We start from the raw sequence: 57671 nt of genomic DNA, 5'->3' as shown, positions 1-57671 counted from the left end.
TCGCTGCCAGTCCAGGCCGAAAGCCAGGGTGGACCAACCGGTTACCGGACGGCACTTCTCCTGGCCGACGTAATGCGCCCAGCCGCCGCCGTTCACGCCCTGACATCCGGTGAGCAGAGTCAGCGTGAAGAAGGAGCGGTAGATCTGGTCGGAATGGAACCAGTGGTTGGTGCCCGCACCCATCAGGATCATCGAGCGGCCGCCGGATTTATCGGCGTTATCGGCGAATTCGCGGGCGATCCGCTGCGCCTGTGCGGCGGGTACGCCGGTAATGGCTTCCTGCCAGGCCGGGGTGTAGGGCTCCGCGGCATCGTCGTAGCCGGTCGGCCACGTGCCGGGCAGCCCGTCGCGTCCCACGCCGTACTGCGCGAGCAGCAGGTCGAATACCGTGGTGACGCGCTTACCCGCGACGGTGATCGTCGGCACGCCACGCACCAGCACGCCCGCGGTATCGGTATCGAAGCGCGGCAGCTGCACCGCGACCGGGTGCTGGTCGGCGCGGTCGTACAGGGTCAGCAGCGGATCGACGCCCTCGAGGTCCAGATTCCACTTGCCAGCATCACCCGCGGTGAAACGATGTCCGAGCGAACCGTTGGGCACCACCGGATTGCCCTCGGCATCGAGCAGCACCATCTTGTGCTCGGCGGTCTCGTCGGTGTGGCCGAGGTCGGCGGCGGTGAGGAATTTGCCGGGCAGCGCACCGTCGTGGTGGTAGTTGCCATCGGCGTCCCAGCCCTCCGGATCGTCGAGGCACACCAGGAACGGCAGGTCGGTATAGCGCTTGACGTAGTCGAGGAACCGCGGCGTGCTGCGCTCGACGAAGAATTCCTCGAGGATCACATGGCCCATCGACATGGCAAGGGCCGCATCGGTTCCCGGTCGCGCGGGCACCCATTCATCGGCGAACTTGGTGTTGTCCGCATAGTCGGGTGAGACCACGACGACCTTCTGACCGCGGTAGCGCGCCTCGGTCATGTAGTGCGCGTCCGGCGTCCGGGTCACCGGGACATTCGAACCCCACATGATGAGATAGCCCGCGTCGAACCAGTCGGCCGATTCCGGCACATCGGTCTGATCGCCGAACACCTGCGGGGAGGCCACCGGCAGGTCGGCGTACCAGTCGTAGAACGACAGCATCGAGCCGCCGAGCATCGAAATGAACCGTGCGCCGACGGCATGGCTGACCATCGACATGGCCGGAATAGGCGAGAACCCGGCCACCCGGTCGGGCCCGTACTTCTTGATCGTGTGCACGTGCGCGGCGGCGGCGATTTCGGCGGCCTCCCACCATTCCGCGCGGACGAATCCGCCTCTGCCCCGAGAAGACTTGTAGCGCTTGGCCTTTTCCGGATCCTCCACAATGGATTCCCAGGCAAGCACCGGATCCTTGAGCCGCTCCTTCGCCTCGCGATACAGCTCCAGCAGCACGCCGCGCACATACGGGTAGCGCACGCGCGCGGGGGAGTAGGTGTACCAGGAGAAGGACGCGCCGCGCGGGCAGCCGCGCGGTTCGTATTCGGGCTTGTCCGCGCCGACCGACGGGTAGTCCGTCTGCTGCGATTCCCAGGTGATCACGCCGTCCTTGACGTAGATCTTCCAGGAGCAGGACCCGGTGCAGTTGACCCCGTGCGTGGAGCGCACCACCTTGTCGTGCGACCAGCGATCGCGATAGAACTCGTCGGCACTGCGCCCACCCACCTGATGCAGGCTGCGCTGATCCGCCGAGACCTCGCCCCGGTGGAAATATTTGCCGAGACGCAGCAGTGCGTCACTTGCGTCGGTAGGTTGCCGATCGGCCGAATCGGAGGACGCGGAAGCCTGAGTGCGCGAATTAACCACGACGCCCCCTTCGAGCTGTGAAACCGGGCTGTTGCACCGACTGTAAGGAGGGCACGACGCACGTCCAAACGAATCTCTCACAGCCCGCACGCCGCGACCGTGAGGTGTGAGGTCGACGCAACGTGGCGGTCACCGCGCGATTGCCGCGAAATGCCGAAGACATCGATGCGACCAGGGCGGATCCACTCTGACCGGCCGAAATACGGCGCGCGGATGGTGTTTCGGGTGCTAGCCGGTGATGCTTTGGAAACCGCTGGTTCTCAGGCGGTTTACATTTGTTAACACATCCGGCGCGAGCTCGGAAGGTCGATTCCGTACCCGCGCGCGGTGGTGGAGTCGTCCCGCGCGGAGCCATCCTGTGGGCCGCCGATCCATTCGCTGTTGGTTTGCCAACCGTCGAGGTGTCAGCGGGTCGGGCCGCGGCGCCGGGGTGCGCGGGGCATTCGATGCGTTGTCGTTTTCGACCCGCCGCGAACTTGTCACGGGGGTGAACACCGCGAAGGGTCCGGAGGCGCCGCGTCGAGAAGGCGGTCGCCGCGGCGAGCTGGTTCTACCGGCCGCTCGGCACGAATATTATTGCTGCTTCAGCACATTCGAACGCGGATCAGATGTCCGCGTGGCGGCCCCGACACGCGGGCGTTGGTCGGAAATTAGAGCAAACCCTTCGTTTAATATCGGATCGGCTCGCCTTCTGTGCAGACCTACCCGACTTTGTCGATACACCTAAGCTTCATAGGAGTGGATTGCTGTGCCAAGCAGGTCGACCGATGGCGGTGACGGGGCTCCACTGCGCCCGCCCACGTTCGGGGGTGAGTTGCGCAGACTGCGCGACGATCGACGTATTTCGCGCGAAAAGCTGGCATTCGCCGCTGGCGTGAGCGCCAGCTATATCACCCACCTCGAGGGCGGTGATCGGGAACATCCCACCAGAACGGTGGTGAATGCGCTCTTCGGATATCTGGATCGGATCGCGCCGCTCACCGATGCCGAACGCAGACTGTTTTTCGATCTGGCCGGATTGGGTGTGGACGGATTTCCCTCCGTGCTCGAACTGCGCGATGAGATCGGCACGGATATGCGCGACGGACTGCGCCTGCACGAGCCGAATGCGGCGGGCTATGTCGATACCCGGTGGAATGTCCTGTCCTGTAATGACTCCTACGCCGCCGCATTTCCCGGTCTGGTCGACGACGTGAATGTGCTGCGCTGGTTCTTCGGCAACGAGCTGTCCAAACAGGTCATGGTCGAATGGGAGCGCGAGGCCGCGCTCACCGTCGACTGGCTGCGCGGACTGATCGGTCAGTCCGGCAATACCGCCTGGTCCACCGAATTCCTCGACGAACTCGGCGCGTATCCGGAATTTCGAAGAATGTGGGCGGCAGGCGGTACCACCTACGGCCGGGATCGGCCCATGCATGTGCGCGATCTCGGCTCCGGGGCGTGTTATCGGCTCGATGCCCAACTGTTCCGGGTGGATTCGGGCAATCATCCGGGTAGAATTCAATTCTTCCTCGGCATCCGGAGCCTATGTGCCAGCCACTGACCAGTGTAGATACCTCCTGGGGTGCGCCGGATGTCACTATTATCGGGACAGCGCCACACCGAACGTATTTGATCCGCTCATCGGAAAATCGAAAACGGGAGGCATTCCATGATCCGCAATGCTCGTGGCTCCGCCCAAACGGCCGTCGATCCCGGCGTCGAGTTGCGTTCCGCACTGGAAGCGCTGCTGCTGCACGACGCCGTCGGATTGGATGCCAAAATGCGCCACGCTATCGCCGCTGTGGTCCATTTGGCCGTTGATACCCCGCATGGCGCGCCCGAGGACGCCGAAGAATTCCTCGGCCGCCTCGACGCCGCCTGGCTACTCGCCGCTTGGTCGGGCCGGGACAGCGAAATGTCGCTGATCGCCACCCTGGCCGCGGGTGATGTGCCCGCGCTGTCCTGGTGTGAACTCATGTTCACCACCGCCCTTGCCCCCTGGTCCATCAATCCGGCGGCGGTACACGCTCGGCGCATTTTCGCGACCGTTGAGCCCGGCCGCCTGGGCGCGGTCCGCCCGTCGATCGGCATCTCCGGCGCCTGATGCTCCCGCAGTGGCTCAGGGCAGGCTCAGTTCCGCGAACGAGGAGATCCAGTGATGCGGGGGACGTGGGGGATTCGGCTCACCGGGACGGTGGACACCGGTCACCGACCAGCCCGCGGTGACGGCGGCATCGAGTTCGTCGGGATGGTCGGACAGGAACAGGATGCGATCGGCAGGGGTGCCGATGGCGCTCGCGATCTTTTCGTAGGAGGCGGCTTCGCGTTTCGGGCCCGCGCTGGACAGGTCGAAGTAGCCGCTGATCAGGGCGACCAGCTCGCCGCCGCGGGCGAAGGTGAACCAATCCTGTTGGTTGCGTACCGATCCCGAGGAGTAGACATAGAGCCGCAGACCTGCGGCGTGCCAGGCGGCGAGGGCGGGCGGGACGTCCGGGAAGAACTCCCCGTGCAGTGCGCCGTTGCGGAAGCCCTCGGCGCAGATGATGCCCTGTGCGGCTTTGAGGGGCTCGGCCTTCACATCGGAGCCGAGCCAGTCGCGCAGGATCGCGGCGACCTCGTCGGTGTCGGCATCGGGTCGGTCGGCGAGTTCGCGGGTGGCCGCGATAATGGGAGCGGCCGCGGCCGTACGGTTTTCGGCCAGCCATTCGGGCAGGCGGGCGCGGGTGTAGCCGTAGAGATCCTCGCGTACCGAACTGGTCGGGCTCGTGGTGCCCTCGATATCGATGACTACGGTGGCGATCACGGGGCCGTCAGCAGCTGATCGAGGGTCGGGAAACCCGAGCTGATGGGGTCACCGGTGAAATCGCCGACCCACCCGTCTTCCTCTTCGAAGAAGCGGATGGCGATGAAGTCGGGCCGGGTGCCCATATCGAACCAGTGCAGTGTGCCCGCGGGGACCGAAAGCAGGTCCCCGCCTTCGCATACCGCCGCCACGACCTCGGCACCCAGATGCAGATAGAAGCAGCCGCGGCCGGCCGCGAAGAACCGCACCTCGTCCTCGGCGTGCCGATGCTCGTTCAGGAACTTCTCGCGCGCGCCCTCGGCGATCTGCGGCCACTCCGGATTCGCGTCGTCGGGGTGGATGCGGGCGATATCGATATGCTTGTAGCGCCCGGAGGCATTGAGTTCGGCCACGCGGTCGTCGTATTCGGCGAGCAGTTCGTCCGAGGCGGTCTCGGTGGCATTGTCCAGCACCGGCCAGCGATCGAAAGTGATACCGCGGGCAGCCAATTCGGCGCCGATCACCGCATCGTCGGTGGTGCGCAGCAGTACCTTGTCGGCATCGTCGGCGGCCATAACCTGCAACAGCGTCATGATGTCAGTCCAATCTCGAGGATCTCGTTCGGATTGCGCGTGGTGAAAGCCTGCCGACGGCCGGTGCGGGACACCAGCTCACACAGGGCTTCGAGGCATTCGGCGCGGTCGCGTGCCTGGGAAAGATTGTCTCCCCATGTCGTGATCCCATGTCCCGCGATGGCCAATACCGGTGCGGCGGTGGGATTTTCGAGCAGGTAGGCCTCGATATCCGCGCCGATGCGCGCGACGTCGGGCCAATTCGGGAAGACGGGCAGGTCGAGGACGGCCGGATAGGTACCGTCCGGCTCCTTGGCCACCAGACCCTTGATGAGTTCGTAGTCGGTGATCCGCAGGGTGGTCATTGCGTCGGGGGAGCCGGAGCGGGTCACGGCGGCCGTCGCGTAGGGCGGATGAATGTGGACAACGGCTGCGGCGCCGGTGGTTCGGTACACCGCCGTGTGAATTGTGGTCTCCGCCGAGGGCTTTCGCCGCTGATCCGGTGTCGGCGCGGAGTCGGCGATGCGGACGGTCACCATATCCGCGTCGGTCAGCTCGCCCTTGGACAAACCGCTGCCGGTGATCACCGCGGTAGCGCCGGTGCGCACCGAGATATTGCCCGCGGTGCCCGGCATCCAGCCCCGCCCGTACAACTCGCGTGCGATATCGGCGATGGCCGCGCCTTCGGCATTCGCGCCGTATACGACACCCAGTTCGGTGACCACCGCCGTCACCAACTCCGCGGGCGTCACATCGAAGGCCGGGTTGAAAGCCTCGGTATCGACGGGAGCCGTTGTGACACCGCCGAATCCGGTCACCTCGGCGGTCGCCCGCTGTTCGACGACGATGTCCGCACCGGTTGCCATCTTCGGATCGCGCGTCGACTCCGGAGCCACCACGATGAACGGAATGCCGTGGTGGTGGGCTGCGATGGCGAGGCCATAGGTGCCGATCTTGTTCGCGACATCGCCGTTGGCGGTCACCCGGTCCGCGCCGACCAGCACGCAGTCCACCTGACCGGTCGCCATCGCCCACGCGGCGGCGGAATCGATGGTGAGCCGATGGGGTATGCCCGCCTCGGCCAGCTCCCAGGCCGTCAGCCGGGCGCCCTGCAATAGCGGCCGGGTCTCGTCGACCAGGACATTCTCGATCGCGCCGCGCTCCGACAGCACCCGCATCGCACCGATCGCGGTGCCGAAGGCGCTGGTCGCCAGCCGCCCGGTATTGCAGTGCGTGAGCACCCGCACCGGCCGGTCCGGGCAGAGTCGTTGCACGAGATCGGCGGCATGGGTCGCGGCGGTCTGGTTGACCCGGGCGTCCTCGGCCAGCATGGCGAGGGTTTCGGCGAGTACCGCATCGGCACCGAGCGGCACCTTGGTCAGTACCCGCCGCACCGCCCAGGCCAGATTGACCGCGGTGGGCCGGGCGTCCGCGATCCGCGCGGCATCCGCCTCGGCACGCGCCACGTCGACGACACCGTCGGTGGTGTGCGCGGCGGTGGCGATGACCACGCCGAACGCACCGGCGATACCGATCGCGGGCGCGCCGCGGATGGCCAGCGTTTTGATGGCGTCGATCACCTGGTCGACCGTGCTGAGCCGCAGCTCGCGCACCTCGTGCGGCAGTTCGCGCTGGTCGATGGTGACCAGCGCACCGTCGTCCCAGATCAGGGAACTGTCGTTCATCAGGTGCATCCTTCGGTCGGGCATAGCGGGGTGTTGTCCCTGGTCAACGGTATCGGACGGGCGGTACCGCCGGAAATCCGCACCGCAGGTGCACCCGGCTCATTCCGCGACGAACTCCGCCTCGCGTTCCACGGGCAGCGGCGAGTTGATCGCGCAGCGTTCCAACGGCGGCGATGCCGTCGAAATCCTTGGCGGGCAGGTCATTACCGGGGGCCTGGCCCAGCCGTGCATCAGTCACGACCTCGCGGTGGTCCAGCAGGTCGCCGACCGCGTTGTGGTCCTACGCGAGGGTGCCGTCGTCGAAACCGGATCCGTCGCCGAGGTATTCGCATCCCTCCGGGCCGACTACACACGCAACCTCCTGGAAGCAGTTCGCCAACGGGCGAGTCGAAATGATTGCTTGCGCACGGGAATCGCCATTCGGCTCGCTTCGATGCGCACGCAGAATTTTCTGCGGCAAAGATAACTCGCCGGGCGTGGCCATCGGCGGCGTAATTCGAACCGTGTGTGACGCGTTCGAAAGGGTGCGTCAAGCTTTATGAATGATCGGCTGGAATGTATTGCCTTGAATAGTTTCCCAACGGCTGGCGAACCCGGAGACCGGGCGCAACGAACCGGCCCGCGCACAAGCGGGCCGCCGGCTCACGTGGAGGAACCGGCGGCCCGTTTCAGATCAGTGCTGTCCGGGTCGGCGCTGCTCAGCGCCTCGCCGTTCCGAGCTCGGCTCCCGCCGCTGCTCGTCACGGTCGCGATCGCTCATCGATCCGGATCGGTTCATGCCCTGGTCCTGGCGCTGCTGTTGCTGCTGCCGTTCCATCTGCTTGGGCATTTTCTTAGGCGCTTTCTTCGACTTTTCAGCCATCTCCACTCGGTCCTTTCCGAAGTGATGTTGTATTCGCCTAACCAACACACAATAGCGAGCGGACATCATCAGTGGAAGAAGAATATCGATTATTTACACCTGGAGCGGGAGGAATTCGACGAGGTCGTCGTCGGTGGCCGCGGCGGGGACGATGACCAGGCCGTCACGGTCGACGAGGCCGCCCAGATGGGTGGTACGGATCTGCGGATCGCCGAGCCAACCGCCGTATGGGGCGAGCCGGGCCGGGACGATGCGGGTAGCGGGTCCGGAGATCGCGCTCGCATTGCGCAGTGGCCCGATCAGCGGTCGCAGCGGATGGCTGCCGGTTCGGCCCTCGACGACCGCGGGGGAAAGCGCCATCAGTATGGCCACGGCCGCGAATGGATTTCCCGGTAGGCCGAGAACGGTTGTACCGCTCGATAATTCGGCGACCACAGTGGACCCGCCCGGACGCAATTTCAATCGGTGCACCAGGATTCGAGCTTCGGCACGCGCGATCGCCCCGCGCAGTTGGTCCGCCGCGCCGCCACCGGTCGCGCCGACGATAACCAGCAGATCGCAATCGTCCGCCGCGCCGAGCACCTCGTCGAAGCCGCGCGGGGTATCGCGCAGGTGTACCCGGTCGATCGCGCGAATGCCATACCAGGACAGCACATCCGGCAGAATCGGTCCGATCGAGTCGCGGGTCTGACCGGTCTGCAGCGGGCCGGTGCCGCGGATCTCGTCACCGGTCATGATGATGCGGGCCCGCACCGGGCCGCGCACCATCGCCTCGGTCACCTCCACACTGGCCGCGGCGGAGATCAGCCCGGCCGTGACCGGTGTGCCCTCGGGCGCAACGAGATCGCCCGGTGCCCGGTCCTCGCCGCGACGGCGAATATCGTTGCGCAGCGGGGAATCCTCGTGCTGGTAAAGCATTTCATCGTTTTCGATCCGCGCGTATTCGTCACGGAGCACCCGCGTGGTGCCGTCCGGCACATGTGCGCCGGTGGCGATCCGCACCGCCTCACCGGGTAGCAGCCCGACCGGCCGCCGCCCGCCCGCGAACCCGATATCGCGCCGCGGCCGCCATGGTCCGTCACCGGCGACCGCGAATCCGTCCATGGCGGAGACATCGAAGCGCGGCAGTGCGCCGACGGCCGTCAGCGGCGCGGCGAGGGTCGCACCGCGCACGGAAGCCAGTTCGGCCCGGTACTCGGTGAGTCGAGAGATGGTGGTACGCAGGATGTCTCGTGCCTCATCGAGTGGCAGCGGCGTTGTGGGAACCGCGGTCGTCGGTGCGGAACGAGGCGCACCGACGGTACCGGCGTCCCAGGCCATCCTGGCGCTTCGCACCTGCTCCTCGGTATCGCAATCGGCGATACCGGGCATGGCGACGGTGATCGTATCGGCCGGGATCAGCGCCTTCATCGGCTGATTGATCAGCGAATCCAGCCGCGCCAGCGCCTCCGCCAGCGCCGTCCGTCGCCACACGCCGATCAGATACTGCGGCCGACCGGACTCGTCGGCTGCGAAGACCGCGTCGGCGCCGGATTCGGTGCCGCGCCGGATCAACTCCGTCACCGTCGTCTGCGACAGGAACGGCAGATCCGCCGCGAGCACCACCACCAGCGGCGCGGCGGTCGGGCCGAGCGCGCGCAATCCGGCCCCCACCGCGGCGACCGGACCCGAACCCGGCGGCACCTCGCGCACCTGCGCGATCCGTGCGTCCAATTCGGGCCGATGCGGTCCGACCACCACGGTCCGCGCGCATGGCGCCACCGCGGCCAGGGCAGCGTCGAGCATGGATCGACCGCCGATGATGATGGCGGGCTTATCGACGCCCCCCATGCGGCTGGCGCGTCCGCCCGCGAGCACGATCGCGTCGGCGGTGGTCACCGGTCAGCGCCTGGCGCGAGAGAGGGCATGGCCGACATGCTAATTCGTCGGCTGTACAGATCCGGGGAGGGCGGTCTGGTTCCAGCCGTCGCAGGGCCTAGACCGTCGAATAGTCCGTCGCCGGTCGGTGCAGGCAGAACTCGTTCGTCTCCGGATCGGCGAGCACCACGCCGGGCGTGCCGTCGGCAGCGAGCTGGGTCGCGCCCGCCGCGCGCAGTCGGGCCACCTCAGCGGCCGGATCGTCGGTGGGGAAGGACACCAGGTCCAGACGCAGCCGATTGCGGTCGCTCTTCACATCCGGCGTCTGGACGAACTCCAACCAGGCCCCGAGCCCCGTCGCCGAGCGGAGTCCGGCCACCCGCGCGCCGCCGTAGGCGATCGGCCAGCCGGACGCGATGGACCAGAACTCGGCCAGCCGCGCTGGATCGTGCGTATCGATCACGATGGCGGCGACCGCTCCGGTATCCACGTACTCCTCGCGCGGCTCCAGCACACAGAACTCGTTGCCCTCCGGATCGGCGAGCACCACCCACGGCACCGTGCCCTGGCCGATATCGACGTGCCGGGCGCCCAGCGCCAGTGCGCGGTCCACCTGCACCCGCTGATGATCGAGCGAGCGACTGGCCAGATCCAGATGCATCCGGTTCTTACAGTCCTTGGCGCGCGCCTCGGGCCGGAAGGTCAGGGCCAGATCGAGGCCGTCCGGATCGGGGGCCGCCACATCGACCTGGTCGGAACGATCGATCGTCACCGTCCAGCCGAGCAACTCGGCCCAGAAATCCGCGACGAACCGGGGCCGGTCGGCATCGAAGACGACACACGCCAGGCGGGTGGACATGCTTCAACGTTAACCGCCGAGCGACGACGGCGGGGCCGTTTACGGGAGCGGAAAACGCGCGGCGCGCAGGTCGACTCGGCCGTCGCGGATCGGTACGCCCTCGGCGGCCAGTAGGCGCAATTGACGATCGGTCAGATGCGCGGCGGGCTTACCGCCCGCGCCGATCACCCGATGCCATGGCAGATCGGCGGAGTCGGTGCGCATGATCCAGCCGACCGTGCGCGGGGTGGACAATCCGGCCGCCGCGGCGATATCGCCGTAGGTGACGACGCGGCCCGCGGGCACGGTCGCGACCAGCGCGCGCACCCGCTCGACCTCGGCATCGGTGGTGGCCATCCGGCTACAGCACCGATCGGATCAGCGCCGCGGTTTCGGCCGGCCGGGCCTGGGCGACCATATGGTCGCAGTCCCATTCGAGTACGGTCAGATTCTCGCCCAGGTGCGCGGTGAGGGCGGCCCGGAACTCCGGGGTGACGAAGGGCGGCACCACCTTCATGGCCTGCACCAGGATCGTCGGCAGGTCGACGGGCGGCAGCACATAGTGCCGGGCCAGCTGACCCCAGTAGGAGTTGACCGCGGGCAGACTGATCCGCCAGCCGACCCGGCCGTCCGCGGTGGGCATCAGATGTTCGGTGAGTTCGGCATCGAGCAGGCGCGGCTCCACCTCGCTCCAGCCGGTCGCGATTTTGTCGTGGCGGGCATGCTCGACGGTGTCGTAGTCCGGTGAGGCCAGGCTGGACAACGCGATATCCATCAGGCGCTCGGGCTCCAGCGCGATCGCCGAATCGAGCAGGATCAGCTTGCGCACCAGGTGCGGATGCCGATGCACCAGGTGCAGCGCACATGCACCGCCAAAGGAGTGTGCGACGACGACCACCGGTTCGTCGCTTTCCGCGGTGAGCAATTCGACCAGATCATCGACGATGGTCTCGAAGTTCCACGGCGGCAACGAGGTCGAGCGACCATGTCCGCGCAGGTCGGGGGCGATGAGCCGGACCTCGGGCAGATGTCGGGTGGCCAGTTCCTCCCAGCGTTTGCCGTGGCCGGTGACACCGTGCAGGGCCAGGACTTTCGGCCCGTCGGCGGGGCCGAATCGATACACATGGAGAGGCGACACAAGTCTCATATTGACGCATCTGGAAATCCGTCGCAGATCCAGGCGTGTGTCGGACCTCACCGATCGGTGAATCGCCCGCGTGGCGTGTCGGGGGTGTCTGTTGCAATAGCCCGCGTGGTGCGATCGGATAGCGCGGTGCGACTTGTTCGCCGGAATGTGGCGGCACCCCCGGATCGGACCTGGGGTGCCGATGTCCGCGCGCTGTTCGATGCCGCGGCGACGGTCGGCCCGATCCGGCCGCACTGGCGGCCGTGGCAGGTGCTCGGCGGACCGGGAACCGGCAAGACCGCACTGCTGATCGATCTGGCCGCCGAGCGCATCACCGCGGGAGCCGATCCGGAATCGGTGCTGGTACTGACCCATTCGAAGCAGGCGGCGAGCACGCTGCGCGACGCCATTACCGCCCGGCTCACCGATCCCGATTCCACTGAGGGCGGGGTGCCCGGTGCTACCAGGGAACCGCTGGTGCGCACACTGCATTCCTACGCGTTCTCGGTGCTGCGCAGACATGCGAGCGCACACGGCAATCCGCCGCCGCGTTTGCTGACCGGTGCCGAGCAGGATGCCGTGCTGCGTGAAATGCTGCGCGGCGATCTGATCGATATCGCGGCCGGGGCGAGCGGTCTGTGGCCGGAACGGCTGCAGCCCGCCCTGGGGCTCGCGGGATTCGCCGAGCAGTTGCGCGATCTCATGCTGCGGGCCACCGAACGCGGCCTCGGACCCGAGGATCTGGTGCGGCTCGGCCGCGAGCACGGTCGACCGGTTTGGGTGGCGGCGGGCAAATTCGCGGTCCGCTACGAGCAGTCGATGCTGCTGCGCTGGTCGGTCGGGGTGGAAGCGCCCGAGGCGACCGCGCCCGCGCTGGACGCGGCCGAACTCGTCGGAGCCGCGCTGGACGCGCTGGCCGGCGACGCGGATCTGCTTGCCGCGGAACGGAATCGGATCCGATACCTGCTGGTCGACGATGCCCAGCATCTGGATCCGCAGGCCGCGCTGCTGGTGCGGGTGATGGGTACGGCCGCGCATACGGCGGTCGTGGCGGGCGATCCGGATCAGGGTGTATTCGCCTTCCGCGGTGCGGATTCGCGCTTCGTCGCCGAACTCCCCGCGCCGGATGGACAGCGAATCATCCTGCGGGACAACCACCGATCGGGCGGCGCGGTGGAACTGGCCGTCGCGCGGATCGCGGCCAAGTTGCCCGGCAGTGCGCCACAACGTTTTTCGGCACCCGAGCACGCGACGGCACCGAAGGCCGACGACACCGAGGTGCGCGTGCGGGTGCTGGCGACCCCGGCGAAGGAAGCCGCCCTGATCGCCGACCATTTGCGCCGCGCCCATCTCACCGATGGTGTGCCGTGGTCGCGCATGGCGGTGATCGTCCGCTCGGTGCCGTTGTCACTGGCTCCGCTGCGCCGCGCCTTATCGGCTGCCGGAGTGCCCGTGCAACAGCCCGCACTCGACGTACCACTGGCCCGTCGGCGCGGCGCGGCCTGGATGCTGCTCGCACTGCGCGCGGTGCTCGCCGAGGATGCGCAGCGGCGCGGGCGCCGGCGTTCGGCCGAGGCGATGTTCTCGGCCGAAGACGCATTGGATCTGCTTGCCGGACCCCTCGGCGGCGCCGACCAGATCACTCTGCGCCGGTTGCGTCGCGGTATTCGCCGCAGTGTGCTGGAGTCCGCACGCAGCGAAATCAAGGCCGCACGGGCACCTGCGAGTTCCGCGTCGGGTGATGAACCCGATCGGGCCGGTATTCCTCCGGATGAGGAGGTGTTCCCGCCGGAGGACGAAGGCTTCGAGTCCGGGGCGGACAGCTCCGAACGGAATGTCACGACGGCCGAACGGAATATCAGCCAAGTCGAGCGGATCACCGACGATGCCGATTGGTATGGCATCGAACCGGAGTTCAGTAGCCGAGATTTGGAATGGCAGAGCGATCAGCCCGAATCGGAAGTCGACGATCCCGAGCCGGATATCAATGACCCTGAACACGGTAGTGCGAGACCTCAACGCGCAGATGGCGTTGAAGGGGGCGCGGATGACGACGCCGCGCGAGGCGTCGGTGACACTGAACGGGGCACAGACCAGGCCGAACTGAGCGCAAATGCCTCGGAGCGGGCCGCCGACGAGGCGCGGCGGAGGGTGGATGGTGCCGAGTCGGACGCCGCCGATGAAGCCGGGCGGCGTGCGGATGGCGTCGAGCGGGGCGCAGGCGAGGCCCAGCGGAACTCACTGCGAACCGGCCAAGGGGGCGCGGATGCTTCCGAGCGGGGCAATGGGGATCCCGATGGGAACTCGTCGGCCGCAGAACCGGACGACAGCGATTCCCCATGGCGCGCCTATGTCGACAAATCCTCCGCGGAGGTGCTGCGTGACCTGCTGATCGGCCGCGCGGATCGTCGAATCATGGAGCGGCTCACCGATGTCGAGGCGGCGCCGCTGAAGCGGGTTTTCGACGCGCTCGACCGGGCCATGAAGACACGGCGGCGCGGCGCCGGTCTCGAGGATGTGCTGTGGGCGCTGTGGACCGGGTCGCGGCTGGAGCGGCGGTGGGTGGCGCAGTCCGAACGCGGTGGGGCGGCGGGTATGCAGGCCGATCGCGATCTCGATGCCGCTGTCGGATTATTCGACGCCGCAGCCGCTTACGTGGATCGGCTGCCCCGCGCGAGTATCGAGGGCTTTGTCGAATTCCTTGTGCAGCAGGAGATTCCGCACGACACCAGATCGCTGACCGCGGCGGGGGAGGCGGTCGCGCTGCTCAGCGCGCACGCGTCCGCGGGCCGGGAATGGGATGTCGTCGCGGTTGCCGCTGTGCAGGAAGGTATTTGGCCGAATCCACGCCCGCGCGGCACCCTGCTGCAGACCGAGGATCTGGTCGACCTCACCGCGGGTATCGTCGACGCGGGTGCGGTGGTGAGCCGCGCGGCCCCGATCATGGCCGAGGAACGCAGACTGCTGCTGGTCGCGTGCAGCCGGGCGCGGCGCTCGCTGCTGGTCACCGCGGTGGAATCGGTATCGGGCGAACGCGATCTCGTACCGTCACGGTTCCTGGCCGAACTCCTCGGCCACGACGACGACAGCGAACCCGGCGCGCTCCCGGTCGCCGACCCGGGCCGCGCCCTGGTCATGCATGCGCTGGTGGCCGAATTGCGCGGTGTCGTCTGCGATTCCGAGGCCGAACCGGAGCGCAGACGTCGCGCTGCCCACGAACTCGCCCGGCTGGCCCAGGCCGGAGTGCCGGGTACACATCCCGACGAGTGGTACGGCACAGCCGATCTCAGCTCGTCGCGTTCCCTCTGGGATGACGACGAGACCGCGGTTGCCCTGTCTCCGTCCACCGTCGAGCTGCTGCGCACCTGCCCGCTGCGCTGGGCGCTGGAACGTCACGGCGGCACCGACGGTGACAACCCCCATGCCGTCAAGGGCAATCTGGTGCACACCCTTGTCCAGGCACTGGCGGGCAAGGTGCCGGAGTCGCAGGTCCGGGCCGCACTGGATAAGGCATGGCAGGCCATCGATCCCGGCACCGGCTGGCATTCCCGTCAGGAACTGCGCCGCACCGAGGCCATGCTGGAGACCTTCATGGCCTGGGTGCAAAATACCCGCGGCGAATTGACCCAGGCCGGTGTGGAGGTCCCGGTCGACTGTGTACTGCCGCCGCGCACGGAAGACGAACCCGCCGTGCGGATTCGCGGCCGGGTCGACCGACTGGAGCGCGATGCCTTCGGCCGGTTCGTCATCGTCGATGTGAAGACCGGGAAGTCGCCGGTCACCAAGCAGGCCGCCGCCGACCACGCCCAGCTCGCCACCTATCAGGTAGCGGCCGCCGCGGGCGCGCTCGACATCACCGTGGATGATGCCGACCCCGCCACAGGGGAATCCGGCTCAGCCGAACCCGGCGGCGCACGACTCGTCTATGTCGCCAAGCCGAGCAACAAAGAAGGCGCCACCCAGCGCATGCAGCCCGCGCTCGACGCCGAGGCACTCGACAAATGGCGTGGCACGATTCATGATGCCGCGGCCGCGACCCAGGGCCCGAGCTACCTCGCCATGCGCAACGATGGCTGCAGGCACTGTTCGGTCGCGGGCAGCTGCCCCGTCCAGGACACCGGGAGGCAGGTGACCGACGAGTGAGCGAACGTAGCGAGCGAACAATCAACACAGCCGAGCATTCGCTCGTGCCGGCGCCGAGCGCTAGCGAGGCGACGGCATGAGCGAACCCAGTGAGCGAACCATGTGCCAGCGCGCACCGCGCGTGCCGGAGCCGAGCGCCAGCGAGGCGCAGGCATGAGCGGCGCCGTATCGCCGAACCGGCTCGCGGAGGCGCTCGGCCTGCCACCACCCACCGAGGAGCAGGCCGCGGTGATCGCGGCACCACCGGGACCGACGCTGGTCGTGGCCGGTGCGGGCGCGGGCAAAACCGAGACCATGGCCGCCCGCGTGGTGTGGATGGTCGCGAATCGTCTCGTCCTGCCGGACGAAGTACTCGGCCTGACCTTTACCCGAAAAGCCGCCCAGCAGTTGACATCCCGCATCCGCACCCGGCTGGCCCGGCTGGCCGGTTCACCGCTGCTGCGCGACCTCGATACCGGCGGTGAGCTGCGCACCCAACTGTCCGGCGCCGAACCCGAGATCAGCACCTACCACTCCTACGCGGGTCGCCTGCTCACCCAGCACGGCCTGCTGCTGCCCGTGGAACCCGCCGCGACGCTGCTGACCGAAACCCAGCTCTGGCAGCTCGCCCACCAAGTGGTCCGCAACTGGGACGGTGACCTCGATACCGATCGCACCCCGGTCTCGGTGACCGAGGCGGTGCTCGCGCTGTCCGGCCAACTCGCCGAACATCTGGTGGAACCCGAACAACTCGCCGAGGCCCACACCGAACTCGAAAAACTGGTCCACACCCTGCCCGCCGGCCCGCGCCAACGCGGCGGGCCGAGTCAGGCCCTGCAGAACATCGTCCAAGTGCAGCGCGAACGCGTCGCCTTGCTGCCCCTGGTCAAACAACTCGCCGAGGCCTTACGTCGCCGTGGCGCACTGGATTTCGGCGCCCAGATGTCGCTGGCCGCCCGTCTCGCCACTGAACGTCCCGAGGTCGCCGCCGCCGAACGCGCCCGCTTCCGTTTGGTCCTACTCGACGAATACCAGGACACCGGTCACGCCCAACGCATTCTGCTGGCTTCACTGTTCGGTGGCCTGTCCCCGCAACCGCACGCCAAGCGCGCACGAAAGCCCGCCGAGTCGAGCGAGGATGCCGCGGATTCACGCGCGCCGGACGCTGCCCATGGCGATACGGCGCAGAGGCATCAGTCGGATGCCGAGCACGGGACAAACGGCCGTCGCGAACAGCGTTTGGCAGTGACCGCAGTTGGTGACCCGATGCAGTCGATCTACGGCTGGCGCGGGGCTTCCGCCGCCAACCTGCCCAGGTTCGCCACCGATTTCCCCAGCGCCCCAGGCATTCCCGCGCCGATCCTGCCACTGCTGACCAGCTGGCGGAATCCGCCGGAGGCGCTTGCCCTGGCGAACCTGGTCGCCGAACCGTTGCGTCGCAATGCCATCGACAGCGGTGGGGTAACCGTCGATGCACTGCGCGCGAAACCCGACGCCGAACCAGGCGTTGTCGCGCTGGCGCTCACCGAAACCGTTGCCGATGAACGGAATTGGGTGGCGGCCCGGATCGCCGCGGAATGGGCGGCCAAACGCGAAGCAGGGGAGCCGCCGCCGACCTCGGCCGTGCTCGTACGACGCAATGCCGATGCCGCCCCGCTCGCGGAAGCCCTACGCGAACAAGGAATCCCGGTGGAAATCGTCGGCCTCGGCGGACTGCTCGCCACCCCGGAGGTCGCCGATATCGTCGCGACGCTGCGGCTCGTCGCCGAACCCGGCGCGGGCAGCGCAGCCATGCGCATACTTACCGGTGCCCGCTGGCGCATCGGCGTCGCGGACCTCGCCGCGCTCGCCCGCCGCGCCAGGGATCTGTCGATCAGCCGTCTGCACGGCAATGAAGTCGATGAAATCACCGATTCGACCGCACTGGCCGAGGCATTGCGCGAGGTGGCGCCCGAACCGGCCGAACAGGCCGGGCTGGCCGATGCGATCGCCGATCCCGGCCCGCAGGAACAGTATTCGGAGTCCGGATTCAAGCGAATCGTGGCATTGGGTCGGGAACTCGCCGCATTGCGTGAGCGCAGCGGTCAACCGCTCGCCGAACTGGTGGCGGACGTGGAACGCACCATCGGCGTAGGCGTGGAAACTCAAGCCCGCCGCGCCATGCTCGGCGCAGGCGCTGGACGTGAACATCTGGACGCTTTCGCCGAGGTGGTCGCCGGCTATGCCAGCGATTCCGGCGCCTCGCTCGGCGGCCTGCTCGCCTTCTTCGCCGCCGCCGAATCCGTCGAGAACGGCCTGGAACCGGGCGAAGTCGAGGTCGCGAGGGATCGCGTCCAGGTGCTTACCGTGCACGCGGCCAAGGGCCTGGAATGGGAGATCGTCGCGGTACCGCACGTGACCCGCGGCGTCTTCCCCTCCGGCGCGGCCTCGGGCACCTGGCTCGGCGCACTCGCCGAACTTCCCACCTCCCTGCGCGGTGACCGCAGACAGGACGATGCCGCCGAGGGCGTCCCGGTACTCGACCTCTCCGACCTCTACGACCGCGCAGACTTGGAACGAGCGATCAAGTCCCACAAGGAATCCCTGGACCGCCGCCGCATCGACGAAGACCGCCGCCTGTTCTACGTCGCCCTCACCAGAACCGAACGCGTCCTGTTCGTCTCCGCCCACCACTGGGCCGAAACCGGCACATCCCCGAAGGGGCCGTCGGATTTCCTCCTGGAACTCAAACACGCCAGCGAGGCATCCGACAGCCTGGCCAACGGCGCGGTCACCATCGACCGCTGGGACGATGCCCCCGACGTCGACGCCGTCAACCCCTTCACCGATAACCCCGCAACCGCCGAATGGCCCCGCGACCCCCTCGGCAACCGCCGCGACCCGATTGAACAGGGTGCGTCCCTGGTTCGCGCCGCCCTCGCCGAACTCGCGGCACAACCGATAGGCGTCACCAACCCTCCGGCCCGACCTTTAGCCCGTGACAAAGCAACAGCCTCAGTCGATTTCGCGGACCGCGCGCCCCATGACATCGACATGGCGCCGACTGTAGCCGCTGCCACCGACAACTTTGCCGCCCCGACAACAACGGCGGCTCGCGCCGATGGTCCCGCCCTGGCGGCACTGTCGGTCGACCCGTATGCCGACGTTCCCCCACCCGACTTTCCCGATGCGCCCGCACCGTTCGACGACTCCTACGAGCCGAACGCGAGCGCCCCTGATGCGCCGGATCCGCACGGCCAGGACGAATCTCAGCTGTCCCCACCCGATTCCGAACCGCATCCCGACGAATTCGAGCCACCTCTCAACGACTTCGAACCTCGTCCCGCCGAGTTCGAACCGCCCTTCGACGAGTTCGCGCCGCCCTTCGACGAGTTCGCGCCGCCCTTCGACGAATTCGAACCACCCCCAGACGAATTCGCCCGATCCACCTCCGACCCCACACCGCCCCACGACCATTCCACCGCCCTCGACCCCGCCGACCCCGACGGCTGGTCCGCAGACGTCGACGCCCTACTCGCCGAATTCGAAACCGACCAAGCCATCGCCCAGGAAGTCGAGCTTCCCGGCCAGATCGCCGCAACCGCCCTCGTCGAAATGCGCGCCGACCCAGCCAAACTCGCCGCCCGCCTGCGCCGCCCACTGCCGTTTCCGCCGAATCCACTGGCCCGCCGCGGCACCGCCTTCCACGCCTGGGTGCAGCGCTGGTTCGCCGCCGACCGGCTGCTCGGCTTCGACGAACTTCCCGGCGCCGCCGACAACACTGCCGCCGACGCGGGCCTGGACACCGAGCTGGTCACCATGCAGGAGTCCTTCCTCAACTCGCCGTGGGCCAATCGCAGCCCGCTCGAGGTGGAGATCCCCTTCGAAACCTCCATCGCGGGCACGGTGATCCGCGGCCGGATGGACGCGGTTTTCGCCGAACCCGGCGGCGGCTGGATCGTGGTCGACTGGAAAACCGGCGCCGAACCCGCAGCCGCCGACGAACCGGCGGTCGCCATGCAGCTGGCCGTCTACCGGCTGGCCTGGGCCAGGTTGATGGCGGCGCGCGACCACGGCACCGAGGCGGGAATGCTCGAACGCATCGGCGCCGCATTCCATTACGTGCGCACCGGACGCACCATCGCGCCGGTCGAACTTCCCGGACCGGACGAACTGGCCGAGTTGATCCGGAATGCGGCGCCGACGCCCCCGAAATGATCCAGACATTCACCAAGCGTTCGCGTCGGCATCAGGCGTCGCCGCCGGGACCCGGTAGGCTGCCGTGCGTGCCGGAGGGACAAGCAACGCCGGAGACGGCCAACGCCGTGGCGAGCACCGAGGCGGGTGCGTCCGGTGTTCGGTGATCGCGCACGCAGTGTCGGACTGTCCAGTCGTCCGGATTTCGCGTTGGTCGGGGTGCTGCGCATCCCCGAAATCCAGACCAGCCCAGGGGCTTCGCTGGTGCGCCGGGTGCTCTTCGCGATCGGCCTGCTGTTCACCGCGGCGCTGGTGGTGTACTTCGGACGCGATGGGTACCACGACAATTCCGGTGACGAGCTGTCCTTCCTCGACGCCTTCTACTACGCGACGGTATCGCTGTCGACCACCGGCTACGGCGATATCGCGCCGGTGACCCCCGAGGCCAGGCTGGCCAATATCGTCATCATCACCCCGCTACGCGTGCTCTTCCTCATCGTGCTCGTCGGTACCACCATCGGCGTGCTCACCGAGCGCTCCCGGCAGGCATTCAAGATTCAGCGTTGGAGGCGCAGCGTGCGTAATCACACCGTGGTCGTCGGGTACGGGACGAAGGGCCGCACCGCGATCGATGCCATGCTCGGCGACGGCGTACAGGCCGCCGATATCGTCGTGGTCGATACCGATGCCCTCGCGCTGGAGGCCGCGGCGAATGCGGGCCTGGTGACGGTGCACGGGTCGGCCACCCAGTCCGATGTGCTCCGGTTGGCCGGTGCGCAGCGGGCCGCCTCGGTCGTGGTCGCCGCCAACCGCGACGACACCGCGGTCCTGGTGAGTCTCACGGCGCGCGAACTCAATAAGAAAGCCAAGATCGTGGTCGCCATCCGAGAGGCCGAGAACACCCACCTGCTGCGCCAGTCCGGCGCGGATTCGGTGGTCGTCTCCTCCGAGACCGCGGGCCGGTTGCTCGGCATCGCCACCACCACCCCGACCGTGGTGGAGATGATCGAAGATCTGCTGACCCCCGAACAGGGCTTCGCGGTCGCCGAACGAGATGTGGAACCGTCCGAGGTCGGTGGCTCCCCGCGCCATCTCGGCGATATCGTGCTCGGCGTGGTGCGCGGCGGCGAGCTGATCAGGGTGGGCGAGGCCGAGGTGGACGCGCTGGAAGCTACCGACAAGCTGCTCTACATCCGGCACGCACGCCGGTGATACCGGCGCGATAGTCTCGAACCGTGGCCTCTGGATTTCAGCTCAATGGTGTTCCACTGCTTTCGCGTTCAGTGCTCGACCGGGCCGAGGAGATCCGGGCCGACGAACAGTCGCTGAAGGAGGGCTGGGCCGAGGCCGAGTTGCTCCGGATCAACAAGCGCGGGCAGTTCCGCTTCGACGACGGTGCGCTGGTGCTGGAACCGGCGATCGAGCTGTCCGCCGAGCCGAGTCCGGCCGCGGTCTTCCTCGGCATCCATGGCGGCAAGCATGTGTGGGCTGTGCGCGATGCCGATCTGCAGGGCACGCTGACCGATCTGCGCCCCATGGCGGGCGGTCTCGACGATCTCACCGCCGACCTGCTCACCTCCGCCATGGCCCTGCTGAACTGGCATGACAAGGCCGGATTCAATGCCGCCGACGGCATCGCGTCCGTCGCGACCAAGGGCGGCTGGTCGCGGGTCACCGAGAACGGCCACGAGGAGTTCCCCCGGATCGATCCGGCCGTCATCTGCCTGATCCACAACGGCGGCGACCGGGTCCTGCTGGCCCGCCAGCACACCTGGCCGAAGACGCTGTTCTCCCTGCTCGCCGGATTCGTTGAGGCGGGAGAGTCGCTGGAGCGGTGCGTCGAGCGCGAAATGCGCGAGGAGGTCGGGCTCGACGTGCGCGATATCACCTACCTGGGCAGCCAGCCGTGGCCGTTCCCGCGCTCGCTCATGCTCGGCTTCGCCGCCATCGCGGATCCCGATCAGCCGCTGATCTTTTCGGATGGCGAGATCGCCGAGGCCTACTGGTTCACCCGGGCCGAGGTGCGCGAGGCGCTTGCCGTCGGTGACTGGTCCGCCCAGAACAAGGGGGCACGGCTACTGCTGCCGGGTTCGATCTCCATCGCGCGCACCATCGTGGAGTCCTGGGCCGCGCTCTGATCGAAGACACGCAAAAGCTCCGTGCGGGCCGATCGGTCCGCACGGATCAATTGCAGCCTGATCAGGCCAGCGCGGCCAATGTCTGCTTGACCGCGGCCAGCGACGGATTCGTCGCCGTGGACCCATCCGCGAACTTCACCGTCGGCACCACATGGTTGCCGCCGTTCACACTGCCGACGAACTCGGCCGATGCGGGATCCTCTTCGATATCGATCTCGACATAGCTGATACCGGACTCGTCCAACTGCTTCTTCAGCCGCCGGCAGTAGCCGCACCAAGTGGTGGAGTACATCGTCAAGGCGGGGGTCACGTCAGTCACGGACCGTTCAACATTTGACGGCCCGATCCTGTTCCACCGAACTCCGAATCAAGACTTGCGATGGATTTAGTATGCGCGCATACTAAATCCATGACTGCTACTGCAACGACCACCAAGTACTGGCTGGGTGTGGTCTCCCGGGAACATGTCCGCCGCGGTATCGAATTGGGGATCGCCCAGGTCAACCACGGCAAGCGGACGCCGCTCGAGCGCATGCGTCCCGGCGACGGATTCCTCTATTACTCGCCGCGTGAAGGCATGCGAGGCGGTGCGCCGATAAGGTCCTTCACCGCCATCGGCACCATCGAGGACCGGCCGGTCTGGCAGGCGGATCCGCTGGATGGCGGCTGCTTCCAGCCGTGGCGGCGGGCGGTGCACTTTCGGGCCGATGCTCGCGAGGTCGCCATCGAAGAACTGCGCGGTGAACTGGATCTCACGAGGACGCCGAATTGGGGCATGGTGTTGCGCCGGGGACTGGTCGAACTGACCGCGCACGATTTCGCGGTAATCGAACAGGCGATGATCAGTGATAAAGAAGGCATATGAGTGAGGATCGCGGTCTGCGCAGCCGATTCGCCGAGGCCGATGAAAGTCCCGGCCTCTTGCTCTGGCAGGTGACCAACCGTTGGCAGGCCGCTCAGCGCGCGGCCCTCGCCCCCTTCGATCTCACCCATGTGCAGTTCGTCCTACTGGCCGCGCTGACCTACCTCGCCGCCGGGCGCGACGAACCGGTCATGCAACGCGATCTGGCTGCCCACGCCGCCACCGACCCGATGATGACCTCTCAGGTGTTGCGCGCACTCGAGCAGAAGGGGCTGCTGGAGCGCCGCGACCATCCGCACGACCGCAGGGCGAAGGCTCTCGCCCCCACCGAAGCTGGCGTGGCGCTGGCGAATCGGGCGATAGTCGCGGTCGAGAACTGCGATCACGAATTCTTCGCCCCGCTCGACGGCGATACGAGTGCGTTCACGCGTGCACTGCGGCGCCTACGCGAGCGCTAGTCGCGCGAGGCGAGCCTGCGAAACGGCGGAATCCGATCCCGACCGGGTCCCTTGTGGCACGACTTGTCGGCGGGCACTGCCATGATGTGTGTCGTGTCGGCAACCAGTACGAGCGAGCCCACCCGCCCGGAGTTGGACTCGCTCGACCCCGAACAAGCCGCGGCAGTCCGCGCGCCACGGGGTCCGGTCTGTGTGCTCGCCGGTGCCGGTACCGGCAAAACCAGGACTATCACCCATCGCATCGCGCATTTGGTTTCCGCCGGACACGTCAAAGCCGACCAAGTGCTCGCGGTGACATTCACCGCGCGCGCGGCGGGGGAGATGCGCAACCGCCTGCGCGCGCTCGGCCTCGGTGGCGAGGCCAACCAGGTGCAGGCCCGCACCTTCCACGCGGCGGCGCTGCGCCAGCTCAAGTACTTCTGGCCGCAGATCGTCGGCGATGTGCCGTGGCAGTTGCTCGATCGCAAATTCCCGGTCGTGGCACAGGCCGCACATCAGGCCGGATTGTCTTCGCACACCGAGGCCGTCCGCGATCTGCTCACCGAAATCGAATGGGCGAAGGCCACTCTCATCGCACCGGAGGACTATCCGGCGGCCGTGGCCAAACACCGCCGCGAGCCGCCCTACGATCCGATGCGGGTCGCGGCGGCCTACAGCGGCTATGAGAAGTTGAAGGCGACACCGGACGGTCTACTGCTCGACTTCGACGATCTACTACTGCACACCGCCGCCGCGCTGGAGGACTATCCGTCGGTGGCCGACGAATTCCGCGGGCGCTACCGCAGTTTCGTGGTCGACGAATATCAGGACGTCACGCCACTGCAGCAGCGGGTGCTCGATGCCTGGCTCGGCGACCGTGACGATCTGACCGTGGTCGGCGACGCGAACCAGACGATCTACTCGTTCACCGGTGCCACTCCGAGCTACCTGCTCGACTTCTCCCGCCGCTTTCCGGAGGCGACGGTGGTCCGCTTGGAACGCGACTATCGCTCCACACCGCAGGTGGTGTCGCTGGCCAACCGGGTGATCGGCGCCGCCCGCGGTCGCATCGCGGGCACCCGACTGCAACTGGTCGGCCAGCGTGACGACGGCCCGGAGCCGATGTTCGCCGAATTCGACGACGGCCCGGCCGAGGCCCGTGCGGTCGCGCGGTCGATCAAGAAACTGATCGCCGCGGGCACACCAGCCGCCGAGATCGCGGTGCTCTATCGGATCAACGCGCAATCCGAGGCCTACGAACAGGCGCTGACCGAGCTCGGCATTGCCTATCAAGTCCGCGGTGGCGAGGGCTTTTTCGCGCGAAATGAGGTTAGGCAAGCCATATCTGCATTGCGTCAGGTGGCCGCTCGCGAGGATCTGCCCGACCAGTCCCGCAGTGGTAAGGCCTTGGTTGCCTTGGTGCGCGCCGCACTCGCGCCGGTCGGTCTCACCGCAACTGAACCTGCCGGCGCTCAGGCTCGCGAACGCTGGGAATCGTTGATGGCGCTGGTCCGCCTGACCGAAGAGTTGGTCGACCAGGACGACGCACTCGACCTGATCGGCCTGCTGCGCGAGTTGGCCGCGCGCGCCGAGGCCAGGCACCCACCGACCGTCCAGGGCGTAACCCTCGCGTCGTTGCACGCGGCGAAGGGCCTGGAGTGGGATGCGGTATTTCTCGTCGGCGTCGCCGACGGCACGCTGCCGATCGCGCATGTGCTGGGCGACGACGGTTCGGTCGCCGATCAGGCCGCCCTCGAAGAGGAACGGCGACTGCTCTACGTCGGTGTGACCAGGGCCCGCGAATATCTGCAACTGTCCTGGGCGCTCTCGCGTGGCGAGGGCGGCAGGCGCACGCGGCGGCGCTCGCGATTCCTCAACGGCCTGGTGCCCGACGACTCGCCGGCATCGCGAATCGCCGCGCCGCGTGCCGACAGCGCCTCGGGTGGTGTGCGCCCGACCTGCCGGGTATGTGCCAAACCGTTGATCGGCACCTACGCCACCATGCTCGGCCGCTGCCGCCGCTGCCCGGCCGAACTCGATGCCGAGCTACTCGCGGCGCTGCAGGCGTGGCGGGAGGAGAAAGCGCAGGATCTGCGGGTGCGTGAGTTCGTGATCTTCACCGACACCACACTCACCGCGATCGCCGAGCAACTGCCCGCCGATGACAACGCCCTCGCCGCGATCCCGGGAATCGGGGCGAAGAAGCTCGAGCAGTACGGCGCCGAGGTGTTGTCGATAGTGGCATCACGGCTGCGGTCAAGCCCACAAAACCGCAGGTAGAAAATAGGTTGTCGCGATGAGCGGCAACACATATGGTGGGATTCACGCACCGGGAGGTCATCTCGGCGCGCAGAGTTACCGACACGAGTACAGGAGGGAGGCAGACCGATGAATGGCAATACGAACTTCAGCGCTATGGGCGTTGCGGTGAATGGTGCACCCGTCATGTCGGCCTCCCGGGGGATCCTCGCTTTGCAGGGGATCGGTCTGTCCGGTGTCGGCGTATCCGGGGATCACGGCAAAGCCATGAGCATGCATTCCCCGATTTGCGTCGTCATTCAGGACAAGCCAAGCGCGGGCTGGCACCCGGCATTTGCCCACACGGCAGAAGCCGGCGTCTTCGCAGTTGAGGCCGGATATGAACCGGCAGATCTGCAGGCACGCCTCCGCCGCACCGCACACCCAGCGACCGTGATCAGGATTCGACAGAGATGTCGAACTAGGTAGGGAACACTCCCCGACCTCCTGGCCACGGATCGCCCGAAGCGAAACCGTGGCCAGTATTTTTTTACCGGCCCTTCAGCCACCACCGGCCTCGGTTTCGCGGAACGAACGAACGTACCGCTGCAAACGAGCTGAAGGAGAACGACGTGTTCACCGCAGAGAGGCCACAAGCCACTACTGACGTGACATGCCGAACCGTGGCACGGCCCACCCGCCCCCGGGAGGTCACAAAGGTCCTGCCTTGTCGAGCCGGAGATCCCGATCTCTGGTTCGCCGAGAGCCCGGTCCAGTTGGAGCAGGCCAAGGCGCTGTGCGCGTCTTGCCCCATCCGAAAGGGCTGCCTGACCGCGGCCATGGATCGGCGCGAGCCTTGGGGTGTCTGGGGCGGTGAGATCTTCGACCAGGGTGTCGTGATCGCCCGCAAGCGCCCGCGTGGACGTCCACGCAAGGTCGCGATCTCGGTATGAGATCTGTGATTCCCCTCCCTCCGGTCGCTGAGGCCTATCCGGCCAATTCGGATTCGGGCAGGGCCCAGGAACGAGAAAGCAAACAAGCCGCTCACCGTGAGATCCGGTGGGCGGCTCGTTTGCGTTCTCGGCCAATCTTTTTCGGCTTTCAGCTGGCGGATCGCTCCTCGCGGAAGCCGGGCATCCACGCCCGCACCAATTGCATGAAGGGCAGCTCCGCATCGAGCTGGGCCAGGATGCCGACCGAACCGCCGAGCACGCGGAAGATCATCACGTACTGCGCGGGCAATTGCAGTGCCCGCGCGGTCTTCATATCCAGACTGCCGATATCGGAAGCCTTACCGGCCACCCGCTGCATCCATTTGCGGGTGAAGTGGAACGAATCGGTCTGGATCGGGTCGGTGAACGGCCGCAGGTAGTCGGCGATCTCCTTATCGGTGACGGTCCGGCCCGGAATCACCCAGCCGTTGTCGTACATGAGCTCGACCAGTTCATCGAAGCGTTCGTCGAGTTCCAGGGCCAGCATCCGGCCGAGGACCTCGGGGAAGCCGTCCGGCATGGGCGCGCACGCGCCGAAATCGATGACGGCCAGTTTGCCGTCGGGCAGCATCATGAAGTTGCCGGGATGCGGATCGGCGTGCAGCAGTCCGGCGGTCTCCGGCGAGGAGAAGTGAAATTTGCCCATCAATGCGGCGACCCGATTGCGCAGCGCACGCGTGCCCTCCGGATCCTCGGCCCCCTGCTTGATGATCTGTGAGACCGGGGTGCCGTCCAGCCATTCGGTCACGATCACCTTCGGTGCGCTGGCCACCACCTTCGGCACCACGATCTCCGGATGCCCGTCGAAGGCCCTGGCGAAGGTGCGCTGGTTGGCGGCCTCGTTGCGGTAGTCGAGCTCCTCTTCGGTGCGCTCGGTGATCTCGGCCAGCAGCGGCTTCACATCCGCGCCCGGAATCACCGAGGCGAGCAGACCGGTCATCCGCGACAGTGTCTTGAGGTCGGCGCGCAGCGCCTCGTCGGCGCCCGGATACTGCACCTTCACCGCGACGGTCCGGCCGTCCGACCACACCGCCTTGTGCACCTGGCCGATGCTCGCCGATGCCGCGGGAGTGTCGTCGAAGGATTGAAAGCGCTGCCGCCACTGGGTGCCGAGCTGCTGGTCCAAGACCCGATGCACGGTCTCGGCGGGCATCGGCGGCGCGGCGGCCTGCAGTTTGGTGAGTGCCTCGCGATAGTGCTCGCCGAACTCCTCGGGAACCGCGGCCTCCATGACGCTCAGCGCCTGTCCGAACTTCATCGCACCGCCCTTGAGCTCACCGAGCACGGTGAACAACTGCTCGGCGGCCTTCTGGTTCAACTGGGCGTTGATCTCCCCCTTATCGCCACCGGCCAGCTTCTTACCGAACCCGACGGCGGCTCGTCCGGCGATACCCAGCGGAATCTTGGCTAACTTGGCATTGCGGGACGAGCGACGGCGCACGATCTCAGACACGTACCCATCATGGCGGACGGACCCGGGAAATCGCCACGACAATCTTGATGTCTCTGCTTGGCGGACTGTAAGAATCGACACTCTCATCCAGTGCTACCAGCGAAAATGCTGCGGCAGCCGCAGCCGTCGTGCTGCGGCCATTCCCGGCGCGAGATCCGGTGCGTATCGAGTTCGAGTTCGATCGTGCTGTTCATGGTGTCGAGCTGACGCTCGGGGGAACAGTGCATGATCGCTTCGAGTTCGCCGAGCAGCAAAGCCGCCGTCGCCAGGATCCCGGCAGGTGAGGCGTGCCCGACCCGACCGAGCAATTGGCTCGCCAGCTGCGGCCACTCCGGGTCGTACTCACAGCGGGTCAGGTCGAGGCAGCGCAGACAGCTCGTCAGGCCGGGAAAGACCAGCGGACCGACGATGCCCCTGTTGCCATCGCGAATTCGGACCTGCAGATGCGGAATCCCGTGCAGCACCAGCTCGTTGGCCAGGCGCGGTTCGATGACGAGCGAATCGGCCAGCACCACGAGTTCACCGTGCCAATCCAGCACCGAACCCTCGGCGCGATACCCACGTGACCGGATCGGCCGCAGCCCGAGCCGCCGCAACCCGGTCGCGACCGCATCCGAGAGTGGCCCGAGTCCGTGCACCCGCACCGAACGCACCCGCCCCAGGCGTGGATCCGGGTGCAGCAGCAGTCCCGCGTCATCGATGCGATTCAGCAGCTCCGCCGCGTCCTCGGGTTCGATCCCACATTGCCCGGCCTGCCAGATGACCTGCGGGCGACTGTGCATGCCGTCCAGCAGCCGCAAAAACGCCAGCACGGTGTCGGTATCCGATGCGGTCCGATCGAGTAGCAGTGCCCGCTCCGGATCCCACCCCAACTGCACGACCCCGGACGACCGCACCAACACCGTCACCCGCGGCGCCAGCATCGGCCCGCACATCCGCCTCGTCGTCATGGCAGCAGTATGCGGATCGGGTCATCGGTGCATCAGCGCGAATCCTGCAGTAATCCACAGGAATTCGCGCTTATCAACAGGACATGTCTTAGGACGCGTCGGTGTCCTTGCCGAGGTTCGGGCCGGATTCACCGTCACCCTTCGCGGCCTCGCGTTCGGCCTTCTCGCGTGCCTCGGTTTCGGCCAACTGGGCCAGCGGATCGTCGAAGGCGTCCACGCCGCCGCCGATCACCGAATCGATGAAGCCCGCCGGGGAGTCCAGATCATTGGAATCCGGCAGCAGATCCGGATGCGCCCAGATGGCGTCCCTCGCGTCGATGCCCGCATCGGCGGTGAGCCGCCGCCACAGCGCCGCCGCCTCGCGCAGCTTGCGCGGCCGCAGCTCGAGTCCGACCAGCGTCGCGAAGGTCTGCTCGGCCGGACCTCCGGTGGCGCGGCGGCGGATCAGGGTTTCGGCGAGCGCGCCCGCACCAGGAAGGCGGTCACCGATCGCCTCGGTGACCACGACCTGTACCCAGCCCTCGATCAGGGCCAGCAGCGTTTCCAGCCGCTCCAGGGCCTGCTTCTGTTCCGGGGTGGTCTGCGGTTCGAACGCGCCCTGGGACAGGATCTCCTCGAGCTTCGAGGGATCGGTCAGCGACATCGGGTCGATATTCTGGGCCGCCGACTCCAAGGCGGAGAAGTCCATCTTGATGCCGCGCGCATAGTCCTCGACCGCGCCGAGCACCTGCTGACGCAGCCACGGCACATGTGCGAACAGGCGCTGGTGGGCGGCCTCGCGGGCCGCGAGGAAGACCAGGATCTCGCTTTCCGGCTGCTCGAGTCCGGCGCTGAACTCCGAGATGGCCGCGGGCAGCAGCGCCGCGGTGCCGGTCGGGCCGAGCGGCAGTCCGATATCGGTGGAGGTCAGCACCTCCTTGGCGAGTTGGCCGAGTGCCTGCCCGAGCTGGGAGCCGAAGGCGAGTCCGCCCATCTGCCCCAGCATGCCGACCATCGGACCGGCGAACTCGCGCGCCTCCTCCGGCAACTGCGCGGTCCACATGCCGGAGATCTGCTCGGCCACCGGATCACACAGCCGCTTCCAGGTCGGCAGCGTTTCCTCGATCCAATCGTTGGCGGTCCAGGCCGCGGTTCTGGTGGCGCCCGCGGGCAGTGTGGTCGCGCCGTCCAGCCACAGTTCGGCCAGGTGCGCGGCGTCGGCCACGGCCTTGACCGTGCTTTCGGATACCGGCGTCACATTCGCGCCGAGCTGCTGGCGGGCCAATCGCTTGGCCACGTCGTAGTTGACCGGCCCGGACTGCGCCGAACCCGGCTGTCCCATCCCGCTGAGCATCTGGCCGAGCGAGGTGAGCATCTGTCCGAGCTGGGCCGGATCGAAACCGCCCGCGCCTGCCCCGCCTAAGCCGAACGGATCGTTCGCCCCGGCACCGCTCGGCTCGTCGCCGCGCTTGCGGTCGTCGTCATCGCGGTTCGAGAATCCGAAGGGGAGGTCACTCATACTCCAAACATTACGCGTGTGGTGTAGGGGGTCGATGTTCGCGCGGCGCGAAATCTCCGGCACGCGTACGCCGGTAAATATGCGCCTCGCACGACCCGGCGCGGCAGCGATCATTACTGTGGTCCAGGTGAATCGTCGGATCTTGACCCTGGTGGCCGCCCTGATCCCGGTGCTCGTCCTCGGCGTGGTGGGCAGTCTGCTCACTGTGCCCTTCGTCGCACTCGGGCCGGGACCCACGTTCAATACCCTCGGCTCGGTCGACGGCAAGCAGGTCGTCGATGTCCGCGGCGCCGAGGTGGACCCGGTGACCGGTCATCTGAATATGACGACGGTCTCGGTGCGCGACGGACTCAACATCTTCGAGGCGTTCGGGTTCTGGGTCAGCGGTGAGCACGGCCTGGTTCCGCGCGCCGAGGTGTACCCACCCGGCGTCCCGCGCGAGGAGATCGACAAGTCCAACCAGCAGGACTTCAAGGATTCCGAGGGCAATGCCGAGGTGGCGGCGCTGCACTTCATGAACCTGCCGACGGTGGTGCTGGTGCGCAAGGTCTCCGACGACGGGCCGGCCAAGGAGACACTGCAGGCAGGGGACGAGCTGGTCAGCGTCAACGGCGCACCGATGACCGCGCCCAAGGATGTGGTCGCCGCGGTGTCCTCGCAGGCGCCCGGCGCGCAGATCACCGTGACCTACCGGCGTGAGAACACCGAACACACCGCGACCATCACCCTGGCCGCCCGCCCCGACGACGCTAACAAGGGCTACCTCGGCCTGACCCCGACCGAGGGTGCGCGTCCGCCGATGGAGGTCTCGTTCAATCTCGCCGATATCGGTGGGCCGTCGGCCGGTCTGATGTTCAGCCTCGCGCTGATCGACAAGCTCACCCCCGGTGAACTGGACGGCGGCAAGTTCGTCGCCGGGACCGGAACCATCGATCAGGACGGCAAGGTCGGTCCGATCGGCGGCATCCAGTACAAGATGATGGCCGCGCGCGACGCCGGTGCGGAGACCTTCCTGGTCCCGGCCGCCAATTGCAATGAGGCCAAACAGCGCACGCCCGACGGCCTGCGCCTGGTGAAGGTCGAAAACCTCAGCGGCGCAGTGCAATCCCTCAACGACATCAACGCGGGTCGGGAGACCGTCTCCTGCGGCTGATCACTCCATCGTGTGGTGCAGTGCCTCGATGAGGTTGGGCGCCAGATTCGGATAGGTGCGCAGGTCGAGATCGCCGAAGTCGTCGACATCGTCCTCGGGCTTGACCTGCAGCAGGCACAGATCAGTGCCGCTGCGAAGTACCGCGGCGAACAGCCGGGCCGTGCGCCGCCCAGGATGCGTCTGGGCCGCGGCGCGCGCGGCGGCGTCGGCGGCCTCGTGATCGGCGAGCAGCGGGGTGAGCGCATCGTCGAGGGTGCTCTCGGCATCCGGCGGCAGCACGACGATCTCTTGGACGAGCACACAGCCGCTCACGCCATCGGGCCAGCTGGTGGTCGCGAGGAATTCGTCGAGCGCCATCGATCCGCCGGTGATGTCCTCCGGGAACGACTCCTGTGCAATGGGAGTCAGCTCGCTGCCCTGATCCAGCTGATCGAGCAACCCGGGCTCGGCCGCGACCAGATCGGCGGTCGGCACCAGCGCGAACATCTGCGGCGGTCTGCCCCAGCCCTCGGCATCGACGAATTCCGCCACTTCACGGACGGAACGGGCGAGGACGAGTTCGGCGTGCAGGTCTGCGGTCACACTGGACATCCTCGCACCAGCAATCATGTGCATGTAGCCAGGGCAGGCATGATCTCGCAACCACGACGGAGCGAGTCTTACGAGCGATGTTCGCGGCCCGTCTCGCGTCCGAGTCGTCGAAGCGCAGGCGCCGAAGGCGCGAGTCTCGACGGCTCGGACGCGAGACAGAAGGGGGCCGTGAACGCGCAGCGCCGAAGGCGCTGCCAGTGTCACAGCCCGATTCCGTAGAGTGGGCGCGGGACGGTCCGCTAGGACCACCTGCAACATCGGACTGCGGTGTCACGGCCGAGAACATCGGTGCGCGCGCCGCCGGACCTTGGAGAGTGGCATCGTGGGCATGCGGCCCCCCACCGGCTTACCTTCGTTGTCCCGACGCAGCCGAGTGCTGCTGGTGGCGGCCATCATTCTGGCGGCGCTGCTGCTGCTGGGACCGCGGCTGACCGACACCTATACGAACTGGTTGTGGTTCGGCGAGGTCGGTTTCCGCAACGTCTATCTCACCGTGCTGCGCACGCGGATCCTGTTGTTCATCGCCGTCGCGCTGTTCATCGGTCTCGTCGTCTGGCTGGCGTTGCTGCTGGCCTATCGGACCAGGCCGGTATTCGTGCCGGTGGCGGGGCCGAACGATCCGATCGCGCGCTACCGCACCACTGTGATGAGCCGGCTCAAGCTGTTCGGCATCGGCATCCCGCTGCTACTCGGCGTGCTCTCCGGCCTGGTGGCGCAGTCGAATTGGGTCACCGTGCAGCTGTTCCTCAATGGCGACTCGTTCGGCCAGAAGGATCCGCAGTTCGGCCTCGATGTCGGTTTCTATGCCTTCGACCTGCCGTTCTACCGGATGGTGCTGAACTGGCTGTTCGTCGCGGTGGTCATCGCATTTTTCGCCAGCCTGGTGACGCACTACGTCTTCGGCGGTCTGCGCCTGACCGGGCGCGAGGGCACGCTGACCCGGCCCGCGCGCATCCAGCTCGCGGTGATCGCCGGAATCTTCGTGCTGCTCAAGGCGATTGCCTACTGGTTCGACCGCTACGAGCTGCTGTCGAGCAGTCGTAAGGAGCCGACCTTCACCGGTGGCTCCTACACCGATATCAACGCGGTGCTGCCCGCGAAGCTGATCCTGCTGTCCATCGCGGTGATCTGTGCGATCGCCTTCTTCGCCGGTATCGTGCTGCGCGATCTGCGGGTGCCCGCGATGGCGGCCGCGCTGCTCGTGCTCTCCTCGGTCCTGGTCGGCGCGGTATGGCCACTGGTCGTCGAGCAGTTCTCGGTGCGCCCGAACGCCGCCGACAAAGAGAGTGAATACATCGAACGCAATATCGCCGCGACCAGGCAGGCGTTCGGCATCACCTCGGACAAGATCGAGTACAAGGACTACAAGGGCGACAGTTCGAAGAGCCCGCTGGAAGTTCCGGTCGACGCGGCGACCATCGGCAATGCCCGCCTGCTCGACCCGAATATCTTGTCGCCCACCTTCACTCAGCTCAAGCAGCTGAAGAACTTCTACGGCTTCCCCGAGTCGCTGGATATCGACCGCTACACCCTCAACGGCGATACCCAGGACTACATCGTGGCCGCCCGCGAACTGCACCCGTCGGCGCTGAGCGGTAATCAGACCGACTGGATCAACAAGCACACCGTCTACACCCACGGCAACGGCTTCGTCGCGGCGCCCGCCAACCGAGTCAACCGGCCGCAGTACGAGGACCCGAACGCCAATACCGGCGGCAGCAGTGACAGCGGCTACCCGATCTTCCTGGTCAGTGACCTGTTCAACTCGACCGACCAGCAGCAGATCAAGGTCGACCAGCCGCGCGTCTACTACGGCGAGCTGATCTCGCAGTCCAATCCGGACTACGCGATCGTCGGCGCCGTGAACGGTTCGCAGCCGCGCGAATACGATTCCGACACAGCGCAATTCACCTACAGCGGCAAGGGTGGCGTGTCGATCGGGAACTGGTTCAACCGGTTGGCGTTCGCGGCCAAGTACACCGAGCGCAATCTGCTGTTCTCCTCGGCCATCGGGGACAACTCCAAGATCATCTTCAACCGTAGCCCGCGCGAGCGGGTCCAGAAGGTCGCGCCCTGGCTGACCACCGACGGCAATGCCTATCCGGCAGTCGTCAACGGCCGGATCCAGTGGATCGTCGACGCGTACACCACGCTGGACAACTACCCGTACGCGCAGACCACCTCGCTGGAGGGCGCGGTCGAGGACAGCATCGATAAGAAGACCGGAAGGCTGTTGCCGCGCAAGGAGGTCAGCTACATCCGCAACTCGGTGAAGGCCACCGTCGACGCCTACGACGGCACGGTGACCCTCTACGAGGTGGACCCCACCGACCCGGTGCTGAAGGCCTGGCGCGGTGTGTTCCCTGGCGCGGTCAAGCCGCAGAGCGAGATCTCACCCGAACTGCGCGCGCACTTCCGCTATCCCGAGGATCTGTTCAAGGTGCAGCGCGAAATGCTGACCAAGTACCACGTGGACAATCCGCGAGAGTTCTTCACCAACAACGCTTTCTGGTCGGTGCCGAGCGATCCGACCACCGAGGGCGGCACCTTCAACCAGCCGCCGTATTACGTGCTGCTGGGTGACGCGTCGGCGAACAATAAGCCGGTATTCAATCTGACCAGCGCCATGGTCGGCTACAACCGGCAGTTCCTGTCCGCCTATATTTCGGTGCGCTCGGACCCGGACGGCTACGGCAAATTCACGATCTTGCAATTGCCGACCGATACGCAGACACAGGGTCCGCAGCAAACGCAGAACAGTATGACGACGGCGCCGGAAGTCTCCAGTCAGAAAACGCTGCTGTCGAACTCGAACAAGATCAGATACGGCAATCTGCTGACCTTGCCGATCGCCGACGGCGGAATCCTTTACGTGGAGCCGTTTTACAACGAGCGAAATACCGGGGCAGGCAGTTCCACCTTCCCGCAGCTGCTGCGGGTACTGGTGAGCTATCGCGATGTGGCGGGCAGTGTGAAGGTCGGGTTCGCCTCCACCCTGGCCGATGCGCTGAATCAGGTGCTGCCGGGGACCGGTTCGCTGGCCACCCCGTTCGGCGGCGATCCGGCGAGCAGGCCGAAACCGGGCACCACGCCACCGGCGGATCACGGCGCCACGCCACCGACGCAGGGCACGGCGCCGCCTACACAGGGCACAACGCCGCCGCCTGCGACCGGGTCCGCCGCCAAGGATGCGGCGGCCGCGGAGCTGAGCAAGAAGATCGAGACTGTGCGAAATGCCATGAAGTCCGGGAACTTCCAGGACTTCGGCAAGGCGCTGGAGGAACTGGACGCCGCGGTGAAGGCGTATCAGGACGCCGGTCGCTGATCCAACTAGAACGGCCCCGGCACCCGAATTCGGGTGCCGGGGCCGTTCTCATCGACGTCGAACCGACGTCCACCTCGGCGCCGTTGCCGAGTGACGTCCGATTCCTACGTCAGCGACCGAACGAGTCGATCAGTGCACCGTTCTGGTCCAGCAACTGCTGGTACTGGCCCTCGAGGCCGTTCTGCTTGGCCAGCTGGTAGCCCGCGGACTTGGCCTGCTCGATGGCGGACTTGACATTGGTGGCCGGGGCAGGCGCGGCTTCGGCGGGGGCGGCGGGCTCCGGCTCGACGACGGCCGGGGCGCTCGGCTCGGACTCACCGGCACGCAGGTACTGACCGCAGACCGGCCAGGCGCCAGCACCCTGGGTGGCGAGCACATTCTCGGCCACCCGGATCTGCTCTTCTTTGCTGGCATGATTGGCGGAACCGCCGCCACCGTTGGCCGCCCAGGTGCTCTGCGAGAACTGCAGACCGCCGTAGTAGCCATTTCCGGTGTTGATACCCCAGTTGCCACCGCTTTCGCACTGCGCGACGCCATCCCAATTGTGGGCCGGGGCGGCGGCTGCGGTGCCGGTGGAAAGACCGAACGGGACGGCAACGATTGCGCCGGTGACAGCGGCATAGCCGAGGGCGCGGGTGCTGAGCTTTCGGTGCTTCGACATGTTGTATTCCCTCCCTGCGCCCACCGCCCCCGGTAATGCGAAAGCCGAGTCCCTGCCCCCAGGCGTGTCGGGGATCCTCGAACCGCGGGACAGGGTCGCCGGTGTTCGGCGGTTCGAGTTCGAGCCCATCACGTTTGATCCGGGCCGTGAATCGACGGTAACGAAGAAATCTCGGCAGATCACATCTTGATAACTTCCCCATTCCGTGATGCGAATAACGTGTATACCGATGTTTGCGCAGGTCGCAAATGCCATAAGAATGGATTCTGGACGGTCGGTTATAGCATCGTTATGTGTTCGGGATCACTACGAAATAGTGGCCCGGGTCACGTTTGAAGCCGTTGGTCGACCGGTCTGTCGCGTTCTGAACGACTTTCGCCGCCCTCGCTCGGGTTCGGTGGGCGGATTCGGCAGATGCCCACTACCGCCCCTCGGAGCCGTCTGTGTGCAACCTCACCTCGCCCGCCCGCGACCCCGCACCCGACCCGCTGACCAGGGCAAACCCCCTGGAAGATAAGCGATTTGCCTTCCGTGCGTAGACGTGTGTAATGTTGTGTTTACCGACGCGGGGTGGAGCAGCTCGGTAGCTCGCTGGGCTCATAACCCAGAGGTCGCAGGTTCAAATCCTGTCCCCGCTACTAGCGGAAACGGCCCGGAACAGAAATGTTCCGGGCCGTTTTTCGTTGGTGCTCGAGCGCATATCGGGAACCGTGGCCAGGCTCCCCATCCGGCTCGGGGAACCGATCAAACCGCCGATCGGCCCGAATCCTCGAGGTAGGCGACGATGGCGTTGGTGAGTCCGCGCCGGGCCTTGTCGAGGTCGGAGTAGGTGCCGAGTTGGCGTTCGGAGTTGATGCCGCGCATGGCGCCTGGGATGAGCGCTGCGATCTCCTCCACGCGCGCCGGGTCCACGCCGAGGTCTGCGAAGGCGTTTTGGCAGGTCTCGAGCCAACCCCGGCCCCAGGATGCGAGTTCGGCGGCGGTGCGGGGGTAGAGCTGTTCGAGTTCGGTGTGATCGCGCGGCAACGCGGCACGTAGGTTCTCGATTGCCCGGGAGTCGGGGGAGGTGAGTCCCGCGTAGAGGGTGTCGATGATGCCGGCGACGCGCTGGCGAAGCGGGGCCGCGGTGTCGGTGAAGGTGAGCATGTCGGCTCGCCGCTCGGCTGTGTAGTGCAGCACGGCGGCCCAGAGTCCGTCGTTATCGCCGAACTGATATTTGACCGCGCCCCAGGTGGCGCCGATCTCGCGGGCGATCTTGCTGGCCGACACCGCCCCCGGATCGCCGGTGGCCAGCGATTTCACCGCCGCTTTCAGCATGTTCTCCCGGGTGGCATCGCCACGGCGATTCGTGCGTCGCGCATAGACATCCCGGTCGGTCACTTTCCAGATGTTAGCTGGTGGAGCGCACCCGGCCACGTTCGAATCTCTGCCCGCCGAGCCGTTTTTCATAGTTTCACAGTACCCGCTGTGATAATTTCACAGCAGTCACTGTGATTCAGGCGCTGCCGGGAGAGGACACCGAGATGGCGAAACCGCCACTATCGATGAAGCCGACGGGATGGTTTCAAGTCGCGTGGTCGGCCGAGATCGGCGTCGGCGCGGTCCACCGGATGACGTACTTCGGCCGGGAGTTGGTGGCATGGCGGGCACAGTCGGGCCTGTTGACGGTGATGGATGCCTACTGCGAGCATCTGGGCGCTCATCTCGGATTCGGCGGTCATGTCGAGGGCGATGTCATCGAATGCCCGTTCCACGGCTGGCAGTGGAACCACGAGGGCCGCAACGTCTGCATTCCGTACGAGAAACATCCCAATCGGGGTAGGCGCATCCGTACCCACCCGGTCGTCGAGCGCAACGAATCGGTCTACATCTGGCACGACGTCGACGGTCGCGCACCCTTTTTCGAAGTGCCCGACATATTCACCGGATTCGGCGACGACAGCAGTTCGGCCGACTACTACCCGCAGGCCACTCTGTTCCGCGAGCGACTGGAACTTCATCCGCAGTACGTGCTCGAAAACGGTGTCGACTTCGCGCATTTCAAGTTCGTGCACCAGACGCCGATCGTGCCGGTATTCACCCGGCACGACTTCGACGAGCCGGTGTCCTACGTCGACTTCACCATCACCTTCGAAGGCGATGACGGGCAGTCCATCGAGGATGTCAACAGTGGCGTCGAGGCGATCAACGGCGGACTGGGCGTCGCGGTGACCAAGAGTTGGGGCATGGTGGACAACCGGACCATTACGGCGGTCACCCCGGTCGACGACAGCACCTGCGATGTTCGTTTCAGCGTGTACATCGGCCGTCGGCCCAGCTCTGATCCGGCGAAGGCCGAGCAGAGAGCCCAGGCGTTCGCCCAAGAGGTCATTCGCCAGTTCACCCAGGACGTCGATATCTGGCAGCACCAGCGCTACTCGGATCCACCGGCACTGTCCGGAAGTGAGTACGAGGGCTTCACCGCCATCCGCACCTGGGCCGAGCAGTTCTACCCGATCCCGACCCACGATCAACGCATCCAGAAAAGCAGGCATCAATGAACGCACCGACCAAAGCGCCGATCCGGGTGTTCCAAGTCGCCACCGGCAATGTCGGAACCGAGATGATCAAACGAATCGGCAACCATCCGGATCTCGAACTCATCGGATTGCATTGCTACACACCGGAGAAGATCGGCCGCGACGCCGGCGAGATCGCCGGTCTGGCACCGAACGGCGTCATCGCGACCGGCTCGGTCGACGAGATCATCGCCGCCGCACCCGATGTGCTCACCTTCCACGGCGTATTCCCCGACGAGGACCTCTATGTCCAGGTGCTCGAAGCGGGCATCGACATCGTCACCACCGCGGACTGGATCACCGGTTGGCATCGCGACACCAACCACCCGCATCCGTCGGGTAAGCCGGTGACCCAGCTCCTGAGCGCGGCGTGCGCGAAGGGTGGCTCGACCTTCTACGGCACCGGCATGAACCCCGGCCTGAACCAGATCCTCGGTGTGGTGTGTTCCGCCGACGTCGCCGATATCGAGAGCATCATCACCCTCGAATCCGTCGACGTGTCGTGCCACCACTCGAAGGAGACCTGGATCGAGGTCGGCTACGGGTCACCTGTCGACGACCCGAGCATCCCCGGCAAGCTGGAGAAATACACCAGCGTCTTCGCCGACAGCGTGCTGATGATGGCCGACTGCTTCGGTCTGGAACTCGACGAGGTGAAGTTCACCTATGAACTCGGCGCCTGCACCAAGGATGTCGACCTGGGCTGGTACCGGCTGCCGAAGGGCTCGCTCGGCGGTAATCACATCAAGTACCAGGGCATGGTCGACGGCGTTGCGAGGATCGAGACGCATCTGGAGTGGCAGATGACCCCGCACACCGACCCGAGCTGGAATATCAAGGGCTGCTACATAACTCGGATCAAGGGCGATCCGTGCATTTACAACAAGCACATGATTCTCCCGAAGCCCGGCGTCGACCTCGCCAACCCGGACAATTTCGCCTCGATCGGCATGACCGTCACCGGATTGCCCGCACTCAACGCGATCGCGTCCGTTGTCGCCGCCCCGCCGGGACTGCTGACCAGTGCGGACCTCCCGCTGCGCGGATTCGCCGGTCGGTTCAAAAACCCCCGCGACTAGGAAACGGGGCGCACCCACTCATTTCCCTTCTCAACTTATAACGCACCGGGGGGATTGCGGCAAGACCCGGGTCGTGCTGCAGAATCGCTGGCCGAGGCCAGAACCTGCGTGAGATGGGAAATAACCGAATGCATGTGACCGACACCGATGTGATCATCGTGGGTGCGGGCCCGACCGGGTTGATGCTGGCCGCCGAGCTGCGTCTGAGCGGTATGCGACCGCTGGTGTTGGAGCGCAAGTCGCAGCCCCGAGACATCCCGAAGGCCGGTGGTATCGGCGGGCGGATCCTGGAACTGCTGCGCTATCGCGGCCTGCTGGAACGCTGTGAAGCAGCCAATACCGACCCCATCCCGGCTCCCCGCTTCCCGTTCGGCGGTGTGCACGTGGACTTGACGCGCCTGCCTGATCCACCGCTGCACGCGCTGCCGCTGCCACAGCAGCGGTTGGAGGGTGTGCTCGCCGAACGGGTCACCGAACTGGGCGTAGACATCCACCGTGGACACGAGGTGGTCGGGGTGAGCCAGGACGACGCCACGGTCACCGCGGACGTGCACGGGCCGGACGGACCGTACCGAGTGACCGCCCGATACCTGGTGGGCTGCGACGGTGGGCACAGCCGGATCCGCGATATGGCGGGCATCGCATTCCCCGGCACCACATATCCGGAGGTCAACCGGCTGGTCCAGGTCACCGTGCACGATTCGGTGACCGTGCTCGACAACGGTGACCTCGATGTCCCTGGGTTCGGCACGATCCGTGCGGGATTCACGCAGACAGACCGAGGTATGTTCGCGAACGGGTCGACCACCCCCGGACTGCTCGGGCTCTTCACCACCGAAGACGAGTCCACCGAATACGACGACGACGAACCGATGACCCTGGCCGAGTTCCAGGACAGTGTCCGCCGGGTGCTCGGCGCGGATCTACCACTGGGAGAACCGATTCGGCTGTCGCGCTTCACCTTCAAGGATCGACTGGCCGAACGGTACCGCGCCGGACGGATCCTGCTGGCCGGCGATGCGGCCCACCTGTTCCCCGCCACGGGTGTGGCGATCAATGCGGGCATGCTCGACACGGTCAACCTGGCCTGGAAACTGGCCGCCGACATCGAGGGCTGGGCGCCGGACGGTCTGCTGGACAGCTACCACGACGAACGCCACCTCGCCGGCGCGCGGACACTGCTGCACACTCGGGCCCAGGTGGCATTGCGGCGCGGACAAGATCCGGCCGCCGAAGCGCTGCGGCAGGTCTTCCAGGAACTGCTTCTCGACGAGCAGCCATTGCGCCGTGTGGGAGCGCTCATCGCGGGCACCGATATCCGCTACCCGCTACCCAATCCCAACGAACACCCCTTGACCGGCGCCTTCGCACCCGACCTCACCCTGTACACCGACCAAGGCGCCACCAGTGTCGCGGAACTCATGCACACCGCACGACCGATCCTGCTCGTCCTCGCCGATCGGCCGGAGCTGCGCGAGATCGCCCGCGACTGGCAGCATCGCGTCGAAATCCACACCGCCGAAACCGATCACCGTCCGGCCGACGCTCTGCTGATCCGCCCGGACGCTTACGTCGCCTGGGCCGCAACCATCGACGAGCCGACCGACACCGCCGAGCCCGCGCTGCGCGCGGCGCTGTCCGACTGGTTCGGCGCACCCCTGAAAACGCCGGTCGATCAGCACGGCTGATCGACCGGCGTCAGCGAGATGAACTGACACTGCTCCCGCTGTCACCCACCAGCGGGAGCAGTGTCGTCGCGCAACATCTGTTGGGTCGATCCCGGATCGCACACCAGCACCGCACCGAACGGGCCGAGCCGTATCCGCGCCGCCCCGTCGCCGCCCGACGGCAACGATGCGAGGAATCCCAGCGGATCCCGCATCAGCGGCAACACGTGCCCCGCGAGCGGAAATCCCTTGGGTGCCTGTGGAACCGGACTCGAAACGATCTCCGATGTTGCCACGCGTTCCATTCCGGCGGTGGACGGCAGATGAACAGTCGGTTTCCTAAAAGTGTTGCCACGCAACATTAGTTGCGTCATGCTGAGGGGCATGGCCAGACGGTCGAAGAGGCGGCCGGTCCGGCCGAGGTGGGGATCCGAGGATCCGAAGGGGTGCTGTCCGCGCCCCGGTATGTCCCATGCAATTCGTTGGCGGCGACGCGTCGGCTTGGTGCTGGCCGTCATCTTCGTCCTATTCGTCTTTCCCGGACTCGTCGGCGCGGTGGCCAATGCGCAGTACCTGGCCGTGGCGACCGGCAGCGGTGTCTCCGAAATCGACGGCCTCAGCTGGATGCATATCCGCGATTCGTCCGGGGTGCCGCTGGCGAACTACGCCTTCGCGACCGACCACGGCGGGGTGCTGGACCCGGGCTCGACGATCCTCTGGGCGATCCTCGGCTTCGAATTCATCGGCTATATCGCCATCGTGACGACCGCGATCTGGTTGATCGGCAATGCGCTGAGCTTCCAGTGGCTCAATATGTTCGGCTCGGCATTGACCGGCGTCGCGGATCGGCTGACCGGTCAGATCGCGACACCGATGCTGCTGATCACGGCCGCTACGATCGGCGCGTTCTGCGTCGCCTGGTTCTGGTTGCGTGGCTATCACGCCAAGGCGATGCTGCAGATCGTCACGATGCTCGGTGTCGCGGTGCTCGGTCCGGTATTCCTGGCTGAGCCACTCGGCGATGTGCTGTCCTCGGACGGATTGCTCGCCAAGGGCAGGGATTTGGGAATTTCGGTCGCGGCCGGGCTGAACGGCAACAACAACCCGAATCCGAACCAACTGGTGACGACCATGCAGCGCGATCTGGCGGACAACTTCGCCCGCCGCCCGGTGCAGGTGTGGAATTTCGGGCATGTGGTCGACGAGCAACCGGCCTGCCGGTCGGTCTGGTCCACGGGGATGACCGCGGGCGATGACGAACGGGTCCGCAAGGGCATGCAGAGCTGCGGTGATTCCGCCGCCTACGCCAAAGCCCAGAATCCGACCATGGGTCAGGTCGGTACCGGTCTGATGCTCTTGATCTGCGGCGGCATCCTGTTGGCCTTCGCGGTGGTGCTCGGCATCAGGGTCATCAAGGCGGCACTGGACGCGATCTACCACGGGTTCATGTCGATATTCGGTTTCGCCGCAGGCGGATTCGTCTACGGACCGACGCAGACCTTTCTGGTCCGCAATCTCGTCGACAGCATTGTCGCGGCGGGCCGAATGACCGCGTACACCATCTTCCTCGGCATCTACGTGCTGTTCATGGGCAATCTGTTCGCGCAGGCGAAGGGACAGACCATGGCGGTGATCGTCATCGCCGGCACCGTCGAGATAGTCGCCATCTCCCAGCTCAAACGCCTGAACCGCAGCCTCAGCCGGGGTAACGACTGGATCGCCAACCGGTTCGCGCTGGCGATTCAGGGGTCTGGAGCGCGGCCCGGGGGTGGAGGTGGCGGGGGATCGGCACTCGGCATGGGTGATGCTCGGGCCGGCGGTTCGCTGCACGGCGGCCTGATGTCCGGGATGGGCATGCTGAACACGATCAATGCGTCGCCCGCGACCGCGTGGCTCCTTGGTGCCACGGTGGCCCCCTTGAACCCGCTGTCGCGCAGGAAGAAGCGGATGGATCTCAACAACATCGCCGTCTCGCCGATGGTGCGGCAATTGCAGGAGTACAACCACGCTGGCCGCGGGAACTGGCGGGTCAAGGCCGCCGGGCGGTTGGATGGAATAGGCGGCGGAATCAGGTCCGCTCTCGGTGTCGGAAATGTTCTGGACGGTCTGGGCGATAGCAAGGTCCCGGACTCGATGATCGCTCCGATTCTGCTGGCGATGGGTGCGACCGATCAGCAGGTGATCGATGCCCAGCGCGCGTTGGCCGTCCAGAAGGCCAGCATGAAAGACTACAACCCGAACGGCTTCGCGCCCTTACAGAAGGCGCTCGCCGCAGGGTACGCGGTGGAGAACCATCAGGGCGTCGCCGCGCTGCCGGCCTTCGCGTCGCAGGCCGTGGTCGCTGCGGACAACTTCGTGCGGCACTCCACTGCACCGATGAACCCGAACGCCGTAGATCACCAGTTCGTGCAGCGGGTCATGAACAGCAACGAACATCAGCTCAGAACCATCACCCCGGACGAATGGCGCAACGTCGGGCGCGACACTCGCCAACACATCGGACGGCGACTGGCGCTCGAGCACCAGGAAGCGGCCACGAACTACTACCATCAGCAGAACGACCCGATTCTTCTTCAGGCGTTGCAGCGGTCGACCCGGCAACTGGCCAACTTCAACGCCTTCGATCCGAATGGCGGACCCAACCCATGGTCTTCGTAGGCGGGCGTGCATGCCACCTCGCCGCTCGACAAGGAGATCCATTCGCATAGACCCCAAGCCTTCGAGAAACCTGTGGGTTGAACGTGATTGCCCGGGGGCACTAGAACCAGACAGGCCGTCAGTTATTGTGACGGCCTATCGTTCGAGTACCCCGAATAATCGCGAGGCTCACCGTGCAGGACAGCGCTCCCACCACCTATCAGGAACTACGCGCCCTCCTGCAGCAGCGCCTGCCCGAACTGGCCGATGGCCAACAGCGCATAGCCAGGCTGGTATTGGACGATCCGGAGGGAACCGCATTCCGCAGCATCGGCCAGAGCGCCGAACTCGCGGGCGTGCACCGTTCCTCGCTGGTGCGTTTCGCGACCATGCTGGGGCTACCCGGTTATCCGGGCCTGGTCCAACTCTGCCGCAGACAACTCGCCGCCGAGGCGTATCTGGTGCGTAGACCCGCCGACGCGCCACCGCCGAGCTCGAACGACGAGTTCTTCACCGCGATAACCGAATACGACACCAACAATATGTCCCGTACCTTCGCGCGGATCGATCGCGGCGACTGGGATCGGGCGGTCGAGACGCTGGCGCATGCCTCGACCGTGCACGTCATCGGGCTGCGTCGCTGTCTCGCGATCGCCTATGCCGCCACCTACCAGCTGCAACTGGTGCGCCACCGGGTCCGCCAGCTCGGGGCGACCGCCCGGGTGCTGACCGACGAACTGCGCGATATCGGACCCGGCGACGCACTCATCGCGGTATCGATCCGGCGCTATAGCAGTGACACCGTCCGTGCGGTCGAATCGGCACGCCGCCGCGGCGCCACCACCATCGCACTGACCGATGACGCGTCCTCCCCGCTGGCCCGCATCGCCGATGTGACCTTCTATACCGGGACCGGCTCGCTCACCGTTCTGCGCTCCCTGACCGCCTTCACCGCCCTGGTGCACGCCCTGGTCACCGCCGTCGCGATGCGCCTGGGATCCGTCGGTGCCGATACCGACATCCTCGACGATCAATTGCTCGACTAGTCGCGCCGTTTGCCGGTGCTGTCCCCGGGTACCGCTGGGGTATGACGCCAAGCCATGATCTCCGGGGGCTCGGATTGCCCGAAACGATCTCGGTGGCGCTGTTCGACCTCGACGGTGTGTTGACCGATACCGCGGCGGTGCACCGGCGGGCGTGGAAGGCGGTCTTCGACGAGTTTCTGGCCGGTCGCAGCCCCGGCCCGTTCCACCCGTTCACCGATGCGGACTATCTGGGCTACGTGGACGGCCGCTCGCGGGCGGACGGTATCCGGGAGTTCCTGAAGTCGCGCGGGATCACGCTGCCGGAGGGGGAACCCGATGCGGGGGAGGGGGAGCCGACCGTGCAGGGGCTCGGTAATCGGAAGAATCGGCTGCTCCTGTCGTTCCTCGAACGCGACGGGGTGCATGTCTATCCGGGGTCGCTGGCCTATCTGAACGGGGCACGCGCGGCCGGGTTGCGGACGGGTGTGGTTACCGCTTCGGCGAATGCCCATGAGGTGTTGGCGGTCGCGGATCTGACCCGATTCGTCGATGTGTGTATCGACGGGGTCGAGATCGCCGGCCGCGGCCTGCGCGGCAAACCCGCGCCGGACGCATTTCTCGCGGCCGCGGAGGCACTGGACGCCAAGCCGGAACAGGCCGCGGCGTTCGAGGATGCCATCGCCGGGGTGACGGCCGGTCGGGCCGCGGACTTCGGATATGTGGTCGGCGTCGATCGAGTGCGTGATGGCACGCAGGCTGAGGCATTGCGTCGGGCGGGTGCGGATGTGGTCGTCACCGATCTGGCCGAGCTCGGGCCACCGCAATGACTATCGACTGCCGTGGCTTCGAGATCGCGCCATGGCACTTGCGTTGGTGTGGACTGGATCTCGAGGCATTGCACCGAACCGAGTCGATCTTCGCGCTCGCCAACGGACATCTCGGGCTGCGCGGCACTTTTGAGGAGGGGGAGCCGGTCGGCAAGCCGGGGACCTACCTCAACGGCTTCTACGAGAAACGCCAATTGCCTTATGCCGAAGCGGGATACGGCTATCCGGAGGAGGGTCAGACCCTCGTCAATGTGACCGACGGGAAGATCATCCGGCTGCTCGTCGAGGACGAGCCGATGGATATGCGCTACGGCGAGGCCGTCGAACACGAACGGGTACTGGACTTCCGGTCTGGCACGCTGCGGCGCAACACGGTCTGGACCTCGCCGACCGGTCGGTGCGTACGCATCCGCTCGGAGCGGCTGGTGTCGTTCACCGAACGCGCCCTGGCCGCGATCCGTTACGAGGTCGAACCGCTCGACGACGATCTCGAACTGGTCATCCAATCGGATCTGCTTGCCAATGAACCGGTGCCGACCTCGCACAACGATCCTCGGCTCGCCGCCGCACTCGACCACCCACTGGTGGCGGACTTCTGCGCGGCCCGCGATTTCGCCGCGGTGCTCGTCCACCACACCCGGCGCTCCGGGCTGCACATGGCCGCGGCTATGGACCACGAACTCGAGGTCGACGCGACCCCGCGTTGTGGTGTGCACGCCGAGGAGGATCTGGCGCGCTTGACGATCGCGGTCGATGTCGCGAAGGGCCAGCGCGTGCGGTTGACGAAGTATCTCGGCTACGGATGGTCGAGTCGACGCTCGGTACCGGCGCTGCGGGCCCAAGTGGACGCGGCATTGGCCGCGGGCCTGGAGACCGGCTGGGATACGTTGCTGGCCAGGCAGCGCGAGTACCTGGACAACTTCTGGTCCACCGCCGACATCGAGATCGACGGGGATCCGGAACTCCAGCAGGCCGTCCGATTCGCGCTGTTCCACGTACTGCAGGCGGGTGCACGCGGTGAGACCCGCGCGATACCGTCCAAGGGGCTGACCGGGCCGGGCTATGACGGCCATTCATTCTGGGACACCGAGACTTTCGTATTGCCGGTATTGACCTACACGATGCCGGTGGCGGCGGGCGACGCATTGCGTTGGCGGCACGCCACCCTCGACCGGGCCCGTCAGCGCGCACACGAACTCGGCCACACCGGAGCGATGTTCCCGTGGCGCTCCATCAACGGCGACGAGGGTTCCGGCTACTGGCCGACCGGTACGGCGGCGGTGCACGTCAATGCCGATATCGCCGATGCGGTGGTCCGATATCTCGCCGCGACCGGCGATGAGCATTTCGAAAGAGGCTGCGGTGTCGAGCTTTTGGTGGAGACCGCGCGCTCGTGGGTGAGCCAGGGCCATTACGACACGGCGGGGAACTTCCGGATCGACGGCGTGACCGGTCCCGACGAATACTCCGCACTCGCCGACAACAACATCTATACGAATCTGATGGCGCAGCGGAACCTCGACGAAGCCGCCGAAGCCTGTGTGCGCCAACCGGATATCGCCGAGCGGTTGGCGGTCGACGCGGAGGAGATCCGCGGCTGGCGCGATCGCGCCAAATGTATGTACCTGCCCTATAACGAGGAACTGGGGGTGCATGAGCAATCCGAGGGCTTCACCGAACATGCCCGCTGGGACTTCGCCGCGACTCCGCCGGAGAAGTATCCGCTGATGCTGCACTACCCGTACTTCGATCTGTATCGCAAGCAGGTCGTCAAACAGGCCGACCTGAGCTTGGCAATGTACTTGTGCCCCGACGCTTTTACCTCCGAGCAGAAGGCACGCAACTTCGATTACTACGAGGCATTGACCGTCCGCGATTCCTCGCTGTCGGCCGCCGGCCAGTCCATCATGGCCGCCGAGGTCGGCCACCTCTCGCTCGCCTTCGACTATTTCGCCGAAGCCGCACTGACCGACCTGCACGATCTGCATCACAATGTCGCCAACGGCCTGCATATGGCCTCACTCGCCGGAGCATGGCTCTGCTGCGTCTTCGGCTTCGGCGGCATGCGTGACCACGGTGGTGAATTGAGTTTCGCACCACGACTTCCCGCGAATATCGAGCGCCTGGCATTCCGGATCATCTGGCGCGGCAGTGGTATAGCCGTCGAGATCACCGGCGATTCCGCGACTTACCGATTGCTGTCCGGAGCTTCGGTCGTCCTGTGTCATCACGGTCGCTTTACGACGCTCGGCAATGTCGCGGTGACGCTGCCGATTCCACGGCAATCCGATCGACCCGAGCCATTGCTACCCGAGGGGCGGGCGCCGTATCGGCGGGGGTAGCGGTACGAAGGAGCGGGCATGCCATCGTTCACCGAATCCGAGTACTGGTTGGGCAGACTGGTTTTCCAGCACGGTCTGGCCGTCATCTATCTGATCGCCTTCGTCGCGGCGGCGCGGCAGTTCCGGGCACTCATCGGCGCGAAGGGGATGTTGCCGGTGCCCCGTTTCGTCCGGCGGGTCGAATTTCGCCGGGCGCCCAGCATCTTTCATTTCCACTATTCGGACCGGTTCTTCGCCGTGATCGCGTGGTCCGGTGCCGCACTATCGGCCGCGGTGGTGGCGGGTGCGCTGAATCTGGTGCCGCTGTGGGCGGCGATGCTGATGTGGGCGGTGCTGTGGGCGCTGTACCTGTCGATCGTCAATGTGGGGCAGGCGTGGTATGCGTTCGGATGGGAGTCGCTGCTGCTGGAGGCCGGATTCCTGGCGATCTTCCTCGGCAATGATCGGGTCGCGCCGCCGGTGCTGGTGTTGTGGTTGGCGCGGTGGCTGCTGTTCCGGGTGGAGTTCGGCGCCGGTCTGATCAAGATGCGTGGCGATTCCTGCTGGCGCGATCTGACCTGCCTGTACTACCACCACGAGACCCAGCCGATGCCCGGCCCGCTCAGCTGGTTCTTCCACCGCCTGCCCAAACCGCTGCATCGGGTGGAAGTGGCGGCCAACCACTTCGCCCAACTCGTTGTGCCCTGGGGACTTTTCGCGCCGCAGCCGGTAGCGAGCGTGGCCGCCGCGTTCATCATCGTCACGCAGCTGTGGCTGGTGCTTTCCGGCAACTTCGCCTGGTTGAACTGGGTGACGATCGTATTGGCCACCACCGTGATCGATGTGTCCTCGGCGAAAGCGATACTGCCCGTGCCGGACCCGCCGTCTATGTCCGGGGCGCCACCGTGGTTCGCCGGTCTGGTGCTCGCGTGCACCGTCGTGGTGGTGTTGCTGAGCTACTGGCCCGCCCGCAATCTGCTTTCGCGCCAGCAGCGGATGAATGCCTCCTTCAACCCCTTGCACCTGGTCAATACCTACGGCGCGTTCGGCAGTATCGGCCGCACCCGCGAGGAGGTGGTGTTCGAGGGCACCGACGAGGAGGAGATCACCGACCAGACATTGTGGCGGGAGTACGAGTTCAAGGGTAAGCCGGGGGATCCGCGCCGATGGCCACGGCAATGGGCGCCGTATCACCTCAGGCTGGACTGGCTGATGTGGTTCGCCGCGATCTCCCCGTCCTACGCCCGTAGCTGGTTGCTCGCCTTCGTCGAGCGACTGCTGCGCAACGACCCTGCGACGCTGCGACTACTGCGCAGCTGCCCCTTCCCCGACTCGCCACCGACATATGTGCGGGCGCGAATCTACCTGTATCGCTTTGCAACTCGCGCCGAACTCCAGCAGGAGCACATGCTGTGGCGGCGCACCCTGGTCGGTGAGTACCTCCCGCCGATGGCGCTGAGTCAGTAGTAGCTACGGCCGGCGGGGCCGCCGGAGGCCGACCAGACCTCGGTGATCAGCCCAGCGGTGACGCGCAGGATATCGGTGCCGCTCACCTCGACCTGCTCGCCATCCGGTCCGGTGAACGCCGCACCGTACGGCCTGGCCACGAACCCCGTTCGGGTGTCATCCATTTCGACGACCGGCTCGCCCTGGGTGGTGAATCGGATTCCGGGACGCTGCGCGCGGAATCCGGCGACCTTGGCGGCCAGGGTCTGTGGGTCGCGGATTGTGTCGTACTCGCTCGCGCCCGGCTGGGCATAGCGGAGGGTGAATTCGGGGGCCATGATCTTGTTCGCGAGCGGCAGGTCGCCGTTCCACATCGCGGTCCATTCGTCGAACAGGGTGATGCCCAAGTCACGCACCATAACTCCTCAATAGTCTCATTGATACGGTCTCTATGGCACTAACTTATAGTCTCGGTGAGACGGTGTCAATGAGATGGAGGAGCCATGGCGGATCTGGGGCCGCAGGACCACATCGTGCTGGGGCTCATCGCCCGGCACGGACCGCTCACGCCCTACGAGCTGAAGGCCCGTCTCGAGGAAAGCGTCGACTACTTCTGGCCGGTGCCGCACGCGCAGCTCTATCGGATTCCCGTGCGCCTGGCCGAACAGGGCCTACTCGACGAGGAAACCGAGCAGGGTGGGCGGCGGCGTCGACTCTTCCATCTGACGGCCGAGGGAAGGGCCGAACTGAAGCGCTGGCTCGCCGATCCGCAGAGCCCACCCGCCGAGACGCGGGATCCGGCGCAGCTCAAGCTCTTCTTCGCGGATCTGGGCGCTCCGGGCGATGTGGTGGCACTGGCGAACAGTGAGGCCGCGGAGCATCGTCGCCTGCTCGAGTTGTACCGATCGCTGTACGCCGATATCGACGCGAGCGACAAGGTGCGCGCGCTCTCGCGTGCGCGCCTTCTGCGGCTCGGCATTCTGCACGAACAGGCCTATCTCGAGTTCTGGGAGGACCTCGCCGCCGACCCCGGATATCAGGACCGGCGGCGGAAGTAGCGGGAGTCAGGCGCGGCGGGCGCGCTTGACGAAGCGGACGCTGAGGGCGATCAGCGGGGTGAAGAAGATGACCGATAGGACCGGCGAGAGCCAGGCCATGGTGTGGATGGGGAGTTGGTAGGCCAGCAGGACGCGGACCGTGGCTTCGGCGACAAGGCCGACACCCCAGGCCATGGCCAGGGTGCTGAAGCCGCGGCGCTTGGCCGGGTTCGCCTGGTAGGACGCCTCGAATTCGGCGAGTTCGGCCGGTCCGGCGGCCGCGAGTGCCTTGCGCGCGGACAGGTAGGTCAGCGGTTTGCCGACCACGGTGCTGATCAGGAAGGCGATACCGACGATCGCGGTGCCCGCGGAATCCTTGACGATCATCATGCGGGGATCGCCGCTGATGAGCGAACCGATCAGACCGAAGGCGAAGACGCCGAGCATGATCGCGGCGAACGGCTCGAGGCGCCGCGTTCGGATCGTCTCGATGATCAGCACCGCACCCGAGAACAGGGTGCCTGCGAGCAGGCCGGTGAAGTCGCTGTAGCCGAGGCCGGTCAGCAGGAAGTACGCGCCGATGGGCACCGCGACATCGCGGGCGATCGGGGCCGATTCGCGGATCAAGCTGAAGCGCGGCGCGGCGGTCGGCTCCGCCGCGGGCTGTGCGGTGGTCGTCATTACGGGTGCTCCTAGCTGGTGATTCGGCTGTGCACTACGCGAAATGACGTTACGGATCGGCGCTCGGCTACGAATCTGCCAACCATCACGGGTCCGGCATGACAACTGTCATGCCCGGCGCCTACCGATGTAACTGCCGGATCGGTCTGCCTGCGAGCATGCGCACGAGGAGTACGGCGAAACGTAAGTGGCCCAGTGCCTCTCGCTTCGTGAAGGCTACCGACCATACCGTTTTCGTACCCGCCGAGGGCAGCGGGCGATGGTCGAATCGGTCCGCCAGCCAGTTCATGGTGACCGGCGCGCCGATGAACAGCAGCGGCATATGCAGGCTGAGGCGGTCGCGCAGATAGTGCACATGCGCGCCGCGGACCGTGTAGCGGGCAACGTGCTGGTCGATGTCGCCGACGGCGATCAGCTCATCGTTCACGCCCTGGATGACCAGCATCGGCATGGCAGGCGCCTGCACACCGGGACGGATATCGGCCATGATCTGTTGCAGGCCGGGTTCGGCGAGCAGGTCGGCGAAGGTGCGGTGGCTGTAATCGTCGACGTTTTTGCCCATCAAGCGGAACAGCAGATGCAGTGTGGTCCGCGATTCGGCATCGGTGAGCAGATCGAGGAATTCGGTCTTCACATGGGCGCGCAGGATGCGATCCAGATCCGCGTAGGCGCGGCGCAGTCCGGCCACGCACACCGTCGCGAAACCGGCGAAGAAGGTGCCGTTCAACCGCGCGAAGGCCGAACCTGGATCGCCGACCGGCGAGCCGGCGACCGCGCCGACGATATCGAGTTCCGGTGCGTAACCGGCGGCCAGTTCCGCGGCCCACGCCGTGGCGAGGCCGCCGCCCGAATAACCCCACAGCGCAACGGGAGTCGCCTCGCTCAGGCCGAGCGGTGCGAAGCGCAGGCTCGCCCGGATGGCGTCCAGGGATCGGTAGCCGGGTTCGCGCGGCACGCCGAAGTGTCCGGCCAGCCCGCCGTGATCGGGCACCGAGATCGCCCAGCCGCGGGCCAGCGCGTAGGTGATGACGGGTAGTTCGATCTGCGGAATCGAGCCGAGTGCCCGCGCGCCGCGCCGTAGTGCGTACGAAGGCAGACATTTCGAGCTGACGCCGTCGATGGCGCACTGGAACGAGACCAGCGGTCGCGGCTCGCGCGGGTCAGCGCCCCACGGCAGCAGCACCGTGGTCACCGCCGCCTCCGCGGTGCCGTGGAAGTTGCTGGTGCGGTACAGCAGCTGCCAGGCCGAAAACCGCAGTGGCACACGGCCGAACAGCGCCAGCTCGACCTTGCGTGTCCGCAGGATGGTGCCGGGGGCGAAGCGTGCGAATCCCGCGGGCGGCCGATAGAACCGATCCAGCTCCGGCTGTAGCGGCCGACCCGAACGAAACATTTCGGCAATCGGGTGCGCCGATTCCCATCCGGCGTCGGCCTGCACGCTCATTCCTGTACATCCTTTCGAGGGTGCACCGGCACGGTGTTTTATTTGAAATGACGCCGGAATACCGATACTCAACGTAGCAATGCGGAGGTGGGAAAATAATTGTCCCGAAGCACAATTGAGTCGGGTGTTTTTCTCCGACCCGCGGTGTTGCGGTGACCGCCGTCACCCGGTACGACATGAGAACGCGCAGGTGAGCAGCGTCATGCGAGATCTGCTGTCACTGCATGCCGACAAGAAGAATCCGCGAAAATCTTGTGTTCGGAGACAAATACCGAGCGGTTACGAGATTTATCGATAAATGGCCTCGTTGGGTAACGTGCAAGTCATGTCCGTTGTTCTTCCCCCGTTGTCCGGAGACGCGCCGATAGTCGCCCGACTGGTCCGTCGGTTACCCGAAATCGCCGAACGCATGCTCGCGGCGGGCCTGGGCTCCACGCCACCGGCCGCGGATCTGCCGGACGGGCATTTCACCGGCGAGGTGCTACCCGCGATCGCCGGATGCGGCCAGGCATTCCTGCGCGCGACCCAGGAGCAGCGGGTGTTCACCGGGGCCGAGGTGATCGAATTCGTCGGCCCGGTGGCCGAGCGACATGCCGAGGACCGGATTCCGTTGGGGCTGTTGATGCATGCCGTGCACGGCTCCGGTCAGGTGATCCTGCAGGAGGCGGCGGCGGTGGCCACGCCGGAGGATATGAACGATCTGATCGCCTTCGGCGCTCGGCTGCTCGATCTGCTGCGGGATATCAATGTCGCGGTAGTGGAGGCGTATACCGATGTGGAGCAGTCGATCTACCACGCCGAACGCGAGGCGCGCCGGGCGCTGTGCTCGGCGCTGTTGCGTGGCCAGCCTGCGGAGGAACTGGCCGCGCGCGCGGATGTCGTTCTCGCGGAACGCTATACGGTGCTCGCCATCCATATCCGCCCGGACGATCACCCGATCGTGGTCGCCGATCTGCTCACCCGTCGCCGAATCCGGGTGCTGCAGCGGGCATTGGACGGCATCGCCGGAACCAAGGCCTTGAGCACATTCGACGGCACGACCGGAATCGCGCTGCTGCCGAGCGGATCCGAATCCAAGGAGTACGAGCGGCTGGCCGCCGAACTCACCGAACAGTTCGGCGTCGATGTCTTCCTGGCCGAACGTCGAGCGGTCGAACGGGATCTGCTGCCGCATGCGGTGCAGGAGGCGACCGATCTGGCCGAACTGGCCCGGTTGCTCAACCGCCCGAGCGGGCTGTACGACCTGGATGATCTGCTGCTCGAGTATCAGCTGACCCGGCCGGGTCCGGCGCGGGACCGACTGGCCGACCGCATTGGCCCGCTGCTGTTGCGCTCGCACCTGTTCGAAGCACTGGAGGCGCATCTGCGCCACGGGTCCGATCGCAAGGCGGCTGCCGCCGAAGTGCATGTGCACCCCAATACCTTCAGCTACCGGCTCAAGCGCGTCGCCGAACTAACCGGTATCGATCCGAGTGAGCCCAATGGCTCGCGGCTGCTGGCGGCGGCGCTCACGGTGCATCGCTTCTATCCGGTGGGTGAGGCGGCGGAGGTTGTCGAGGGGGACTGATCGCTTTGGCGCGGGCACATCAGGCCCCGGCCACGCATCGAGGCCTGCTCGGATCCGCGCTGGGTTATCGCCGCGGTGGCGCCGCCGCCGACAGCCGTGCCGGGATGAACCGTGTACCGCGCTGAACCGTGAGGTGAGGGAGATACTTGGACCGCAACCGCCGCGGTCACGAATTCCGGGAGTTGCCTCATGTCGACGATCAACGGGTTACCCGCCCATGTATTGCTGGTGCACCTCATCGTGGTCTTCGTGCCGCTGACAGCGGTGCTGCTCATCGTGTCGGCGGTGTGGCCTGCGGCTCGTCGGCGGCTGATCTGGCTGGTCACGGCCCTGGCCGCGATCACTGTAGTGCTGACGCCGGTGACGACCGAAGCAGGTCAGTGGTTCCAGCACAAGCTCGGCGGATCCCCCGCCATCGATAAGCATGCCGACCTCGGCAACACGATGATCTACTTCGTGGTGCCGCTACTGCTCGTCACGGCGTTGCTCATCGTCGTCCACCTGCGCGACGAGCGTGGGCGTCCGGTGGGGCGCGTGGTCACCGTGCTGGCCGCGGTATTGGCGATTGCCGCAGGCGGTGCGGCGACCATCCAGGTGTACCGCGTGGGCGACTCCGGCTCGCATGCGGTGTGGGGTGCGCAAGCGCTGTAGCGCCTCGCGCGTCCAAAGATGAAGTTGTCCAGTGCAACTCGCGTAGCTTTCAAGGATGACGGTGCTAGTCGGGCTTGGTGAGGCCGAAGATGCGGGTGGCGTTGCCGGAGAGGAACAGGTCGCGGCATTCGTCGTCCAGGCCGAGGTCGTCGAGGCCCGCGAGGGCGCGCTGTGGCGGGATCATCGGGTAGTTGGTGCCGAAGAGGACCTTGCCGCGGCCGTGGGACTTCAGGTACGTCACCAGCTCCGGCGGATATCTGCGCACCGTGTAGGCGGAGGTGTCGATGTAGACGTTCGGGTATTTCGTCGCCATCGCGATCATTTCGGCGGTCCACGGATAGCCGATGTGGCCGCCGACGATAACAAGTTCGGGGAACTCCAGTGCGACATCGTCGAGATATGGAATCGGACGGCCGGTTTCGGAGGTGCGCAGCGGGCCGGTGTGCCCGACCTGCGTACAGAACGGGATGCCGAGGTCGACGCATTCGGCGTAGAGCGGGTAATAGCGCCGGTCGTTCGGCGGCAGGCCCCACAACCACGGCACGATTCGCAGCGCCTTCATCCCGAGTTCGGTGACCGCACGACGGAGTTCGCGCACCGCGACCATCGGTTTGCGCAGGTCCACCGATGCGACGCCGACCAAGCGCCCACCGGATTCCGCGACGAATCCGGCCACCTCGTCGTTGGAGATCAGCACACCCTCCGGCCCGTACCAGGCGCTGATCAATGCGGTATCGACACCGCCCGCGTCCATGGCGGCAAGCGTCGTCGAGACCGGCGGCGGCTGGTCCGGGATGGTGTCGCCGGTCCAGCGGCGCAGCGAGTCCAGCATTTCGTGCTGGAGCAGCCGTACCGTCGGATGCTGGGCCCACGCATCGATGATCGCCATCACGTCACTGTATGACGCCTCAGATAACGAAGGGAATCAAAGCCTTTCGATCGGCCGGATAGTCGGCGAACTTCTCGCGATACCACTTGTGCGTGGCGAATGCGCGCGGCACCAGATTCCCCGCAGTGATCAAGAAGATCACCACGCCCGCCAGGGACCAGGTGAGCAGGGCGAACCCGGCCCAGGCGATCAGTTCGGCGAGATACGCGGGGCTGCTGACGAAGCGGAAGCCCGCGCCGTGCGGGATGCGGTATTCGGTCGCACCCGGATTGTCCTTATCGCGCAGATTGCGCACGATCGATTCGGAGCTGACCAGCAGTGCGAAGCCGCCGAGGTAGATGACCAGACCGGTCAGGAAGCGCGCATCTATCAGCCAGTCGGTGCCGTACTGGTGCAGGTAGTCGTGGCTGAAGAGGGCGCCGTTGAGGTAGCCGTGCAGCGCTGTGACGAACATGCCCGCCGCGATCACCGAGACATTGAAGCTGCTGCGCTTGCCCGGGACCTGTCGGATCGACAGCGGGAAGAACCAGCCGCGGTTGCCGTAGTGCAGCAGCCAGATGGCCGCGAGCACCAGCGCAGTCGGCTCGAAGCGGTCGGGGCCGGTTAGATAGAACACCGCGAAGACAACCGTCGCGGGAATCTCCATCAACCACCAGCCGAGCTTCGGATTGAGGTTGAAGCCCATCTTGGTGGTACCGAAACGGCCGTAGGGACTCTGCGCGAAAAGGCCGCCGATCAGCACGAATGCCGCGAAGGTGAAGCCGATCGTCAGCCACGTGTCGTAGCCGGTGTTGCCGGTGTACCAGTCCATAGGCGTCCTTGTCGAGCAGGGCGCCGAGCACTTCTCACCGAACCCCCGGCGCCGAAATTAGAACATGTTCTACCATGTGACGCAGTAGCTAGGAGGAATTGTCATGCCGCTGGATTCCAGAGCCAAAGACCTGATCGCGGCCGTCCAGGCGTCACCGCGTGCGGTGGCGGCACACGACAAGGCGGCCTGGGTCGACCTGTTCACCGCCGATGCCACCGTCAATGATCCGGTCGGTTCCCGTCCGCATATCGGCCGCGCGGCGATCGAACGGTTCTACGACACCTTCATCGGACCCAACACCATCGCATTCCGGGTCGACCACGACTTCGTCGGCCTGTCGACCGTGGTCCGCGACCTGCTGATCCGCACCACCATGTCGACCGGCGCCACCGTCGCGGTGCCCATGCACCTGCGCTACGACCTCGTCGAGGACGACGGCGTCTGGAAGATCACCCGGCTGGCCGCTCATTGGGAGTTGGCCGCGATGATCGTGCAGTTACTGCGCACCGGACTGCCCGGGCTCGGCGCGGCGCTGAAATTGGGTCCGCAGCTGATCGCGAATCAGGGCTTCGACGGCATGCTCGGCATGATGCAGGCGCTGCGCGGTATCGGCCGATCGGGCAAACGCGCTGCGGCCCAGGTATTCTCGGCCGCGGCGGCCACTGATATCTCGCGGGTACGTCGCCTGCTCAGCGAGCGCACGATTATCGAACTTCCGGCCGGAACCAGGATTTCGTTGGAGGAGTTCACTAATCGGGCTCGGAATATGCAGTGGGACAAGATGATCGCCGCCGGACGCACGGTGAGCGCCAGTGTCCGGCTCGACTCGGCCCAAGGTGTCGCGTTCGTCGACTTCGCCCCTGACAGTCGTCGAATCACCGCTATCCGCATA

46 protein-coding genes and 1 tRNA gene (2 of these 47 cut by a window edge) are annotated in these 57671 nt (G+C 66.2%); 25 read left to right on the top strand and 22 right to left on the bottom strand.

Annotated features, from left to right (window positions below):
- A protein-coding gene (locus tag ACZ60G_RS00505; protein WP_465806011.1) for a nitrate reductase subunit alpha crosses the window boundary here: on the bottom strand, positions 1-1839 show its start. The gene continues 1941 nt to the left of window position 1, outside the view; 1839 of the gene's 3780 nt are visible here — the first part of the coding sequence; the start codon lies at positions 1837-1839; its stop codon lies beyond the left edge, outside the window.
- A 748-nt stretch (positions 1840-2587) separates the two neighbouring features.
- Between ACZ60G_RS00505 and ACZ60G_RS00500 the strand changes: the two genes are divergently transcribed.
- Positions 2588-3382, top strand: coding sequence for a helix-turn-helix transcriptional regulator (locus ACZ60G_RS00500; protein WP_465806010.1), 795 nt, complete (start codon positions 2588-2590; stop codon positions 3380-3382).
- 108 nt (positions 3383-3490) lie between these two features.
- Positions 3491-3925, top strand: a complete 435-nt coding sequence (locus ACZ60G_RS00495; RefSeq protein WP_465806009.1) for a hypothetical protein — start codon at positions 3491-3493, stop codon at positions 3923-3925.
- 15 nt (positions 3926-3940) lie between these two features.
- Here the strand turns inward: ACZ60G_RS00495 and mtnC are convergent, their stop codons facing one another.
- The 8 genes from mtnC to ACZ60G_RS00455 all read right to left on the bottom strand — a co-directional run bounded on the left by mtnC (position 3941) and on the right by ACZ60G_RS00455 (position 11564).
- On the bottom strand, positions 3941-4624 hold the full coding sequence (mtnC, locus tag ACZ60G_RS00490) for an acireductone synthase (RefSeq protein ID WP_465806008.1): 684 nt from the start codon (positions 4622-4624) through the stop codon (positions 3941-3943).
- A complete protein-coding gene (locus ACZ60G_RS00485; RefSeq protein WP_465806007.1) occupies positions 4621-5196 on the bottom strand; it encodes a 1,2-dihydroxy-3-keto-5-methylthiopentene dioxygenase in 576 nt (191 codons plus the stop codon). The genes mtnC and ACZ60G_RS00485 overlap by 4 nt, the downstream gene beginning before the upstream one ends.
- Entirely contained in the window at positions 5193-6860 is a 1668-nt protein-coding gene (gene mtnA, locus ACZ60G_RS00480) for an S-methyl-5-thioribose-1-phosphate isomerase (RefSeq protein ID WP_465806006.1), read from the bottom strand. Before mtnA ends, ACZ60G_RS00485 begins: the two co-directional genes overlap by 4 nt.
- 673 nt (positions 6861-7533) lie before the next feature.
- Entirely contained in the window at positions 7534-7722 is a 189-nt protein-coding gene (locus tag ACZ60G_RS00475) for a hypothetical protein (protein WP_157124294.1), read from the bottom strand.
- Between the two features lie 93 nt (positions 7723-7815).
- Positions 7816-9600 (bottom strand): NTP transferase domain-containing protein, encoded by a 1785-nt coding sequence (locus ACZ60G_RS00470; protein ID WP_465806005.1) that lies wholly within the window; start codon positions 9598-9600, stop codon positions 7816-7818.
- Between the two features lie 97 nt (positions 9601-9697).
- Positions 9698-10438 (bottom strand): VOC family protein, encoded by a 741-nt coding sequence (locus tag ACZ60G_RS00465; RefSeq protein ID WP_465806004.1) that lies wholly within the window; start codon positions 10436-10438, stop codon positions 9698-9700.
- A gap of 39 nt (positions 10439-10477) precedes the next feature.
- Positions 10478-10774 (bottom strand): MGMT family protein, encoded by a 297-nt coding sequence (locus ACZ60G_RS00460; protein ID WP_465806003.1) that lies wholly within the window; start codon positions 10772-10774, stop codon positions 10478-10480.
- Between the two features lie 4 nt (positions 10775-10778).
- Positions 10779-11564, bottom strand: coding sequence for an alpha/beta fold hydrolase (locus ACZ60G_RS00455; RefSeq protein ID WP_465806002.1), 786 nt, complete (start codon positions 11562-11564; stop codon positions 10779-10781).
- A 108-nt stretch (positions 11565-11672) separates the two neighbouring features.
- Between ACZ60G_RS00455 and ACZ60G_RS00450 the strand changes: the two genes are divergently transcribed.
- The 4 genes from ACZ60G_RS00450 (at position 11673) to nudC (ending at position 21979) form a co-directional block, all read left to right on the top strand.
- Positions 11673-15686 carry a PD-(D/E)XK nuclease family protein gene (locus tag ACZ60G_RS00450; protein WP_465806705.1) on the top strand — a complete coding sequence of 1338 codons (4014 nt, stop codon included), beginning with the start codon at positions 11673-11675 and terminating at the stop codon, positions 15684-15686.
- Positions 15687-15839: 153 nt separating this feature from the next.
- Complete coding sequence (locus tag ACZ60G_RS00445) at positions 15840-19862, top strand: ATP-dependent helicase (RefSeq protein WP_465806001.1); 4023 nt, start codon at positions 15840-15842, stop codon at positions 19860-19862.
- A gap of 135 nt (positions 19863-19997) precedes the next feature.
- Complete coding sequence (locus tag ACZ60G_RS00440; protein ID WP_465806000.1) at positions 19998-21053, top strand: potassium channel family protein; 1056 nt, start codon at positions 19998-20000, stop codon at positions 21051-21053.
- 23 nt (positions 21054-21076) lie between these two features.
- Positions 21077-21979, top strand: coding sequence for an NAD(+) diphosphatase (gene nudC, locus ACZ60G_RS00435; protein WP_465805999.1), 903 nt, complete (start codon positions 21077-21079; stop codon positions 21977-21979).
- Positions 21980-22040: 61 nt separating this feature from the next.
- Here the strand turns inward: nudC and ACZ60G_RS00430 are convergent, their stop codons facing one another.
- Positions 22041-22271: a mycoredoxin gene (locus ACZ60G_RS00430; protein ID WP_040694747.1), complete on the bottom strand. Its 231-nt coding sequence runs from the start codon at positions 22269-22271 to the stop codon at positions 22041-22043.
- A gap of 117 nt (positions 22272-22388) precedes the next feature.
- On the opposite strand from ACZ60G_RS00430, the gene ACZ60G_RS00425 reads away from it, so the two are divergent.
- From ACZ60G_RS00425 to ACZ60G_RS00410, 4 genes are all read left to right on the top strand, one after another.
- A complete protein-coding gene (locus tag ACZ60G_RS00425) occupies positions 22389-22844 on the top strand; it encodes an EVE domain-containing protein (protein ID WP_465805998.1) in 456 nt (151 codons plus the stop codon).
- Positions 22841-23299, top strand: a complete 459-nt coding sequence (locus tag ACZ60G_RS00420) for a MarR family winged helix-turn-helix transcriptional regulator (RefSeq protein ID WP_465805997.1) — start codon at positions 22841-22843, stop codon at positions 23297-23299. Before ACZ60G_RS00425 ends, ACZ60G_RS00420 begins: the two co-directional genes overlap by 4 nt.
- Positions 23300-23383: 84 nt before the next feature.
- On the top strand, positions 23384-25558 hold the full coding sequence (locus ACZ60G_RS00415) for an ATP-dependent DNA helicase UvrD2 (RefSeq protein WP_465806703.1): 2175 nt from the start codon (positions 23384-23386) through the stop codon (positions 25556-25558).
- A 590-nt stretch (positions 25559-26148) separates the two neighbouring features.
- Positions 26149-26469: a WhiB family transcriptional regulator gene (locus tag ACZ60G_RS00410; protein WP_373864748.1), complete on the top strand. Its 321-nt coding sequence runs from the start codon at positions 26149-26151 to the stop codon at positions 26467-26469.
- A gap of 148 nt (positions 26470-26617) precedes the next feature.
- Here ACZ60G_RS00410 and ACZ60G_RS00405 read toward each other — a convergent pair whose 3' ends face one another.
- The 3 genes from ACZ60G_RS00405 to ACZ60G_RS00395 all read right to left on the bottom strand — a co-directional run bounded on the left by ACZ60G_RS00405 (position 26618) and on the right by ACZ60G_RS00395 (position 30409).
- A complete protein-coding gene (locus ACZ60G_RS00405) occupies positions 26618-27961 on the bottom strand; it encodes an ABC1 kinase family protein (RefSeq protein WP_465805996.1) in 1344 nt (447 codons plus the stop codon).
- Between the two features lie 83 nt (positions 27962-28044).
- The gene (locus ACZ60G_RS00400) at positions 28045-28911 is read right to left on the bottom strand and encodes a hypothetical protein (protein WP_465805995.1); all 867 of its coding nucleotides are present in this window, start codon (positions 28909-28911) and stop codon (positions 28045-28047) included.
- 88 nt (positions 28912-28999) lie between these two features.
- Entirely contained in the window at positions 29000-30409 is a 1410-nt protein-coding gene (locus ACZ60G_RS00395; RefSeq protein WP_465805994.1) for a zinc-dependent metalloprotease, read from the bottom strand.
- A gap of 127 nt (positions 30410-30536) precedes the next feature.
- Here ACZ60G_RS00395 and ACZ60G_RS00390 point away from each other — a divergent pair, with 127 nt between their 5' ends.
- Entirely contained in the window at positions 30537-31562 is a 1026-nt protein-coding gene (locus ACZ60G_RS00390; protein ID WP_465805992.1) for a YlbL family protein, read from the top strand.
- On the opposite strand, the gene ACZ60G_RS00385 is transcribed toward ACZ60G_RS00390, so the two are convergent.
- Positions 31563-32153: a PPA1309 family protein gene (locus ACZ60G_RS00385; RefSeq protein WP_465805990.1), complete on the bottom strand. Its 591-nt coding sequence runs from the start codon at positions 32151-32153 to the stop codon at positions 31563-31565.
- Between the two features lie 322 nt (positions 32154-32475).
- Between ACZ60G_RS00385 and ACZ60G_RS00380 the strand changes: the two genes are divergently transcribed.
- Positions 32476-35478 (top strand): UPF0182 family protein, encoded by a 3003-nt coding sequence (locus ACZ60G_RS00380; protein WP_465805988.1) that lies wholly within the window; start codon positions 32476-32478, stop codon positions 35476-35478.
- A 109-nt stretch (positions 35479-35587) separates the two neighbouring features.
- On the opposite strand, the gene ACZ60G_RS00375 is transcribed toward ACZ60G_RS00380, so the two are convergent.
- Positions 35588-36139: a transglycosylase family protein gene (locus ACZ60G_RS00375; protein ID WP_465805986.1), complete on the bottom strand. Its 552-nt coding sequence runs from the start codon at positions 36137-36139 to the stop codon at positions 35588-35590.
- Positions 36140-36703: 564 nt separating this feature from the next.
- Between ACZ60G_RS00375 and ACZ60G_RS00370 the strand changes: the two genes are divergently transcribed.
- Positions 36704-36777: transfer RNA gene (locus ACZ60G_RS00370), tRNA-Met, on the top strand.
- 106 nt (positions 36778-36883) lie between these two features.
- On the opposite strand, the gene ACZ60G_RS00365 is transcribed toward ACZ60G_RS00370, so the two are convergent.
- Positions 36884-37456: a TetR/AcrR family transcriptional regulator gene (locus ACZ60G_RS00365; RefSeq protein ID WP_465806701.1), complete on the bottom strand. Its 573-nt coding sequence runs from the start codon at positions 37454-37456 to the stop codon at positions 36884-36886.
- Positions 37457-37662: 206 nt separating this feature from the next.
- Here ACZ60G_RS00365 and ACZ60G_RS00360 point away from each other — a divergent pair, with 206 nt between their 5' ends.
- From ACZ60G_RS00360 to ACZ60G_RS00350, 3 genes are all read left to right on the top strand, one after another.
- Positions 37663-38679 (top strand): Rieske 2Fe-2S domain-containing protein, encoded by a 1017-nt coding sequence (locus ACZ60G_RS00360; protein ID WP_465805985.1) that lies wholly within the window; start codon positions 37663-37665, stop codon positions 38677-38679.
- Positions 38676-39776, top strand: a complete 1101-nt coding sequence (locus ACZ60G_RS00355) for an NAD(P)H-dependent amine dehydrogenase family protein (protein WP_465805983.1) — start codon at positions 38676-38678, stop codon at positions 39774-39776. The genes ACZ60G_RS00360 and ACZ60G_RS00355 overlap by 4 nt, the downstream gene beginning before the upstream one ends.
- A gap of 113 nt (positions 39777-39889) precedes the next feature.
- The gene (locus tag ACZ60G_RS00350; RefSeq protein WP_465805981.1) at positions 39890-41464 is read left to right on the top strand and encodes an FAD-dependent monooxygenase; all 1575 of its coding nucleotides are present in this window, start codon (positions 39890-39892) and stop codon (positions 41462-41464) included.
- Between the two features lie 41 nt (positions 41465-41505).
- Here the strand turns inward: ACZ60G_RS00350 and ACZ60G_RS00345 are convergent, their stop codons facing one another.
- Positions 41506-41739: a hypothetical protein gene (locus tag ACZ60G_RS00345; protein WP_465805979.1), complete on the bottom strand. Its 234-nt coding sequence runs from the start codon at positions 41737-41739 to the stop codon at positions 41506-41508.
- 169 nt (positions 41740-41908) lie between these two features.
- On the opposite strand from ACZ60G_RS00345, the gene ACZ60G_RS00340 reads away from it, so the two are divergent.
- The 5 genes from ACZ60G_RS00340 (at position 41909) to ACZ60G_RS00320 (ending at position 49720) form a co-directional block, all read left to right on the top strand.
- Positions 41909-44101 carry a hypothetical protein gene (locus ACZ60G_RS00340; RefSeq protein WP_465805977.1) on the top strand — a complete coding sequence of 731 codons (2193 nt, stop codon included), beginning with the start codon at positions 41909-41911 and terminating at the stop codon, positions 44099-44101.
- Between the two features lie 173 nt (positions 44102-44274).
- Positions 44275-45126, top strand: coding sequence for a MurR/RpiR family transcriptional regulator (locus ACZ60G_RS00335; RefSeq protein WP_465805975.1), 852 nt, complete (start codon positions 44275-44277; stop codon positions 45124-45126).
- Between the two features lie 41 nt (positions 45127-45167).
- On the top strand, positions 45168-45932 hold the full coding sequence (locus ACZ60G_RS00330) for an HAD family hydrolase (RefSeq protein WP_465805973.1): 765 nt from the start codon (positions 45168-45170) through the stop codon (positions 45930-45932).
- Positions 45929-48274, top strand: coding sequence for a glycoside hydrolase family 65 protein (locus tag ACZ60G_RS00325; protein WP_465805971.1), 2346 nt, complete (start codon positions 45929-45931; stop codon positions 48272-48274). Before ACZ60G_RS00330 ends, ACZ60G_RS00325 begins: the two co-directional genes overlap by 4 nt.
- Positions 48275-48292: 18 nt before the next feature.
- Positions 48293-49720 carry a lipase maturation factor family protein gene (locus tag ACZ60G_RS00320; RefSeq protein ID WP_465805969.1) on the top strand — a complete coding sequence of 476 codons (1428 nt, stop codon included), beginning with the start codon at positions 48293-48295 and terminating at the stop codon, positions 49718-49720.
- Here ACZ60G_RS00320 and ACZ60G_RS00315 read toward each other — a convergent pair.
- Positions 49714-50118, bottom strand: a complete 405-nt coding sequence (locus ACZ60G_RS00315; protein WP_465805967.1) for a nuclear transport factor 2 family protein — start codon at positions 50116-50118, stop codon at positions 49714-49716. The two genes, ACZ60G_RS00320 and ACZ60G_RS00315, sit on opposite strands and share 7 nt — an antisense overlap.
- Positions 50119-50202: 84 nt before the next feature.
- Here ACZ60G_RS00315 and ACZ60G_RS00310 point away from each other — a divergent pair, with 84 nt between their 5' ends.
- A complete protein-coding gene (locus tag ACZ60G_RS00310; protein WP_465805965.1) occupies positions 50203-50757 on the top strand; it encodes a PadR family transcriptional regulator in 555 nt (184 codons plus the stop codon).
- A 6-nt stretch (positions 50758-50763) separates the two neighbouring features.
- On the opposite strand, the gene ACZ60G_RS00305 is transcribed toward ACZ60G_RS00310, so the two are convergent.
- Entirely contained in the window at positions 50764-51417 is a 654-nt protein-coding gene (locus ACZ60G_RS00305; protein ID WP_465805963.1) for a VC0807 family protein, read from the bottom strand.
- 121 nt (positions 51418-51538) lie between these two features.
- Positions 51539-52861, bottom strand: a complete 1323-nt coding sequence (locus ACZ60G_RS00300) for a lipase family protein (RefSeq protein ID WP_465805962.1) — start codon at positions 52859-52861, stop codon at positions 51539-51541.
- Between the two features lie 325 nt (positions 52862-53186).
- Between ACZ60G_RS00300 and ACZ60G_RS00295 the strand changes: the two genes are divergently transcribed.
- On the top strand, positions 53187-54428 hold the full coding sequence (locus ACZ60G_RS00295) for a PucR family transcriptional regulator (RefSeq protein WP_465805960.1): 1242 nt from the start codon (positions 53187-53189) through the stop codon (positions 54426-54428).
- A gap of 189 nt (positions 54429-54617) precedes the next feature.
- Positions 54618-55079, top strand: a complete 462-nt coding sequence (locus tag ACZ60G_RS00290; protein ID WP_465805958.1) for a DUF2231 domain-containing protein — start codon at positions 54618-54620, stop codon at positions 55077-55079.
- A gap of 64 nt (positions 55080-55143) precedes the next feature.
- Here the strand turns inward: ACZ60G_RS00290 and ACZ60G_RS00285 are convergent, their stop codons facing one another.
- On the bottom strand, positions 55144-55968 hold the full coding sequence (locus ACZ60G_RS00285) for an amidohydrolase family protein (protein ID WP_465805957.1): 825 nt from the start codon (positions 55966-55968) through the stop codon (positions 55144-55146).
- A gap of 19 nt (positions 55969-55987) precedes the next feature.
- Positions 55988-56779, bottom strand: a complete 792-nt coding sequence (locus ACZ60G_RS00280) for a phosphatidylethanolamine N-methyltransferase family domain-containing protein (protein ID WP_465805955.1) — start codon at positions 56777-56779, stop codon at positions 55988-55990.
- Positions 56780-56882: 103 nt separating this feature from the next.
- Between ACZ60G_RS00280 and ACZ60G_RS00275 the strand changes: the two genes are divergently transcribed.
- Positions 56883-57671, top strand: the 5' portion of a protein-coding gene (locus ACZ60G_RS00275) for a nuclear transport factor 2 family protein (RefSeq protein ID WP_465805953.1). The gene runs 18 nt beyond the window's last position; 789 of the gene's 807 nt are visible here — the first part of the coding sequence; the start codon lies at positions 56883-56885; its stop codon lies beyond the right edge, outside the window.

The sequence above is a fragment of the Nocardia sp. NPDC102475 genome (assembly GCF_055584605.1).
Note: the sequence above shows the minus strand (reverse complement) of the source record. Positions and strands in the feature narration are given on the sequence as shown.

Excerpts from the sequence above, each read along its gene's own strand:
- ACZ60G_RS00425 (WP_465805998.1), top strand. The coding sequence starts at position 22,389 with ATGACTGCTACTGCAACGACCACCAAGTACTGGCTGGGTGTGGTCTCC.
- ACZ60G_RS00350 (WP_465805981.1), top strand. The coding sequence starts at position 39,890 with ATGGGAAATAACCGAATGCATGTGACCGACACCGATGTGATCATCGTG.
- ACZ60G_RS00465 (WP_465806004.1), bottom strand. The coding sequence starts at position 10,438 with ATGTCCACCCGCCTGGCGTGTGTCGTCTTCGATGCCGACCGGCCCCGG.
- ACZ60G_RS00485 (WP_465806007.1), bottom strand. The coding sequence starts at position 5,196 with ATGACGCTGTTGCAGGTTATGGCCGCCGACGATGCCGACAAGGTACTG.
- ACZ60G_RS00305 (WP_465805963.1), bottom strand. The coding sequence starts at position 51,417 with ATGACGACCACCGCACAGCCCGCGGCGGAGCCGACCGCCGCGCCGCGC.
- ACZ60G_RS00330 (WP_465805973.1), top strand. The coding sequence starts at position 45,168 with ATGACGCCAAGCCATGATCTCCGGGGGCTCGGATTGCCCGAAACGATC.
- ACZ60G_RS00455 (WP_465806002.1), bottom strand. The coding sequence starts at position 11,564 with ATGAGACTTGTGTCGCCTCTCCATGTGTATCGATTCGGCCCCGCCGAC.
- ACZ60G_RS00285 (WP_465805957.1), bottom strand. The coding sequence starts at position 55,968 with ATGGCGATCATCGATGCGTGGGCCCAGCATCCGACGGTACGGCTGCTC.
- ACZ60G_RS00460 (WP_465806003.1), bottom strand. The coding sequence starts at position 10,774 with ATGGCCACCACCGATGCCGAGGTCGAGCGGGTGCGCGCGCTGGTCGCG.
- ACZ60G_RS00430 (WP_040694747.1), bottom strand. The coding sequence starts at position 22,271 with ATGTACTCCACCACTTGGTGCGGCTACTGCCGGCGGCTGAAGAAGCAG.
- ACZ60G_RS00395 (WP_465805994.1), bottom strand. The coding sequence starts at position 30,409 with ATGAGTGACCTCCCCTTCGGATTCTCGAACCGCGATGACGACGACCGC.
- ACZ60G_RS00445 (WP_465806001.1), top strand. The coding sequence starts at position 15,840 with ATGAGCGGCGCCGTATCGCCGAACCGGCTCGCGGAGGCGCTCGGCCTG.
- ACZ60G_RS00495 (WP_465806009.1), top strand. The coding sequence starts at position 3,491 with ATGATCCGCAATGCTCGTGGCTCCGCCCAAACGGCCGTCGATCCCGGC.
- ACZ60G_RS00355 (WP_465805983.1), top strand. The coding sequence starts at position 38,676 with ATGAACGCACCGACCAAAGCGCCGATCCGGGTGTTCCAAGTCGCCACC.
- ACZ60G_RS00375 (WP_465805986.1), bottom strand. The coding sequence starts at position 36,139 with ATGTCGAAGCACCGAAAGCTCAGCACCCGCGCCCTCGGCTATGCCGCT.
- mtnA (WP_465806006.1), bottom strand. The coding sequence starts at position 6,860 with ATGAACGACAGTTCCCTGATCTGGGACGACGGTGCGCTGGTCACCATC.
- ACZ60G_RS00300 (WP_465805962.1), bottom strand. The coding sequence starts at position 52,861 with ATGAGCGTGCAGGCCGACGCCGGATGGGAATCGGCGCACCCGATTGCC.
- ACZ60G_RS00320 (WP_465805969.1), top strand. The coding sequence starts at position 48,293 with ATGCCATCGTTCACCGAATCCGAGTACTGGTTGGGCAGACTGGTTTTC.
- ACZ60G_RS00315 (WP_465805967.1), bottom strand. The coding sequence starts at position 50,118 with ATGGTGCGTGACTTGGGCATCACCCTGTTCGACGAATGGACCGCGATG.
- ACZ60G_RS00365 (WP_465806701.1), bottom strand. The coding sequence starts at position 37,456 with ATGCTGAAAGCGGCGGTGAAATCGCTGGCCACCGGCGATCCGGGGGCG.
- ACZ60G_RS00325 (WP_465805971.1), top strand. The coding sequence starts at position 45,929 with ATGACTATCGACTGCCGTGGCTTCGAGATCGCGCCATGGCACTTGCGT.
- ACZ60G_RS00420 (WP_465805997.1), top strand. The coding sequence starts at position 22,841 with ATGAGTGAGGATCGCGGTCTGCGCAGCCGATTCGCCGAGGCCGATGAA.
- ACZ60G_RS00385 (WP_465805990.1), bottom strand. The coding sequence starts at position 32,153 with ATGTCCAGTGTGACCGCAGACCTGCACGCCGAACTCGTCCTCGCCCGT.
- ACZ60G_RS00415 (WP_465806703.1), top strand. The coding sequence starts at position 23,384 with ATGTGTGTCGTGTCGGCAACCAGTACGAGCGAGCCCACCCGCCCGGAG.
- ACZ60G_RS00475 (WP_157124294.1), bottom strand. The coding sequence starts at position 7,722 with ATGGCTGAAAAGTCGAAGAAAGCGCCTAAGAAAATGCCCAAGCAGATG.
- ACZ60G_RS00290 (WP_465805958.1), top strand. The coding sequence starts at position 54,618 with ATGTCGACGATCAACGGGTTACCCGCCCATGTATTGCTGGTGCACCTC.
- ACZ60G_RS00295 (WP_465805960.1), top strand. The coding sequence starts at position 53,187 with ATGTCCGTTGTTCTTCCCCCGTTGTCCGGAGACGCGCCGATAGTCGCC.
- ACZ60G_RS00360 (WP_465805985.1), top strand. The coding sequence starts at position 37,663 with ATGGCGAAACCGCCACTATCGATGAAGCCGACGGGATGGTTTCAAGTC.
- ACZ60G_RS00310 (WP_465805965.1), top strand. The coding sequence starts at position 50,203 with ATGGCGGATCTGGGGCCGCAGGACCACATCGTGCTGGGGCTCATCGCC.
- ACZ60G_RS00280 (WP_465805955.1), bottom strand. The coding sequence starts at position 56,779 with ATGGACTGGTACACCGGCAACACCGGCTACGACACGTGGCTGACGATC.
- ACZ60G_RS00400 (WP_465805995.1), bottom strand. The coding sequence starts at position 28,911 with ATGACGACGAGGCGGATGTGCGGGCCGATGCTGGCGCCGCGGGTGACG.
- ACZ60G_RS00340 (WP_465805977.1), top strand. The coding sequence starts at position 41,909 with ATGTCCCATGCAATTCGTTGGCGGCGACGCGTCGGCTTGGTGCTGGCC.